This window comes from Streptomyces sudanensis (assembly GCF_023614315.1).
Classification (GTDB): Bacteria; Actinomycetota; Actinomycetes; order Streptomycetales; family Streptomycetaceae; genus Streptomyces; species Streptomyces sudanensis.
Genome location: NZ_CP095474.1, coordinates 2,994,268 through 3,051,938, shown reverse-complemented (window position 1 = coordinate 3,051,938; position 57,671 = coordinate 2,994,268). Strand labels below are relative to the sequence as shown.

Sequence of the window (57,671 nt, the reverse complement as noted above, 5' to 3'; positions counted from 1 at the left end):
GGACCAGCTTCGTCTTTCTGACCTTCTTCGTCCTGCCGGCGATCCTCCAGGGGTCGAACCCGCTGGTCGTCGCCGTGGTCGGTTCGAGCGCGATCATGCTCATCGCGCTGTACCTGAGTCATGGGTTGAGCGCCCGCACCTCGGTCGCGGTGCTCGGCACACTGATCTCGCTGCTGATCATCGGCCTGCTCGGCTCGCTGTTCATCGGCTGGGCCCGGCTCACCGGCAACACGGACGACTACACGGGCCTGATCCACGGGCTGTACCCGAACATCGACATGTCCGGTCTGCTGCTCGCCGGCGTCATCATCGGTTCGCTCGGCGTGCTCGACGACGTGACGGTCACTCAGACGTCGGCGGTGTGGGAGCTGCACCGAGCGGATCCTGCGATGGGGCCGCGCGCACTGTACCGGGCGGGCATCCGGATCGGACGGGACCACATCGCCTCGGTGGTGAACACCCTGGTGCTGGCGTATGCGGGCGCGGCGCTTCCCCTGCTCCTGCTGTTCTCGATCGCTCAGAGCAGTGTGGGAACAGTGGCCAACAGCGAGCTGGTCGCCCAGGAGATCGTCCGCACGCTGGTCGGTTCGATCGGCCTGGTGGCATCGGTGCCCGTGACGACAGGTCTGGCGGCCCTGGTGGTCTCGGCCGACCGGCCGTCCGGGGCATCGTCCCCGGTACGTACGGGCCGGGGGCGGCGCCGCAAGAAGTAACCGGTGGCCGGCGGCGAGGGCCGCTCGACCGGGCCGGCCCTCGGGGCGGGCCCGGTCACTTCGTGGTGCCGTCGGCTCCTCAGCCGGCGTTCTCGTCGGCGAGGATGCGGCCGAGCACCTCGTCCAGGCCCTCGTCGAAGTCACCGAGCGAGCACTCCTGCCCCAGGGGCACCAGTTTGTCGGTGCGGTCGAGGAAGGCGACGAGAGGCGGCGCACTGGCCCGGAACAGGGCCTGGTCAGCGCCGACGCGCAGTCGGATGTGGACGTCGGAGAGCTCCTCGGTCTCGGACGGCTCGATCCGTACATCCCCGTCACCGGTGGCGTCGTTGATCCCGTCGACGAGCAGTTCACGCCCGAAGGTCCAGGTCACCGGTGCGTCGCCGGGCAGGTGGAACGTCATCCGGACCGCGAAGGGGTCCCTGGTCTCATACCCGAGTTCGACCGGGATCCTGAAGGAGAGCTCCTCCGAGACGATGAAGCTCATCAGGACCTCGGCCTGAACCGACTCGCGCATCACGTACCCCGCTGTAGATGAATGTCTCGATGCAGTTCTGAAAACAGTAGCCATGACAAAACTGGCCAGGATTGATCCTGGCCCTCTTGACGTAATGCTCCTGCAAGGAGTATCAGACCACAAGGAGTGATTTTTCAGATACTGATAGAGATGATGGCCGATCGCAGGGACTGCCCGATCTCGTCGCGCAGTCGCTCCAATCCGAGAAGCGTGCTTTCATCCCACATCAAAGGTACGGAAATATCTCCGGAACGACTCGTTTCCGGGCGGCCGTCCCATTCCCGGAGAGCGGGCACATCCGTTGTGGCGGGACGGTCGGACACTGCCACGAGTTCGAATTCACCATCCCGGTAGACGGCGAAGCAGACAGGGACACCGATCGTGTCCCACCAGTGCGCCATGGAACCCTCGATCTTGCCGCGACGATTCTGCAGGGCTTCCGCCCCAGCCAGCCTCCGGGCGGCCTCGCCCAGGGTGAACAGCCCTTTCTCTCGCGTGAGATAGCCCTCGTGCGTAAGAGTGCGCAACAGGTGGTAGGCAGTGGCCAGCGGCAACCCGGTCTCGCGTGCGAGTTGCTTGGCCGGGGCCCCACCCTCATGAGACCCGACGGCCTCCAGGAGTCTGAGCGCCCGCTGCACCGAGCCGATCAGGGTTGGGGCGGTGGAAGGAGAAGCCATGACCGAAGGTCACCCCCAGGGCATGTCGCCCACGAGCGATTGCCGCTGAAACCGCCGTGCGCGCCCGCATGTCCTGCATACCACGCGCATACAGTCGCAACAGTCGTACAAACCGCTGGTAAGGCGTTCAGTCAGCCCTTGAATTCAAGAGCCGCGGAATCTCCGCCACTCTAATGGCAGACTCCGTTCGGGGATGGGCTTCACCGGCGCCATTCCCTCGGCCGGGCTAACGCCCGCTTCCCGTCACCAGCCGTCCCGCGAGGAAGGCGTCGTTTTCCTGAACTTTCGTACGATGTAGACCAGTCCGCCGACGAGGGCCACCAAGGCCAGCGCTTTGAACAGCAGGCTCACCACGAAGTAGGCGACGGTCGCGATCACGCTGCCGAAGACGGCGACGGCGATCACGGGTGCCGCCACCCACTTCACCCACCACGGCAGCCTTGTGAGAAGTCCCCTTACCGCCATGGTCCCGCCTCGTCTCTCTGCGTCGCAACGGTGTGCGTCTTCGATGCTAGGGACGTGGAGGCCTCCTGTGGGACTCCACGCCCCTCGGACTTCCCTGAGTCTCCCCCTAGGGAGAAGCAGGACCTCCCGGCCGGGGCCGGCTCCCCGATGAAGTGGACGTCAGCTCTCAGGCGGAGAGAACACCACCAGGACCCGCAGGTCCTCGGTGATGTGGTGGAACCTGTGCGGTACCCCCGCCGGGACGTACACGACGCTGCCGCGCCCCACCTGCGTGGTCTCCGTCCCGACCGTGATCGAACCGCGGCCGCTGACGACGAGGTAGACCTCGTCCTCCTTGTGCGGCTGCTGCGGGTCCGGTTGGCCGGCGTCAAGCGCGTACAACCCCACGGACATGTTCCGCTCGCGCAGGAACTGGAGGTATGCGCCGTCGTTGGCGACGCGCTCTGCTTCGAGTTCGTCCAGTCGGAATGCCTTCATCGCCGTTCGTCCCCACCTCGGCCCGATCATGTCTGCCACGATCAGACACATGATGAATTTCGTAGTCAAGACGCTCGCGAACGCGGGCGCTCTGGCGGCGGCGATCTGGCTGCTGCAGGACATCACACTCACCGGGGAAGGCACCGGCCGCAAGGCGTTGACGCTGCTCCTCGTCGCCCTCGTCTTCGGTGTGGTCAACTTCCTCGTCAAGCCTCTCGTGAAGTTGCTCACCCTGCCGCTGTTCGTCCTCACACTCGGCCTGTTCACCCTGGTGGTGAACGCGCTGATGCTGATGCTGACCTCGTGGCTCGCGGAGAGGATGGACCTCGGCTTCCACGTGGAGGGCTTCTGGACCGCCGTCCTGGGCGGCCTGATCATCTCGGTCGTGTCGTGGGCCCTGAACGTCGTCCTCCCGGACGGGCGCGACTGATGGGAACGGCGCCCGGCTGGGGGGACGGGACCCGTGCCGTGCGGGCCGGGCTGCCGGAGCCCCTCAAGCACGAGCCGACCCTGCCGGGACCGGTCTTCGCCGCCCACTTCCACCTACCGGGCGAGCCCGTCGGTCCGTACACGTACGGGCGTGACGAGAACCCGACGTGGACGCTGCTGGAGCGTGCCATCGGCGAACTGGAGGCACCGGAGGGAGGCCCGGTGGAGACCGTCGTCTTCGCCTCCGGCATGGCCGCAATCTCCTCGGTGCTGTTCTCCCGGCTCTCAGCCGGTGACGCCGTGGTCCTTCCGGCGGACGGCTACCAGGCCCTGCCCCTGGTGCGCGAACAGTTGGAGTCCTACGGAATCGAGGTGCGCACCGCGCCGACGGGTGGTGACGCGCAGCTTTCCGTCCTGGACGGTGCGAAGCTGCTCTGGCTGGAAACCCCCTCCAATCCCGGTCTCGACGTGTGCGACATCAGGCGGATGGTGACGGCGGCCCACGCCGCCGGCGCCCTGGTCGCCGTGGACAACACCCTCGCCACCCCCCTGGGGCAGCGCCCCCTGTCGCTCGGTGCGGACTTCTCGGTGGCCAGCGACACCAAGGGCACGACCGGACACGGTGACCTCCTGCTCGGCCATGTCACCTGCCGCGACGCCGACCTCGCCACCGGCGTACGGCGCTGGAGGAAGATCGTCGGGGCGATTCCGGGCCCGATGGAGGCATGGCTCGCCCACCGCTCCCTCGCCACTCTCCAGTTGAGGGTCGACCGGCAGTGCGCCAATGCGCTGGCCCTGGCCGAGGCGCTGGCGGCACGCGACGACGTGACGGGCCTGCGCTACCCGGGCCTTCCGGGCGACCCCTCGTACGAGGTGGCAGCCGGGCAGATGCGCCGCTTCGGTTCGGTGGTGTCCTTCGTCCTAGCCGACCAGCAGCACGCGGAGCGGTTCCTGGGAGCGCTGCGGCTGGTGGACGAGGCGACCAGCTTCGGTGGCGTGCGGTCGGCTGCCGAGCGGCGCGGCCGATGGGGCGGCGACGCCGTGGCACCGGGCTTCATCCGCTTCTCGGTCGGCGCCGAGGATTCCGACGACCTCGTCGCGGACGTGCTGAACGCGCTGGACGAAGCGTCCGGGCTCGGCTGACGGGAGGCAGCGCCGGAACGACCGAGCGGAGCGGGCGGTCCGAGCCTCCCCCCTCGTGGCTCGGACCATCCCGCCTGCGACCCGGCCGTGGGACCAGGCTATTTGACTGTACGTCAGTGTCCAATCACATGAACGACAGGGGCCTATCGGCATATTTATAGTTGTACGGCTCTTGGAGAGATGCCGGCCGGAAAGGGGGAGGGCATGGATCTGAGTCTGCTGCGGACTTTTGTCACGGTGTGCCGAGCCGGGTCCTTCACTCGCGCCGCTGCCCTTCTCGGCCTCTCCCAACCCGCTGTGACCAGCCAGATTCGCAGTCTGGAGAAACAGCTCGGCCGACCGCTGTTCCTACGGCAGGCCCGTGGTGTCACTCCCACGACGGTCGGTGAGGAGCTCGCCCACCGGGCCGCCCCCCACCTGGACGCGCTTGTGGAGATCGCCGAGACCGGACCGTACGGACGGGTCGGAACCCGGACCCTTCACCTCGCCGGACCGCCCGAGATCGTCTCGCTTCGAGCATTACCCGCCCTGACACCCCTCACAACCGAGGGCCTCACCCTGCGGACCTCCCTGTCCACCGTCTCCGAGGAGAACCTCGACGGACTGGCCGCCGGCCGCCACGACCTGGTCGTCTCCACGACACGGCCGGGAGGCGGACTGACGGCGACACCTCTGTGCGACGAGGAGCACGTGTTGGTGGCCGCGCCGTGCTGGGCCGCTCGGCTGGCGCCGGACGCGCTGCGGGAAGGACCCGCAGTACTGGACCGGTGGCCGGTGATCGAGGTGCACGAGTCGCTGCCGTTCGTGGCCCGATACTGGTCCGCCGTCTTCGAATCGCGCCCTGCCGCTTCCGCAACGGTCATCGTGCCCGACCTTCGGGCCGCCCTGGAGAGCGCCGCCTCGGGCGCGGGCCTCACAGTTCTCCCGCGTTACCTATGCGAGGAGGCTCTGGGGAACGGTCGCCTCGTCGCGCTGCTGGACCCGCCGGTCCCACCCCTCAGGACGTACTTCCTCGTCGCCCGTGCCGGGACACTGGTCCTGCCCCACATCGCCAAGGCCCAGGAGACGCTGCTGCGAGCAGCGACCGAATGGTGACCATCGACGGCCGTGCTGCGGGAGTTTCAAGCGGAACACCACGGGCCATTTTCATGCCATGACCGAACGTCCAGTGGTCAAGCGCACCGCACGGGCCATCCTCCTCGACGGCGACGACCTGATCCTCATCAAGCGCACCAAACCGGGGATGGATCCCTACTGGCTCACGCCCGGCGGTGGCGTCGAACCGGACGACGCAACCGTCGTCGACGCCCTGCACCGGGAGGTCCACGAGGAACTCGGCGCGAAGATCACGGACGTGGTGCCCTGCTTCGTCGACACCGTCGAGCACATCGAGGACGGCGGCGTCTCCGGGGTAAAGGTGCAGCATTTCTTCGTCTGCCGTCTGGAATCGATGGATCCGAGGCGACGACACGGTCCCGAGGTGGAGGAACCTATCGGCGAGTACGAGATCGTGCGGGTGCCGTTCAGCCGGGTCGGCATCGCCGCGGTACACCTTGTTCCTTTGTCGTTGCGCCATTACCTGGACGGCAACATCGAAGGGGTTCGTGCCATGCACGCTCCCGACCTCGGCTGACCGGGCCATCCCTTGGGCAAGGAGGCACTGCGGGCGTCCCCGTGCGCAAGGTCCACTGCTTCTTCCTCCCGGAACGCCTGCACCGCGAGGAGGAGGCGCGGCTCGTGCCGGCGGGACGCGAAACGCGGCAAGGCGTTTCACGTGAAACCCCGCAGCGAACCACGTTCGTCGGCCAGCCACAGCTTTCGATATGTCTCCGACCCCGATACCAAGGAGTGGCGGGCTGACCGGCCTTGGTGTCGAAGTAGCCTTCGTTCATGAATGATTTCGAGATCAGACGGGCGACAGAGGCCGATGTTCCCGCCATCGTGGCAATGCTCGCCGACGATCCGCTCGGTGCCCGACGAGAATCACCCGATGACCTCGCCCCGTACCTCACCGCTTTCCAACGGGTGGCTGCAGACCCGAACCAGCACCTGGTCGTCGCCGTCCGCAGTGGGCAGGTCATCGGCACACTCCATCTGACCGTCATCCCGGGGCTGTCCCGGCGCGGCGCCACCCGGTCCCTCATCGAAGCGGTACGGGTGCACGCCGACGCGCGCGGCAGCGGGCTCGGCACGAGGTTGCTCGAGTGGGCGATCGCAGAGTCGCGTCGCCAGAACTGCGCTCTGGTCCAGCTCACCTCGGACGCAGCCCGTACCGACGCCCACCGCTTCTATGGTCGCCTGGGTTTCATCCCCTCACACATTGGGTTCAAGCTGGCGCTCTGAACGCCGTTTCACGTGAAACATCACGGTGCTCCTCGCCAGCCGCCCTCGTCCACACCGCCCGGGACGGCGTCCCCCGGCGCGTACGGTTCGCGGGTGAACGCGAATGACCCCAGGTCGAGGTGGCTTACCGAGCCGTCCCCTCGGCGGATCACCCGGAGCACTTCTCCATCGAAGTAACCGTCGAGTCCAAGCCAGGTGCCGTTGGGCAGCGACCGGAACCGGGAACCGCGACCGGCACCGCGCAGCGGCTGCAGTTCCACATCGCCGTCCGCGAGCGCTCTCAGCCCATAGGCATACGTGCCCCAATACCAGGAACCAGTCAGGGAGAGGCACGAAGCATCGACTTCCGGCAGAGGCCGCCACGGGTCCGGCAACCGCGGCTCCCTCTCGGCGACGATCCGTACGAGGTCTGCGGCGATCACACCGGGCTGAGGTCCGGAGGTGGCATTGGCCAGGACGACCGCGGCGACATCGTCGTCCACACTCACCCAGAGACCGGCGACGAAACCCGGCAGCGAACCGGAGTGACCGATGAGGGTCCGGCCGTCCCGCCGCATCAGTTGCACTCCGAGTCCATAGCCTCCGTCCCAGTCCCCCGCGACGGGTGGCGCGGCAGGGGTACGCATCTCCCTCACGGACTCCGCGGACAGCACTCGGTCGTCTCCTGCCGCAAGGAACGAGGCGAACCGGCAGAGGTCGGCAGCGGTCGACCACAACTGACCGGCCGGGGCCATCAGGCCCAGGTCCTCGGAAGGCTCCGGCAGGAGGGCATCCGCCCACGGGTGAACCGCCCACCCCTGGGCATGGGGTGCCACCGGTTGCGAGGTCGTCCGCTCCATGCCCAGCGGCTCCAGGATTTCGGTACGCAGCGCCTCCTCCCACGGGACACCACGCATCGCGGACACCAGTGAACCCAGCAAGGTGTACCCGGTGTTGGAGTAGTGGTGGCGGCGTCCTGACGGGTGGACGAGCGGCCTCTCCCCTAGGACGTCGGTGAGATCGGGGCGCAACTCGCCCGGCGTCCGCTCCCACCAAGGTGCCGGCGGCTCTGCCGCCAACCCTGCCGTGTGACTGAGGAGTTGGGCGATGGTCGCGCCTCCCACTCCTGTGCCCGGCAGGTACTTCTCCAAGGGGTCGTCCAGACCGAGCAGACCCTCGTCCCTCAGTCGCATCACCAGAACGGCGGTGAAGGTCTTGGTGATCGAACCGATTCTGTACTGGGTGTCGGTGGCGGAGGTGACATCACCCCGTGCACCTGCCCATACCGACCGGCCGCCACGGGCGATCGCCCCGACGAGCGAAGGTGCTCGGCCTTCGGACTGACCGACGGCGATCCGGTGGAGCAACGCGCGCTCCGTAGTGGGCAGGAGGGTCATGGAGGATGGAGTCATGAGCCCAGGTGTACAGCACGGTCCGGGCTCCGTGGACCCCCGGCAGGCGTCGATGACCGTGCCGGCCGAGAGGCGCACAGGTCAGCACCGGTCGAGAAAAGTGCCGTCGCTGGACGACGAGACGCCGTGGAGGGGCCGATCGGAACGCGTGGAGTTCCCTGGAGGGCGGTTCGAACGGGGAGCCGGGCAAGCACATGGCCTTGCAGCGCGTCGCTGGTTCGTTCCCGATGTCGACGGCGACCGTCGCCACGGCCCCGCCGGTGAAGGCGTCGGGACCATCCGGGTTCCGCTCGAAATGGCACATGGCGGTCGGCACCGACGGAGTCCAAGCGTCGTCAACAACGATCGACCCGCCCGGTTGGACAACCTCGCGCAGGCAGTGGAGATCGACGAAGACTCCATGGAACCGATGGCTGCCCTCCACGAATGCCGCATCGACGAAGCCCCTCGATGAGGAGTTGCGGGAGGGCGATCGACGAAGGAGCGGGCACCAGCGGGGCGATCGAACTCGGCCCCGTCGAGCACAGCAGGTCCCAACCCGCACCAGGCCAGCCACGTTCCCGAAACGGGTTGATGACGTGCCGAAGACGTGCCCGGTCGGATGCGACCGGAACCTCACCGGTCACCGGCACGGAACTGACATGGGCCGGACCTGCCTCGGCAGCCGTCTGCAGGCTCTCGGAGCTCAGCAGGTCACTCAGGTGGTCGCAGTCGTACTCGGGCACCGGGACCGTCTCGAAGTCCGCCTCACGGCCACTCGTCCATGATTCAGATCGGTGCCGCATCCGGCCTTCGTCCGGCACCGGTTCTGAGATCCCGACACGAGAGCCGAGGTCCTCCAAGCGCCGGATCAGGTCTGGGCCATGTCGACGAAGCGGGAGTAGTGGCCCTGGAAGGCCACCGTGATGGTGGCCGTGGGGCCGTTGCGGTGCTTGGCCACGATGAGGTCCGCCTCGCCGGCGCGGGGGGACTCCTTCTCGTAGGCGTCCTCGCGGTGCAGCAGGATCACCATGTCGGCGTCCTGCTCGATCGAGCCGGACTCCCGCAGGTCGGACACCATGGGCTTCTTGTCCGTGCGCTGCTCGGGACCTCGGTTCAGCTGGGACAGGGCGATGACCGGGACCTCCAGTTCCTTCGCGAGGAGCTTGAGGTTACGGGACATGTCCGAGACCTCCTGCTGGCGGCTCTCGGCACGCCGGGAGCCACCGGACTGCATCAGCTGCAGGTAGTCGATGACCACCAGCTTGAGGTTGTTCCGCTGCTTCAGGCGACGGCACTTGGCTCGGATCTCCATCATCGACAGGTTGGGGGAGTCGTCGATGTAGAGCGGGGCCTGGGAGACGTCGGGCATGCGTCGGGCCAGCCTGGTCCAGTCCTCGTCGGTCATCGTCCCGGACCGCATGTGGTGCAGAGCCACCCGGGCCTCGGCGGACAGCAGGCGCATCGCGATCTCGTTGCGGCCCATCTCCAGGGAGAAGATGACGCTCGGCAGGTTGTGCTTGATCGAGCAGGCGCGGGCGAAGTCCAGCGCCAGTGTCGACTTGCCCATGGCGGGACGCGCGGCGATGACGATCATCTGGCCGGGGTGAAGGCCGTTGGTGAGGGAGTCGAAGTCGGTGAAGCCGGTCGGTACGCCGGTCATCTCGCCGCTGCGGGAGCCGATCGCTTCGATCTCGTCGAGGGCCCCCTCCATGATGTCGCTGAGCGGCAGGTAGTCCTCGCTGGTGCGCTGCTCCGTGACGGCGTAGATCTCGGCCTGTGCCTGGTTGACGATCTCGTCGACGTCGCCGTCCGCCGCGTATCCCATTTGTGTGATCTTGGTGCCGGCTTCCACGAGACGGCGCAGCACCGCGCGTTCGTGGACGATCTCCGCGTAGTACGAGGCGTTGGCCGCGGTCGGTACGGACTGCACCAGGGTGTGCAGGTACGACGCGCCGCCCACCCGGTTGATCTCACCGCGCTTGGTGAGTTCGGCGCCCACGGTGATGGGGTCGGCCGGCTCACCCTTGGCGTAGAGGTCGAGGATCGCCTGGTAGATCGTCTCGTGGGCCGGGCGGTAGAAGTCGTGGCCCTTGAGGACCTCCACGACGTCCGCGATGGCGTCCTTGGAGAGGAGCATGCCGCCGAGCACGGACTGCTCGGCGTCGAGGTCCTGCGGCGGAACGCGTTCAAAGCCGCCGGCACCGCTGTCCCAGGGGACGCTCTCGGCCCCCCGCTCGTGCTGCTCCTCGCGGCCCCGGCCACGGCTCCCGCCCCGCCCGCCGAAGGGTGCCTCGACCCCGCGCTGGCGCGAGACGGGCAGGCGGTCGCCCGGGGCGCTCTCGGTCCAGGGGTCGTCCAGGGGCTCCGGAATGGTCACCGGCCCACCTCCTCCCGTCCGCACCGCGGACCTTGGCGTGTCACTCTTTCTACGCCACGGCTCTGACAAACAAGAGGCACCAACTCCACCTCGCGGCACGTCGGGCGCCGGACCACGGTAGGCCCGCGGGCACCGGCAGCCAATCCGGTTATCCACAGGGCCTGTGGGTGAACGCCCCGATGCTGTGGAGAACCCACCGGATCCTGTGCACGGACCGGGGGACAGACGTGTGGACAAACTCATAGCGCCGCCCACAGACCTCAGTTGACCTGCGCTTTTTCCATCCACCGGCTGTGGGGGAGAAAAACTTTCCCCAGGAGCACGAGATCGGCGCAAACAACGCGGCCAGCCATCCCCAAGCGACAGCCATGTAAGACATGCATAGGGTTTGTGACCATTACCTGTGGATGATTACATTGAACGCATGACCCAGGCTGCCCCGGCTCCCGAAAACCTCCGCCGTTCCTATGACCGAGAGATCCTCGCGCTGGCCGTACCGGCTTTCGGGGCGCTCGTCGCCGAGCCCCTGTTCATCCTCGTCGACAGCGCCGTCATCGGTCACCTCGGCACCTCCCAACTGGCCGGCCTGGGGATCGCGGCGGCCCTGCTGTCGACGGCCGTCAGCGTCTTCGTCTTCCTCGCCTACGCCACGACGGCGGCCGTGGCCCGGCGGGTCGGCGCGGGCGACCTCCCGGCGGCGATCCGTCAGGGGATGGACGGCATCTGGCTCGCCCTGCTGCTCGGCCTGGCGGTCGTCGCGGTCACCCTGCCGACCGCGTCTTGGGTCGTCGAGGCGTTCGGGGCATCCGGCACCGCCGCTCCGTACGCCGCGACGTACCTCAGGATCTCCAGCCTCGGCATCCCCGCGATGCTGGTCGTGCTCGCCGCCACCGGTGTCCTGCGCGGCCTCCAGGACACCAGGACCCCCCTCTACGTCGCGATCGTCGGCTTCGGCGCCAACGCCGCCCTGAACATGATCCTGGTCTACGGCGCCGGGTTCGGAATCGCCGGCTCTGCCTGGGGCACGGTGATCGCTCAGTGCGGTATGGCCGTCGCGTACCTCGCCGTCGTCGTCCGAGGGGCCCGTCGCCACGGCGCTTCGCTCCGGCCCGACGCAGCCGGCATCCGGGCCAGCGCCCGAGCCGGAGTCCCCCTCCTCATCCGTACGCTCTCCCTGCGCGCCGTGCTGATGATCGCAACAGCAATCGCCGCCCGGCTCGGAGACGTCCCGGTGGCCGCGCACCAGATCATCCTGTCGCTGTGGACCCTGATGGCTTTCGCCCTCGATGCCATCGCCATCGCCGGCCAAGCCATCATCGGCCGCTACCTGGGCACCGGGGACACCGAGGGCGCCCGTGCGGTCTGCCGCCGCATGGTGCAGTGGGGTGTCGTCTCGGGAGCGGTCCTGAGCCTCCTCCTCGTGGCCGCCCGACCGCTGCTCATTCCGGCCTTCACCGGGGACGACGCGGTACGGGACACACTGTTGTCCGCGCTACTGGTCGTGGCGCTCTTCCAGCCGGTCGCCGGGGTCGTCTTCGTCCTGGACGGAGTGCTGATGGGCGCCGGGGACGGTCCGTATCTGGCGGGCGCGATGGTGGTCACCCTGGCCGTGTTCACTCCGGCCGCCCTGCTCGTTCCGGCCCTCGGAGGCGGTCTGACAGCCCTGTGGTGGGCGATGTCCTTGATGATGACCACCCGGCTGGCGACGCTGTGGCTGCGGATGCGCTCCGGTCGCTGGCTGATGCCCGGAGCCACCCGTTGAGCGGGCGAAGCGCATGGTTTCACGTGAAACACGAAGAAGGACCGCACCCGGGCGGGTGCGGTCCTCCGTCAGACGAGCGCTCAGGCAGCGACGACCTCGACGCCGAGGTTCGCGGCGACCTCGGGGTGCAGGCGCACGGAGACCTGGTGCGAACCCAGGGTCTTGATCGGCGCTCCGAGCTCGACACGACGCTTGTCGACGTCCGGGCCGCCGGCAGACTTGATCGCCGAAGCGATGTCGGCCGGGGTGACGGAGCCGAACAGACGGCCGGCGTCGCCGGAGCGAACGGCCAGACGCACCTTGACGGACTCGAGCTGGGCCTTGATCTGGTTGGCCTGCTCGATGGTCGCGATCTCGTGGATCTTACGGGCGCGGCGGATCTGCGCCACGTCCTTCTCGCCGCCCTTGGTCCAGCGGATCGCGAAACCGCGCGGGACCAGGTAGTTGCGAGCGTAGCCGTCCTTGACGTCGACGACGTCGCCGGCCGCACCGAGGCCGGAGACCTCGTGGGTAAGGATGATCTTCATCAGTAGGTCACCCTTCCTTATCGCGCGGTGGACGTGTAGGGCAGCAGCGCCATCTCACGGCTGTTCTTGACGGCCGTGGCGACGTCACGCTGGTGCTGCGTGCAGTTGCCGGTCACGCGGCGGGCACGGATCTTGCCGCGGTCGGAAATGAACTTCCGCAGCATGTTCGTGTCCTTGTAGTCCACGTAAGCGGTCTTGTCCTTGCAGAACGCGCAGACCTTCTTCTTAGGCTTGCGCACAGGCGGCTTCGCCATGGTGTTTCTCCTGTGTGATCAAGAAGTGGGTTACGAGCCCGGCCCTAGAAGGGGGGCTCGTCCGAGTAGCCGCCGCCGGAGCCGCCGCCCCAGCCGCCCTGGCCCTGGCCCTGGCCGCCGGCCGGCGCGCCACCGGCCCAGGGGTCGTCGGCGGGAGCGCCGCCGCCCTGCTGGCCGCCCGGGGCACCGCCCCAGCCGCCCTGCTGGCCGCCCTGGCCGCCGCCGTAGCCGCCCTGGCCGCCGCGGCCGGTGGTCTTGGTGACCTTGGCCGTGGCGTTCTTGAGGCTCGGGCCGACCTCCTCGACGTCCAGCTCGAAGACCGTGCGCTTGACGCCCTCGCGGTCCTCGTAGGACCGCTGCTTCAGCCGGCCCTGCACGACGACGCGCATGCCTCGCTGGAGCGACTCGGCGACGTTCTCCGCCGCCTGACGCCAGACCGAGCAGGTGAGGAACAGGCTCTCGCCGTCCTTCCACTCGTTGGTCTGACGGTCGAAGGTGCGGGGGGTGGACGCGACGCGGAACTTCGCGACCGCCGCACCGGAAGAGGTGAAGCGCAGCTCGGGGTCGTCGACAAGATTGCCGACGACCGTGATGACGGTCTCGCCTGCCATGGGGAACCTCTCGGCGGGTTTGGGCTGCTTGCTGCTACTCGGACCCGATGACCAGTGAGCGGAAGGCTCAGTGGGTCTCGGGGCGGAGGACCTTGGTCCGGAGGACCGACTCGTTCAGGTTCATCTGGCGGTCGAGCTCCTTGACGACCGCAGGCTCGGCCTGCAGGTCGATGACCGAGTAGATGCCCTCGGGCTTCTTCTTGATCTCGTAAGCGAGACGACGACGGCCCCAGGTGTCGACCTTCTCGACCTTTCCGTTGCCCTCACGGACGACGGAGAGGAAGTTCTCGATCAGCGGGGAGACAGCGCGCTCCTCGAGATCGGGGTCGAGGATGACCATCACCTCGTAGTGACGCATGTGGAACCCACCTCCTTCGGACTCAGCGGCCACGGTCGTTCCGTGGCAGGAGGGTCGTGATGCGTGCGCAACGGTAGCCGTGCCCACTGACAACGGCCGTGGACGAAAGCCGAAGCTCGCGTTTCCGGGCATGGACAGACACCGGTGCAGACCGTACACAGTACCCGCAGGACGGCTTCCGGTTGAAATCCGGTGGCGGGAGGACGCAACCTGTACGCATCGGGTGCGGGCGGCGCCACGGTACGCCGCCCTCCGACGACCCGGGAGGTGCTCCATGGCTCAGGCATTCCAGCGTCACCGCCCCTCTTCCCTCCTCGCCACGGACGGCAAGCCCCACCCGCTCCAGGACACCCTGATGGCCGTGACCCTGGTGCTGGGCGCGCTCGCCTTCATCACGGCCCAGTTCCGCGACCTCCACCTGCTCGCCTCCTGGGCCGGCCTCATCGGCGTCGTCACGGGCGCCTACGGCCAGTACGTCTCCGAGACCACCCGGGAGCGGACGTTCCTGATCATCGGGCTGGGCGCGGCGGCGGTCGGGTTCTTCCTCGGAATGGCCCGCGGCGGTCTGTTCGGCGGTGTGATCGGCTAGCGCCTCCCGGTGCAGGCCCGGCCGGGGCGCTCCCCCGTGCCAGTAGGCTTCGGCGCGAGAGCTGGAACCCCTGGACCGACGGGGGACACACCTGCCGAGGAGCGCCCCGCATGAGCCTGACCCTGAGGACCATCAGCCGAGAGCAGCATCTGGCGTACGTCCAGAGCCTTCCGGCGGCGAGTCACTGCCAGGTTCCGGCGTGGGCCGACGTCAAGACCGAGTGGCGCTCGGAGAACCTGGGCTGGTTCGACCGGGACGGCCAGCTGGTCGGCGTGGGCCTGGTGCTGTACCGCCAGCTCCCGAAGATCAAGCGGTACCTCGCCTACCTGCCCGAGGGGCCGGTGATCAACTGGTACGCACCGAACCTGGACGACTGGCTCCGGCCGATGCTCCAGCACCTCAAGCACCAGGGCGCCTTCTCGGTCAAGATGGGGCCGCCCGTCGTGATCCGCCGCTGGGACGCGTCGGCGATCAAGGCGGGCATCCAGGACCCCGACGTCAAGCGTCTGCGCGACGTCGAGGCGACGCACATCGAGCCGCGTGCCTTCGAGGTGTCGGACCGGTTGCGCAGGATGGGCTGGCAGCAGGGCGAGGACGGCGGCGCCGGCTTCGGTGACGTCCAGCCCCGCTACGTCTTCCAGGTGCCGCTGGCCAACCGCTCCCTGGACGACGTGCTCAAGGGCTTCAACCAGCTGTGGCGGCGGAACATCAAGAAGGCCGAGAAGGCCGGTGTCGAGGTCGTCCAGGGCGGCTACGAGGACCTGCCCGAGTGGCAGCGGCTGTACGAGATCACGGCCGTCCGGGACCGCTTCCGGCCGCGTCCGCTGTCGTACTTCCAGCGCATGTGGACCGTCCTCAACAACGAGGACCCCAACCGCATGCGCCTCTACTTCGCGCGGCACAACGGCGTGAATCTCTCCGCCGCGACGATGCTCGTGGTCGGCGGCCACGTCTGGTACTCCTACGGAGCCTCCGACAACATCGGCCGCGAGGTCCGCCCGTCGAACGCCATGCAGTGGCGCATGCTGCGCGACGCCTACGCCATGGGTGCGACCGTGTACGACCTGCGCGGCATCTCGGACTCGCTCGACGAGAGCGACCACCTCTTCGGGCTGATCCAGTTCAAGGTGGGCACGGGCGGCGAGGCCGTCGAGTACATCGGCGAGTGGGACTTCCCGCTGAACAAGCTGCTGCACAAGGCCCTGGACATCTACATGTCGCGCCGCTGAAGCCGCGGTTCCGTACGCTCGTACACGTCCCGCACACCTCGTTCACCTCGACCACAGCCACAGAAGGGTCCGGACCGGCCATGGCGCTCACCCTGTACGTCGACACCGCTCGCTGGCGGGCGCACCAGAAGTCCGTGATCGACCAGTTCCCCGGACTCGTCCCGGTCTGCAAGGGCAACGGCTACGGTTTCGGCCACGAGCGCCTCGCGGAAGAAGTGAACCGCTTCGGCGCCGACATGCTCGCCGTCGGCACCACCTACGAGGCGGCCCGCATGAAGGACTGGTTCGGCGGCGACCTGCTGGTGCTGACGCCGTTCCGCCGGGGCGAGGAACCGGTGCCGCTGCCGGACCGGGTGATCCGGTCCGTGTCGTCCGTGGACGGCGTGCACGCCCTGGTCGGTGCCCGCGTCGTCATCGAGTGCATGAGCTCGATGAAGCGGCACGGCATCGGCGAGCACGAGCTGGCCCGGCTGCGCGCCGCCATCGAGGACGTCCGCCTGGAGGGGTTCGCCCTGCACCTGCCGCTGGACCGCGCGGGGGGATCGGACGCCGTCGAGGAGGTCATCGGCTGGATGGACCGGCTGCGGGCCGCCGGGCTGCCGCTGCACACGATGTTCGTCAGCCACCTGGGCGCGGAGGAGCTGGCCCGCCTGCGGCAGCAGTTCCCGCAGACCCGGTTCCGCGTCCGCATCGGCACCCGGCTGTGGCTGGGCGACCACGAGGCGACGGAGTACCGGGGCGCCGTCCTGGACGTCACCCGCGTCGCCCGGGGCGACCGCTTCGGCTACCGGCAGCAGCGGGTGGCGTCCGACGGCTGGCTGGTGGTCGTCGCCGGCGGCACCTCGCACGGAGTGGGGCTGGAGGCCCCCAAGGCCATGCACGGCGTGATGCCGCGGGCCAAGGGCGTCGCCCGCGCCGGCCTGGCCACGGTCAACCGGAACCTCTCCCCGTTCGTGTGGGCGGGCAAGCAGCGCTGGTTCGCGGAGCCGCCGCACATGCAGGTGTCGATCCTGTTCGTCCCGGCGGACGCGCAGGAGCCCAAGGTCGGCGACGAGCTGGTCGCCCACCTGCGGCACACCACGACCCAGTACGACCGGCTCGTCGACCGCTAGGAGGCCGCGCGGGCCGTGCCGCCGGGCGCCGGGTGCCCGGCGGCGGCGTCCGTCCGCCGCCCCGCACGAGCGGCCCGGCCGACCGCGAAGACGTCCTCGGCGCCGTCCAGGACGCCCCCGGACGGGTCGTCCGAGCCGTCCTGCCGGACGGGGTCCAGCTCGGGCCGCAGGGCGTCCCGCACGACCAGGGCGCACAGGTACAGCGTCCCGGCCAGGTGCAGGAGGATCGCGAGGTGGTAGCCGTCCTGCGGCAGGCCCTGCTTGTGCTCCGTCGTGACGTACACGAGGTACATCCAGATGCCGAGGAAGTACGCCACCTCGCACGCCTGCCACACGAGGAAGCTCCGCCAGCGCGGCCGGGCCAGCGCCGCCAGGGGGATCAGCCACAGCACGTACTGCGGTGAGTAGACCTTGTTGGTCAGGATGAAAGCCGCCACGACCAGGAAGGCGAGCTGCGCGAACCGCGGGCGGCGCGGTGCGGCCAGCGCCAGCGCGGCGATCCCGGCGCACGCCAGGATCATCAGCACGCTCGCGGACGTGTTGACCGTCTCGATCGGCGGGCTGAGGTCGAAACGCTGGGTGAGGATCAGCCAGAAGGAGCCGAAGTCGACGTTCCTCTCCTGGCTGAAGACGTAGAACCGCTTCCAGCCCTCCGGCGCGAGCACCATGACGGGCAGGTTCACCACGAGCCACGCGCCCGCGGAGCCCAGCAGGGCCGCGGCGAACTCCCGCCACCTCCCGGCCCGCCAGCACAGCACCAGGAGCGGCCCGAGCAGCAGGAAGGGGTAGAGCTTCGCGGCCGTGGCGAGCCCCAGCAGCACACCGAAGGCCAGGGCGCGCCCCCGGCTCCACATGAGCATCGCCGCGGCGGTCAGGGCGATGGCGAGCAGGTCCCAGTTGATGGTGGCGGTCAGCGCGAAGGCCGGCGCGAGGGCGACCGGCAGGGCGTCCCAGGGGCGCCGCCGGTGCGTCCTCGCGACGCACACGGCGATCACCGCGGCACAGACGAGCAGCATGCCCGCGTTGACCGCCCAGTACATCTGCTCCCGGTGCTGCAGGCTGCCGCCGCCGGGCGTGAGCCACGCCGCGACCTGCATGAAGAGGCCGGTGAGCACCGGGTACTCCAGGTACTGCATGTCGCCGGGGAACCGGTCGGCGTAGGGGATGAGCCCCTCGGAGAAACCGCGCGCCACGAACAGGTGCGGGATGTCGGAGTAGCAGGCGTGGGTGTACTGGGAGGCGGCGCCGCGGAACCAGGCCCAGTTGTAGCAGGGCAGCTTCTGCACCATGCCCAGCGCGAACACGCCGATCGCGACGAGCGCGACGACCCGTACGGGCGTGAGGACGTCGACACCGAGCCGGGCGCGGCGGCCGACGGGACCGCCGATCACCTCGCTGCCCGCGGCGGCGACCCCGTCCTGGCGCGTGGGGCACACGACGGGCCGCCGGTCGTGGGGGACGCTCGTCTTCCGTGGGCTCGGCATGGGGGACATCCTGCCGCACGGGGCCCGGAACGCGTCGAGGGCCGCCGCGCCCGGCACGTACGCGCGTGCGGGTGCGGCGGCCCTCGGCCGGTCCTGTGGCCGGCGTTCCGGCGGGAGCGGCTCCGCTAGCCGTCGACTCCGCCGAACCAGCCGCCCGAGCCTCCGCCTCCGCCGCTGCCGCTGCCGTTCCCGTTGCCGTTGCCGTCGTCCGGCGGCGAGGGGCTCGTCTCGCCGCCTTCCGTGGTGCCGCCCTCGGTGACACCGCCGTCGCTCCCGGTCGTACCGCCGCTGTCGGCGCCGCCCTCGGTGGTGCCGCCCTCGGTGGTGCCGCCCGACTCGGGGTCGCAGTCCCAGTCGAGCGGGCCGCAGCTCTTGCCCGGCTTCTCGGGCTTCTCGGACGGGCTCGGCGTCGGGGTGGTAGGCGTCGGAGTGGGCTTCGGGGTCGGGGACTGCGACGGCTCGTCGGTCGGCGTCGGCTCGGGGCTCTCGGCTCCGCCGCCGTACACGGGCTGGGCGCTCAGGTCCTCCGGCGCCGGGAACCGCTCGACCGGCATGCCCTTGTGGGCCTCGGTCATGTACGCCTTCCAGATCTCGGACGGGAAGGAGGAGCCGTGGACCTTCTTACGGCCGCCGGTGCCGAACATCTCCTCGAACTTGCGGTCCTTGTTGGAGGCGTCGTCGTCCAGGCGGTACATGTCGATCGCCGTCACCAGCTGCGGGGTGTAGCCGACGAACCAGGCCGACTTGTTGCCGTCCGTGGTACCGGTCTTGCCGGCCGCGGGCCGGTCCGGGAGGCGGGCCTTCTTCCCGGTGCCCTTCTCGACGACGTCGACCAGCACATCGGTGACGTTGCTGCTGACGGCGGTCGAGAAGGCGCGGCGCGGCCTGTCCTCGTGCTTGTAGATCACCGCGCCCTTCTTCTTGACCTCGGTCACGGAGTACGGGTCGCGCTGCTCGCCGTTGGACGCGAAGGTCGCGTAGGCGGAGGCCATGCGGATGGCGCTCGGGTCGGAGGTGCCGATGGAGAACGACGGCACGTTGCCCTTGGCGAGGCTGCTCTCCAGGAGGCCCGCCTCGATCGCGGTCTTCCGGACCTCCTTGATGCCGATGTCCATGCCGAGCTGGACGAACGGCGAGTTGGCGGAGTGGATCATCGCCTCGCGCAGGTTGATGTCCGGGTAGCTCTCGTCGTTGTCGTTGACCTGGAGCCACTCCCTGTCGTTCTCGTCCTTCCAGATGCTGCCGTTGTACTGGCGGATCTTCAGCTTGTTCTTGCCGTTGTAGATCGCCGTGTCGGGGTCGATCGGCGTACGGTCCTCGGGGCCCTGCTCCGGGCCCTTGCGGGGGTCCCGGACGCCGTACTTCATGCCCGCGGCGAGGACGAACGGCTTGAACGTCGAGCCGACCTGGGCGCCGGTCTGGTCGGCGTTGTTGGTGAAGTGCTTGGTCGCGTCGGTGCCGCCGTAGATGGCGACGATGGCACCCGTCTCCGGGTCGACGGAGGCGCCGCCGAACTGGACGTGGGTGTCCGTCTCGGGACGCTTCTCCGGGTCGATGCTCTCCTCGTAGACCTTCTTGATGGTCTTGTCGAGGGCCTCGACCCTCTTCTTGTCGAAGGTCGTCCTGATCTCGTAGCCGCCCAGGGACAGGTCCTCGGCGGTGATGCCGTGGTCGTTGTTGTTGATGAAGTACGCCTTGGCGAGGTCGACGAGGTAGCCGACCTGCCCGCCGAGCTTCGCCTGCTTCTGCGGCGGCTTGAGGTCCCCGGGGAGGGCGGTGAAGGACGCCCGCCTGGCGGCGGACAGCTTCCCGTCCTTCACCATCTCGTCGAGGATCCAGCTCCAGCGCTCCGTCACGCGCTTGGTGTTGGCCTCGGCGGTCGCCTTGGGGTCGATTTCGGGCGCGCCGGCCGGGTCGTAGTACGTGGAGCCCTTCAGCAGCGACGCGAGGAACGCGCACTGGCTCTCGTCGAGCTGGCTGGCGTCCTTGCCGAAGTACGTGCGCGCGGCCGCCTGGATGCCGTAGGCGCCCCGCCCGAAGTACGAGGTGTTCAGGTAGCCGGCCATGATCTCCTTCTTGGTCAACTCGTTGTTGACCCGGATGGAGATGAACAGCTCCTGGAGCTTCCGCTCCAGCGTCTGGGACTGGTCGTTCAGCCGGTTGTTCTTGACGTACTGCTGGGTGATGGTCGAGCCGCCCTGGGTCTGCCCGCCGGTGGCCATGTTGAACAGGGCCCGGCCGATGCCCATCGGGTCGATGCCGGCGTCCTTCCAGAAGGTCTTGTTCTCGGCGGAGACCACGGCGTCCTGGATCGCCATGGGGATCTCGCTGTAGTCGATGATCTGGCGGTTGACCTCACCGCCCGTGGCGGCCATCTGCGAGCCGTCCGCCCAGTAGTAGACGTTGTTCTCGGCTGTGGCCGCCTTGGCCTGGTCCGGCAGCTTCACCGTCGCGTACGCGATGGTCGCGGCACCCATCATCGAGGCGACGAAGCCGAGGCAGAGGCCCGCCACGAGCTTCCAGGACGGGACCCAGCGGCGCCAGCCGTACCTGTCGTGCCGGGGGTAGTCGATCAGCCGCTTCCTGCCCGGCCGGCCCCCACCGGAGCCCCGGCCGCCGGGACCGCCGGTACCGCGGCGCCCGCCGCCGGGTCCGCCCGCACCGCCCGCGCCCCCGGCGGAGCGNCCGCGGTACCGGCGCGCTGGGCGGCCCGGCGCGCTTCGGCGCGCCCGCCGTGGGGCCGCTCCTCGCCGTACGGGTCGGAAGGGGATCCTGTACTGACGTCCCGCGCCGGCGCCGGCCGGCGGCCGGGCTGCTGGGCGGCGCGCCGGGCCGCGGCACGGCCGCCCTGCGGCTGCGGCGGTTTACGACGGTGCTCGCTCATCGAACGACTACTCCTCGGGCAGGCGCTTACGCCTGGAAGCGGCAGCTGAGTTCCGGTCCCCCGAAATGGATCGGCCGGGCCCGCCGGGCCCGCCCCCNATGCACCCGCGACGGGGACGTTCCCCCGCCCTCGCGCGGTTCCCGGTGGTACGCATGCCGCACAGACTACGCACGGCCAAAACCCCTTTTTGAGCCGGAATCCGCCCCATACCTGGCAACTCGCCTACAGCGAATCACCGATGTGACGCCGTTCACGGCTGTTCCACTTGTCGGCATGGAACCGCCGTTCTATCGTCATGATGTATCGAGCCGATACATCAGGGCGGCATAACGAGCGGCATGGAGAGGAAGCGGCTGGTGAGCAGACGCTCCGGCATCCTGGAGTTCGCCGTCCTCGGTCTGCTCCGAGAAGCCCCGATGCACGGGTACGAACTGCGCAAGCGGCTCAACACCTCGCTGGGCATCTTCCGCGCCTTCAGCTACGGCACCCTCTACCCCTGCCTCAAAACCCTGGTCGCAAACGGCTGGCTGGTCGAGGAGCCGGGCAGTGCCCCCGAGGACGCCCTCGCCGCCTCCCTCGCAGGGCGACGCGCGAAGATCGTCTACCGGTTGACCGCCGAAGGTAAGGAGCACTTCGAGGAGCTCCTGTCCCACACGGGACCGGACTCCTGGGAGGACGAGCACTTCGCGGCCCGCTTCGCCTTCTTCGGCCAGACGGAGCGCGAAGTGCGGATGCGGGTACTGGAAGGCCGCCGCAGCCGCCTTGAGGAGCGGCTGGAGAAGATGCGCGCCTCCCTGGCACGCACCCGCGAGCGTCTGGACGACTACACGCTCGAACTCCAACGGCACGGCATGGAATCCGTGGAGCGTGAGGTGCGCTGGCTGAACGAGCTCATCGAGAGCGAGCGCGCGGGCCGGGACCAGCGACGGTCCGGTCCGGAAACGCCGGCGGACCCCGTGGAGCAGAACAAGAGATCTGGAGAAACGGGCGGCCTGCCCCGGCACGGGGGCGGTACCCGGCCGGATCCGTCCGACGACACCACCAAGTGAAGCCCTGCGCACCGCAGGGTTTCGTCGAGAACAAACAGGGAGCAACCGGAATGGGTTCGGTTCGCGTAGCCATCGTCGGCGTGGGCAACTGCGCCGCCTCGCTGGTGCAGGGCGTCGAGTACTACAAGGACGCCGACCCGGCGGGCAAGGTGCCGGGGCTGATGCACGTCCAGTTCGGCGACTACCACGTGCGGGACATCGAGTTCGTCGCGGCTTTCGACGTGGACGCGAAGAAGGTGGGTCTCGACCTCGCCGACGCCATCGGCGCAAGCGAGAACAACACCATCAAGATCTGCGACGTGCCGACCACCGGCGTGACGGTCCAGCGCGGCCACACCCTGGACGGTCTCGGCAAGTACTACCGCCTGACCATCGAGGAGTCCGCCGAGGAGCCGGTCGACGTCGTCCAGGTCCTCAAGGACAAGCAGGTGGACGTCCTCGTCTGCTACCTGCCGGTCGGTTCCGAGGACGCGGCGAAGTTCTACGCGCAGTGCGCCATCGACGCCAAGGTCGCCTTCGTCAACGCCCTCCCGGTCTTCATCGCCGGCACCAAGGAGTGGGCCGACAAGTTCACCGAGGCCGGTGTGCCGATCGTCGGTGACGACATCAAGTCGCAGGTGGGTGCCACCATCACCCACCGCGTCATGGCGAAGCTGTTCGAGGACCGCGGCGTCATCCTGGACCGCACGATGCAGCTGAACGTCGGCGGCAACATGGACTTCAAGAACATGCTGGAGCGCGACCGGCTGGAGTCCAAGAAGATCTCCAAGACGCAGGCCGTCACCTCCCAGATCCCCGACCGGGACATGGGCGAGCGCAACGTCCACATCGGCCCGTCCGACTATGTGGCCTGGCTCGACGACCGCAAGTGGGCCTACGTGCGTCTCGAGGGCCGCGCCTTCGGCGACGTGCCCCTGAGCCTCGAGTACAAGCTCGAGGTGTGGGACTCCCCGAACTCGGCGGGTGTCATCATCGACGCCCTGCGCGCCGCGAAGATCGCCAAGGATCGCGGCATCGGCGGCCCGATCCTCTCCGCGTCCTCGTACTTCATGAAGTCCCCGCCGGTGCAGTACTTCGACGACCAGGCCCGCGAGAACGTCGAGAAGTTCATCAAGGGCGAGGTCGAGCGCTAGGAACGGCTCCGTCCCCCAGGTGCTGAGGCCCCCGCGGCGTATGTCCGGGGGCCTCACCCGTGTGTGAGGCTTGCCGTCATGCCCGTCGTACGTGATCTGCGCGTACTCCTGCGCCTGACGAACTTCCGCCGCCTCCTCGCCGTGCGGCTCCTCTCCCAGGGAGCCGACGGCGTCTACCAGGTCGCGCTGGCCGCGTACGTGGTCTTCTCACCGGAGCGGCAGGCGTCGCCCGCCGCGATCGCCTCCGCCATGGCGGTCCTGCTGCTCCCGTACTCCCTGGTCGGTCCGTTCGCCGGCGTACTGCTCGATCGCTGGCGCCGCCGCCAGGTGCTGCTCTACGGCAACCTCCTCCGGGCGCTCCTGGCCGCGGGTACCGCGCTGCTGATCCTGGCTCCGGTACCCGGCTGGACCTTCTACGTCTCCGCCCTCTCCGTGACCGCCGTCAACCGCTTCGTCCTGGCGGGGCTCTCCGCCTCCCTGCCGCGGGTCGTCGACGGGGACCGCCTGGTGATCGCCAACTCCCTCTCCCCGACCGCGGGCACCCTGGCCGCCACCGTCGGCGGCGGGCTGGCCTTCCTCGTGCGGCTGGCCTCCACCGATGCCGTCGTCGTCCTCCTGGGCGCCGCGCTCTACCTCCTGTCGGCGCTGGCCTGTCTCCGTATGGGCCCGGGACTCCTCGGACCGGATCCGGGAGCCCCGTCACGGATCGGCGCGGCGCTGGTGTCGACCGCCCGCGGGCTGCGGAGCGGGCTGCGCCATCTGTCGGAGCGTCGGCCCGCCGCCCGGGCGCTGACCGCGATGGCCCTCACCCGGTTCTGCTACGGAGGGCTGACCGTGATGGTGCTGATGCTCAGCCGGTACGCCTGGACGTCCACCGAGTCCGGTGGACTGGCTCTGCTGGGACTCGTGGTCGTCCTCTCCGGTGCGGGGTTCCTCACCGCGGCGGTGGTCACCCCCTGGGCGACGGCGAGGGCGGGGGTGGGCGGCTGGATGGCCCTGTGCGCCGGAGCGGCCGCCGTACTGGAACCGGTCCTGGGGCTCCTGTTCGCACCGGCGACCACGATGACGGCCGTCTTCGTCCTCGGCTTCACCACTCAGGCGATCAAGATCTCCACTGACACGGTCGTCCAGAGGACGGTCGACGACGCCTACCGGGGACGGATCTTCTCCCTCTACGACATGCTCTTCAACGTCGCCTTCGTCGCCGCTGCCGGAGCGGCCTCCCTGGTCCTACCGCCGGACGGGCGCTCCGCCCTGCTCATCCTCGTCGTCGCCGGCCTGTACGCACTCTGCGCACTGGCACTCCTCCGCCGGCGGAACGACGCAGGGTGGCGTTTCACGTGAAACGCCACTCTGAGCCACTCGCGCGTTTCACGTGAAACGCGCGAGCCGGGTCACTGCCGGGCCCACCACTCCTTCAGTGCGGCGACGGCCGCGTCGTGCCCCATCGGGCCGTTCTCCAACCGGAGCTCCAGGAGGAACCTGTATGCCTGTCCCACGGCGGGCCCGGGGCGGACACCGAGGACCTCCTGGATCTGGTTGCCGTCCAGGTCCGGGCGGATCGCGTCCAGCTCCTCCTGCTCCTGAAGCTGGGCGATGCGCTCCTCCAGACCGTCGTAGGCCCGGGACAACGCGCTCGCCTTGCGCTTGTTCCGGGTCGTGCAATCGGAGCGGGTCAGCTTGTGAAGCCGGTCCAGTAGGGGCCCCGCGTCGCGGACGTAGCGCCGGACGGCGGAGTCGGTCCACTCCCCGGTGCCGTATCCGTGGAAGCGCAGGTGCAACTCCACCAGCCGCGACACGTCCCTGACCGTCTCGTTGGAGTACTTCAGCGCGGCCAGGCGCTTCTTGGTCATCTTGGCACCGACCACCTCGTGGTGGTGGAAGGAGACCCGGCCGTCCGGCTCGAAGCGCCGCGTGCGCGGCTTGCCGATGTCGTGCAGGAGCGCTGCCAGCCGCAGTACGAGGTCGGGGCCCTCTTCCTCCAAGGCGACCGCCTGCTCCAGCACGGTGAGCGAGTGCTCGTACACGTCCTTGTGCCGGTGGTGCTCGTCGCTCTCCAGGCGCAAGGCGGGCAACTCGGGCAGCACGTGCTCGGCGAGACCGGTGTCCACGAGCAGCGCCAGACCCTTGCGGGGGTGCGCGGAAAGGATCAGCTTGTTCAGCTCGTCCCGCACCCGTTCCATGGAGACGATGCCGAGTCGCGCGGCCATCTCGCCCATCGCGGTGACGACCTCGGGGACCACCTCGAAGTCCAGCTGAGCGGCGAAGCGTGCCGCACGCATCATTCGCAGGGGGTCGTCGGAGAAGGATGCCTCCGGAGTGCCGGGGGTGCGGAGCACCCGCGCGGCAAGATCCTCCAGTCCACCGTGGGGATCGATGAACTCCTTCTCAGGCAGGGCGACGGCCATCGCGTTGACGGTGAAGTCCCTGCGTACGAGGTCCTCCTCGATCGAGTCACCGTAGGACACCTCCGGTTTGCGCGAGGTGCGGTCGTACGCCTCGGAGCGGTACGTCGTCACCTCGATCTGGTAGCCGCCCTTCTGGGCCCCCACGGTGCCGAACGCGATTCCGACCTCCCACACCGCCTCGGCCCAAGGCCGAACGATCTTGAGTACGTCCTCGGGACGGGCATCGGTGGTGAAGTCGAGGTCATTGCCGAGCCTGCCGAGCAGAGCGTCCCGTACCGAACCACCGACCAGGGCGAGGCTGAACCCCGCCTCCTGGAAACGGCGGGCGAGGTCGTCGGCGACCGGTGACACGCGCAGCAGCTCACTGACCGCGCGGCGTTGCACCTGGCTCAGGGCAGTCGGGTTGTCTTCGTTGGCGTTCGGCACAACAGAACAGGGTACGTGGCCCCGCTCCGGGCGGCCGCCCGGATTTCCCGCGCACCGCCCTCCTGGGAGGCGTGGCCACTCCGCAGCACTGTGCCGCGCCGCATCTCGTTACCATGCCTGGACGCAAGGGCAGGAACCGACGGCACCAGACGATGAGGGACGGACAAGCGCGTGGCCGAGGCGGCAGACTTCCAGGGCATCGATCCCTCCCCTGCCCGCCGCTGGCTGCGGCGGGCGGCCGCAGTCGTCGCCGCCCTCCTCCTGGCCGGCCTCGTGCACCTGCCCCTCCCGTCCGCCGCGGCGGTACCGGCCACCGCCGTGACGACCGCGGCGGCCCGCAGTGTCTCCGTGTCCTTGGACACCCTCGCGCCGAGCGCGCCGGTGAAGGGGGACACCCTCGCGCTGAGCGGCACGGTGACCAACACGGGCAAGGAGACAGTGAGCCGGGCGCAGGTCGACGTGCGCCTCGGTGCGCGGCTCTCCAGCCGCGGCGCGATCGAGGACGCCGCACGACGCGTCGGCTTCTCCCAGGGCAGGGACGGCAAGCCGCTGGGGGGCGCCTACCTCGTGGAGATCCCCGAGATCCCGTCCGGCACCAGCCGCGAGTTCACCCTGACCGTACCGGTCGACAAGCTCGGCCTCGACGACCCCGGCGTGTACCAGCTGGGCGTCTCCCTCTCCGGGCGCACCCCGAGTGAGCCGTACGACCGGGTACTGGGCATCGACCGGACCTTCCTGCCCTGGCAGCCGGCCGCCGTGAAGACCCGGACGCAGATCACCGTCCTGTGGCCACTGATCTCCTCGCCGCGCCTTTCCGCCGAGACGGGCTCCGACGACCAGCAGACGCCGGTACTCGAGAGCGACGACCTCGCGGCGGAGCTGGCGCCCGGCGGCCGACTGGAGCGGATGGTCGCCCTCGGGGCGGAACTGCCCGTCACCTGGGTCATCGACCCGGACCTGCTGGCCACCGCCGAGGCGATGACCGACGACTACCGGGTCAGGAACGAGGACACCACCGTCGCGGGCAGGAACCAGGCCGTCGCCAAGCAGTGGCTGAACTCCCTGGGCGAAGCCGTGCGGGGCGACAAGGTGATCGCGCTTCCGTACGGCGACCCCGATCTGGCATCGCTCGCGCACCGCGGCAGGCGCGTCTCGGGTTCCCTGAGCCACCTGCGTCCGGCGACGCAGTTGGCCGAGTCGACGGTGGAGACGATCCTCCACGTGAAACCGTCCGCCGAGTACGCCTGGCCCGCCGATGGAGCCGTCGATCCGTCGATCGTCGATGTGGCGACCTCGGCCGGGGCCGACAGGGTGATCGCCCGCAGCGACAGCATGCGTGAACGCCTCCCGTACACCCCGAACGCGGCCCGCCCGATCGGTGGCGGAACGACCGCCGTCGTCTCCGACGCGGTGCTGTCCACCGCCTTCGAAGGCGACATGTCCCGTGTGGACGGTTCCACGGCGGCGATCCAGAGGTTCCTCGCGCACACCCTCGCCGTCACCCACGAACGGCCGGACACCGGCCGCAGCATCGTCGTCGCCCCTCAGCGGATGCCGACGGCCTCCCAGGCGGAGTCCATGGCGAGCGCCCTGCGGACCCTGGGTTCCGAACGCTGGTCGCAGTCCTCGGACCTGATCACCGCCACGGCCGCGAAGCCCGATCCCAAGGCGACGACGAGCGTGCCGTCCACAGGGAAGTACCCCAGGGCGCTCAGTCGGCGCGAACTGCCGGAGACGGTGTTCCAGCAGGTGCGGAACACGCAGAACGACCTGGAGAACTTCCAGGTCATCCTCACCGCCGCCTACCGCGTCGTCACTCCGTTCGGAAACGCGATCAAGCGGGAGATGTCCACGTCGTGGCGGGGCCGGCCCCAAGAGGCCGTCGAGTACGGCAGAGGTGTACAGGCCCACCTGGAGAGCCTCACCGACGAGGTGAAGCTGATCGACAAGTCGGATCTGACCCTCTCGGGGCGTAGTGCCACGATCCCGGTGACCGTGCAGAACAAGCTGGTGCAAGGGGTCGACCACCTCGTGCTGAGGCTGACGTCGACCAAGCCGACCCGTCTGAAGCTCAACGGCGGCGGAGCCGTCGCCGAGCTTCCGGTCCGGATCGAAGGCGGTCACAGCCAGTCCGTGAAGTTCACGGCCTCCGCCAACGCGAACGGGCCCGTTCCCGTCGAGGCCCAGTTGTACACGGAGGACGGCCGGCGCTACGGCGCCGCCATGAAGTTCACCGTCAAGGTCTCCGAGATCACGTCGACGGTGATGCTCGTCATTGCCGGGGGCGTGCTGCTTCTGGTCCTCGCCGGTGTCAGGATGTACAGCCAGCGCAAGCGTGCTGCGGCGCGGCGTGACGCCGCCGGTACGGTCGAGGAGGCCGATCCCGCCCAGCCGGTCGCGGAGAGCGGCGATCCGGTGCAGCCGAGTGACCCCGCGGTGGACACCGGACCGCAAAACACCGGCCCTTCGGGCGCGGGTGAGAAAGTGGAGCACTGAGCGATGTCGTGGCCGGCCGGCCGGGGACGATGAGGTGGGTAACCATGAACGCGCCGTACGACGGTGACCACGGCCAGGGAACGGGCGGTGGCGGTATGCCCCCGGGCGGGACACCGCCCGCCCCGGCTCCGGGAGTACCGCCCGCCGCCCCCATGACCCCTACCTCCACGACCCCTACGTGCAGGAGGCGTACCACCACGATCCGTACCGGTCCCACGACCCCTCCTCGCAGGACCCGGTCGACGAGGTCCTGTACGACCGGGCAGCGCATCCGCCGCCTCCACCCGGCACCTACGAGGAGCCTCCTCCGCTCTACCGGCAGCCCCCCGCCCCGCAGTACGCACCCGACCCCCGGGTGTGGGCCCAGACACCGCCGCCCGAGCCCGCCGGCCCGTCCCGCCACCTCCCGTACGGCGAAGACGCCCGGACCGTGCAGTTCACCGGGGTGGACGATCTGGTGACCCACGCCGCCGAGGAGAAGCCGGCACCCGATGCCTTCGCCCACCTCTACCGGGACCAGGGCCAGTCGGCGACGGCCCCGCCACCCGAGCCGGTGGACACGGACGTGCCCGTGGAACCGGTGGCGGCACCGAAGAAGCCGGGGGGAAAGGCGTCCGGGTTGCTGAAGTCCAGCGCCGTGATGGCGGCGGGCACCCTGGTGTCACGGCTCACCGGCTTCCTGCGGAGCCTGGTGATCACCGGCGCCCTGGGGGCGGCGACGCTCGGTGACGCGTTCACCGTCGCTTCCACACTCCCGACGATGATCTACATCCTGACCGTGGGCGGCGGTCTGAACTCGGTCTTCGTGCCGCAGCTGGTCCGCTCGATGAAGGACGACGAGGACGGCGGCGAGGCGTACGCGAACCGGCTGCTCACCCTGGTGATGGTCGCCCTCGCCGTGATCGTGGGCGCTGCCGTGCTCCTGGCGCCTCTGCTCGTCTACGCCATGTCGCCCACCATCGCGAACGACCCGGATGCCAACAGCGTCGCCGTCACCTTCGCCAGGTTCTGCCTGCCGACCATCTTCTTCATGGGCGTCCACGTGGTGGCGGGGCAGATTCTGAACGCCCGCGGAAAATTCGGCGCCATGATGTGGACCCCGGTCCTCAACAACATCGTCGTCATCTTCACGTTCGGTCTCTTCATCTGGGTGTACGGCGCCTACTCGGAGACGAGGATGGGCGTGGACGTCATCCCCGACGAGGGAGTGCGGCTGCTCGGTGTCGGCATGCTGCTGGGTCTCGTCGTCCAGGCGTTGGCGATGGTCCCCTACCTCCGTGAGGCGGGCTTCCGCTTCCGGCCCCGTTTCGACTGGAAGGGCCAGGGCCTCGGCAAGACGATCAGGCTGGCCAAGTGGACGGTCCTGTTCGTCCTCGCCAACCAGGCGGGAGTCGTCGTCGTCACGCAGCTGGCGACAGCCGCAGGAAAAGCGTCCGGCGCGGACGGCGCGGGCATCCTGGCCTACTCCAACGCCCAGCTGATCTGGGGCATGCCACAGGCGATCATCACCGTCTCCGTCATGGCCGCGCTGCTGCCCCGCATCTCACGTGCGGCGCACGACAACGACCACGGTGCCGTCCGGGACGACATCTCGCACGGTCTGCGCAACTCGGCCGTCGCGATCGTCCCGGTCGCCTTCGGCTTCCTGGCGCTCGGCGTGCCGCTGTGCACCCTGCTCTACGCCTCCAGCGGTCTTGAGGCAGCCATGGGCATGGGCTTCATGCTGATGGCGTTCGGCCTCGGCCTGATCCCGTACTCCGTCCAGTACGTCGTCCTGCGCGGTTTCTACGCGTACGAGGACACGCGCACGCCGTTCTACAACACCGTCATCGTGGCCGCCGTCAACGCCGCCGTCTCAGCCGCCTGCTACTTCGTACTCCCGGCGCGGTGGGCCGTCGTCGGCATGGCCGCCGGCTACGGCATCGCCTACATGGTCGGCGTGGGCGTTGCCTGGCGCCGGTTGCGCAACCGGCTGGGCGGCGACCTCGACGGGGCCCACGTCGTACGGACGTACGCCCGTCTCTCCATGGCGTCGATCCCCGCGGCGCTGGTCGCCGGCGCGACCGCATGGGGCCTCCTCGCCCTGCTCGGAAAGGACGCACTGGGCTCCCTCACGGCGCTCGCGATCGGTGGAGCCGTACTGATCGGCGTGTTCTACGTGGCGGCCCGCAAGATGCGTATCGAGGAGCTCAACGCCATGGTGGGCATGGTCCGGGGCCGTCTCGGCCGCTGAGCGCAAGGCTGTCGCACAACCATCACCGCCCGCCGCATGTCGTGCACAGCGGTGGACTGTGGGCACAATTGGCATGGCTGTTGGATATGGCGCATCGGATGGGGAGGCAGGAACGACGGTGGCGGAACGTAGCACGGCTGCCGTCGACGTGGCCGACAACAGCGGTGACGACCCGCTGACCGCCAAGGCGGACGCGACCACGGCCGACGGGGCGCAAACGCAGAGCGCAACGGACACGTCCTCCCCGGACGCGGACAGCGGGCAGGAGGCCGCCAAAAGCACCGTCACGAAGTCTCCGGAGCTGCGCAGCGGGTACAAACTCGCCCGCCGCTACCGACTTGAGGAGTGCGTCACCCGACTGGACGGTTTCAGCAGTTGGCGGGCGGTCGACGAGAAGCTCCGACGAGCCGTCGGCGTACACGTCCTGCCCGCCGACCACCCGAGGGCCCGGTCGGTCCTGGCGGCCGCACGTTCCTCCGCGCTGCTCGGCGATCCCCGGTTCGTCCAGGTCCTCGATGCCGTCGAGGAGAACGACCTCGTCTACGTCGTGCACGAGTGGTTGCCGGACGCCATCGAATTGACCGCCCTGCTCGCGGCCGGCCCCCTGGAGCCGTACGACGCGTATCAGCTCGTCAGTCAGGTCTCCCAGGCAATGGCCGCCGCGCACCGCGAGGGCCTGGCCCATCTGCGGCTCACACCGGGCGCCGTACTGCGCACCTCCACCGGTCAGTACCGGATCCGCGGGCTCGCCGTGAACGCGGCGCTTCGGGGCATCACCGTCGACCGGCCGCAACGCGCCGACACCGAAGCGATCGGCGCTCTTCTCTACGCCGCCCTGACCCAGCGGTGGCCCTATGAGAACGACGCCCACGGCTTGTCCGGGCTGCCCAAGGGCATGGGTCTGATCGCACCCGATCAGGTACGGGCGGGGGTCCACCGCGGCCTGTCCGACCTCGCCATGCGGGCGCTGACCGACGACGGCGCGGCCGTCTCCCGCCAGTACTCCCCGTGCACGACGCCCGACGAACTGGCCAAAGCCGTCGCGGCCATGCCCCGCATCCGCCCGCCGGAGCCCGCCTTCCCCCCCGTGCCGGACTATCAACGCACGACCTACCAGCAAGGCACCTACGGCCGCCCGCAACAGCCGAACGCCACCCAGCCGGTCCTCACTCCTCCCGCTCCCCTGGAGAGCCGCACCGGCACGGTGCTGAAGTGGACCGTCTCCGCGCTGCTGATCGCAGCCCTGGGGCTCGGCAGCTGGCAGGTGGCCGACCGCCTTCTCGGCCAGGACGGCACGAACGGCAGGCCAGGCACGACGCCGTCCCCCGGGATCCCGGCCGACGATAAGCCGACACGCCCCTTGCGGCCCCTGAAGATCGCCGAGGCCAGGGAGTTCATGCCTGGCGGGTCCGGCATACAGCTGGACCAGGTGGGGAACGCAGTCGACGGGGACTCCCAGTCGGCGTGGATCACTCCCGAATACCTCGGGTACGCCAACTTCGGAAACCTCCCGAAGCGCCGGGGCGGCAGCGGCATCGTGGTCGACCTCGGCAGCGAGCAGAACATCTCCGGGGTCCGCGTCGGCCTGTACCGAAGCGGCCAGACGGTGCAGCTCCGTGCCGCGGGGGAGTCGGCGACAGGGTCGAGTTCCCTTTCGGACTTCCCTCAGGAGCTGACACCGTTGAAGCGGGCGGACGGCGACCTGAACGTGGAACTGGACAAGCCCGTCCGTGCCCGCTACGTACTGATCCACATCACGGAACTGCCCACGGACGGCTCGCCCGGCAGATATCGCGGCGGTATCTCCGAGGTACAGGTCCTGGGCTGACCGTCACCCGGACGGGGATCGTCGTGAGGCGGGGCTCGAGCTATCGGAGAGAAGGCGCATGGGAGCGGGAACAGGGCAGGAGCCCGGCGACGCGGACCTGCTCGCCCGGCACGTCGCGGGCGACCCCGACGCCTTCGGTGAGCTGGTGCGGCGCCATCGCGACCGGCTCTGGGCAGTGGCCCTGCGCACACTCGGCGACCGTGAGGAGGCCGCCGACGCCGTTCAGGATGCCCTCGTGTCGGCTTTCCGAGCAGCACGCACCTTCCGGGGCCAATCCGCCGTCACCACCTGGTTGCACCGGATCACGGTCAATGCCTGTCTGGACCGAGCTCGTAAAACCGCTTCGCGCCGCACGACGTCCGTGGACGACACGGAGCGGTTGGAGCGGCTCCTGGAGCCCCACGAGTCGGCCGAGGCACCCGCAGAGCGACAGGATCTGCACCGCCAACTGCTGGCCGCCCTGGCGAAGCTTCCCGCCGATCAGCGTGCCGCTCTGGTCCTCGTCGACATGCAGGGCTACGCGGTGGCCGAGGCGGCCCTGATACTCGGAGTGCCCGTGGGAACGGTGAAGAGCCGCTGCGCCCGGGGGCGGGCCCGCCTCGTCCCCATGCTCACCCATCTGCGCGGGGACCCGGCGGACGACACCGGTACCGCCGGGGGAGGGAACCGGACGTCGGGGACATCCGTCCCACCGACATCGAGGCCAAGGGATCCAGAACCGAATGATCCTGCTGCTGTGAAGGGCGGAGGTGGACGCGCGTGACATCCACGGCCGACACGACTCGGCATCCGGATGTCTCGGAGATCTCCGATCTCACAGAGGGCATCCTCCCGCCGTCCCGCACGGCGGATGTACGACGTCATCTGGACCGTTGCGACCTCTGCGCCGATGTGTACGACTCCCTGAAGGAGATCCGCGGCCTGCTCGGCACGCTGCCGGGCCCGACTCATATGCCGGCCGACGTGGCGGAGCGCATCGAGGCCGCACTGGCCGCCGAAACACTCCTCAACGCGACCTCTCCGGACGACGCCCCCTCCGTTTCACGTGAAACCGCGCCGAAAGCCGAGATCGGCACTCGGCCCGGAGAGGTACAGGGCACGGGAAGGCCGGTCGGTCGGCCTTCCGGTTCCACCGGCCCCGGACGTGCCCCGGTCCGGCGGCGCCGTTACGCGGTGCTGAGCGCGTTCTGCGGCCTGGCGGTCGTTCTGGGTGCTTTGTTCATCCCGGCGGCCACGAAGGACGACGTACCCGATACAGCCCGCGTGGAAAGCGCAACCACTCCGAGCGACATCCGGTTCTCCGGATCAGCCATCGCCGACAGGGTAAGGACCCTGCTCGCCCCTCCCGCGCGGAACCGCACTGCCGCGTCTCCGCGCCTCCAGCCGGAAGCCGGCTCCCCCGAGGCCACCCCCATGATCGGCAAGACGGTGCCACCCCTCCCTCCGTGTGTGCGCCGGGGACTCGACCGGAGCGAGCAACCGCTCGCAACGGAGCGGGGCGAGTACCAGGGGCGGCCCGCCTACCTCGTGGTGCTTCCGCATGCCCGTACTGAAGCGCAGGTCGACGTCTACGTCATGGACGCCTCCTGCACAACGGCAGCCTCCGGCACTGCTGACGTCCTGCTCAAGCGGTCCCAGCCACGTCCCTGAGCGCGCCCGGAGCCGCACGGCTCCACGGGAATGCGTGCCCCGTAGGATCCGTTGGACGGGGTGAGAGTCTTGACCCGGCCCCTGTAAGCAGCCTGCAGAGACGAGGAAGAAACCCGTGAGCGACGTCCGAAACGTGATCATCATCGGCTCCGGGCCTGCCGGTTACACGGCAGCGCTCTACACCGCACGCGCGTCGCTGAAGCCGCTGGTCTTCGAGGGTGCCGTCACCTCTGGCGGTGCCCTGATGAACACGACCGACGTGGAGAACTTCCCCGGATTCCGTGACGGCATCATGGGCCCCGACCTCATGGACAACATGCGCGCCCAGGCCGAGCGCTTCGGCGCGGAACTCGTTCCCGACGACATCGTCGGCGTCGACCTGACCGGTGACATCAAGACCGTGACGGACACCGCCGGAACCGTGCACCGCGCCAAGGCGGTCATCGTGGCCACCGGCTCTCAGCACCGCAAGCTCGGCCTGCCGAACGAGGACGCCCTCTCCGGCCGCGGTGTGTCCTGGTGTGCCACCTGTGACGGGTTCTTCTTCAAGGACCAGGACATCGCCGTCGTCGGCGGTGGCGACACGGCGATGGAAGAGGCCACCTTCCTCTCCCGCTTCGCGAAGTCCGTCACGGTGGTACATCGCCGTGACACCCTGCGCGCTTCCAAGGCGATGCAGGAGCGTGCCTTCGCCGACCCGAAGATCAAGTTCGCCTGGGACAGCGAGGTCGCGGAGATTCACGGTGACCAGAAGCTCAGCGGTCTCACCCTGCGCAACACCAAGTCCGGTGAGACCTCGAAACTGCCGGTGACGGGCCTGTTCATCGCTGTCGGCCACGACCCGCGTACGGAGCTGTTCAAGGGGCAGCTGGAACTGGACGACGAGGGTTACCTGAAGGTGGACGCGCCGTCCACACGCACCAATGTGCAGGGCGTCTTCGCCGCCGGCGACGTCGTCGACCACACCTACCGTCAGGCCATCACGGCGGCCGGCACGGGGTGCTCCGCCGCCCTGGACGCCGAGCGTTTCCTCGCCGCCCTCGCCGACACGGAGAAGCCGGCCGAGTCCGAGAAGACCCCTGCGGTTTGATTTGATCCCCCACACAGCGAAGGAGGCCGCCGTGGCCGATCTCAAGGAAGTGACCGACGCCTCGTTCGAGGAGACCGTGCTCCGGAGCGAGAAGCCTGTACTGGTGGATTTCTGGGCTGCCTGGTGCGGTCCGTGCCGCCAGATCGCTCCGTCCCTGGAAGCGATCGCCAATGAGTACGGCGACCAGATCGAAGTCGTGAAGCTGAACATCGACGAGAATCCGGCTACCGCCGCGAAGTACGGTGTCATGTCGATCCCGACCCTGAACGTCTACCAGCGGGGCGAAGTCGCCAAGACGATCGTCGGTGCCAAGCCGAAGGCCGCGATCATCCGTGATCTGGCCGACTTCATCAGCGATGAGGCCAAGGCGTAAACCGGCCTTCGTTTCACGCGAAACACCAACGGCCCACCCGGAAGGGTGGGCCGTTGGCATGCGGTCAGAGGGGGCGCAAAGCCGGCTCCTTCTGGACGGCACCGAGCAGACGGTCCAGGGCCAGTTCCACGTCCTCCTTCCATGACAGGGTGCTGCGCAGTTCAAGGCGCAGGCGCGGGTAGGCGGGGTGGGAGCGCACGGTCTTGAAGCCGACGGACAACAGGTGGTCGGCGGGCAGGACACAGGCCGGTTCCTTCCAGCGGGCGTCCCCGAACGCCTCGATGGCTTTGAAGCCGCGCCTCAGGAGGTCCTTCGCCACCGTCTGCACCAGGACCCGCCCCAGTCCCTGCCCCTGATAGTCCGGTGTGATCAAGGCCGTTATCAGCTGGACGGCGTCGGGAGACACCGGACTGGTCGGAAACGCCGTGGACCGGGGCACATAAGCGGGTGGCGCATACATGACGTACCCCACCGGAACGTCATCGACGTAGACGACACGGCCGCAGGAGCCCCAGTCAAGAAGAACCGCGGAGATCCATGCTTCCTTTTCGAGCCCCGGCGTTCCGGCTTTGAGGGCGGCCTCGCCACTGACGGGGTCCAGTTCCCAGAACACGCAGGTACGGCATCGCTTGGGTAGATCCGGAAGGTTGTCCAACGTGAGCGGTACGAGCCGACGCCCCATGAAGGTTGTTCCTCACTTCCTTCGTCTGCCGCCCCGTGGGCGGCGAATGCGCATACCTGAACGCATCGTATCGATCGGGTGATGACTCACATACGGGAGAAAGCCAAAGGGCGGATCTCTCTCCCGTGAACTACGGAGAAAGGTCCGCCCTCGGCATTCATCCCTGGTGTCAGGCAGTGCTGCCCGTGTCCGGCTCCTCAGAAGAGCTCTGATCGAGGACCCGGCCCTCGCCAGGGGCGAGGGTTCCGAGAATCCGGTTCAGATCCTCCATTGAGGCGAATTCGACGACGATCTTGCCCTTCTTCTGGCCGAGGTCGACCTTCACCCGTGTGTCGAAGCGGTCCGAAAGCCGCGTGGCGAGTTCACTCAGTGCCGGGGAGACCCGGGTACCGGCACGCGGTCCCTTTCCTCTGGTGGCCTTGCGGGGTTCGGAGGCCATCAGTTGGACGATCTCCTCGACCGTACGAACGGAGAGCCCTTCCCGTACGATGCGGGTCGCCAACTCCTCCTGCACCTTCGGATCCTCCACCGGGAGGAGCGCCCGCGCGTGGCCGGCCGACAGCACTCCTGCGGCGACCCGGTCCTGGACCGGAAGGGGGAGCCGGAGCAGGCGCAGCATGTTGGACACCTGGGGGCGGGACCGTCCGATACGGTCAGCCAGCTGGTCGTGGGTGCAGTTGAAGTCCTTCAGCAACTGGTCGTAGGCGGCGGCCTCCTCCAGAGGGTTGAGCTGCGCCCTGTGCAGGTTCTCGAGGAGGGCGTCCAGCAGGAGCTTCTCGTCCTCGGTCTCACGGACGATCGCCGGGATACGCTCCAGGCCCGCTTCACGACAAGCGCGCAACCGGCGCTCACCCATGATCAGCTCATAGCGCTCCGGAGCGATCTGGCGAACGACAACCGGTTGGAGCAGACCCACCTTCTGGATGGAGGTGACGAGTTCGGCGAGGGCCTCCTCGTCGAAGACCTGCCGGGGCTGGCGCGGATTGGGTGTGATGGCGTCCAGGGGAAGCTCGGCGAAGTGGGCTACCGCAGGCGCTCCGGCGGAATCACCATCGGACTGCTCCGGGACGGCGACACCGTCGTCGGCCATCGGTTCGGCCAAGGTGGCCACCTCGGCGGCGATGCCCCGCTGGCCCAGGACGGGAATGGCTGTGGGAGAGGTGGACGCCGTACCGATGGATGCGTTCCGCTCCTGCGGGGCCGCGGGAATCAGTGCGCTGAGCCCGCGCCCCAGTCCCCTACGTCGCTCATTCACTGGATCCCCTCCGACATGCTGTGCTGGTGCTGGTGCTGGCCCGTGTGGGCGTGCTGAGCGTCGTAGTACATCCCCACCCCCCGGAAGGCGATCTCGCGGGCGGCTTCCAGGTAGGAGAGCGCGCCGCTGGAGCCCGGATCGTAGGTCAGTACCGTCTGCCCGTAACTCGGAGCTTCCGAGATCCGAACGGATCGAGGGATGCTGGTGCGCAGCACATCATCACCGAAGTGGCTGCGCACCTCCTCCGCGACCTGGGAGGCGAGCCTGGTCCGGCCGTCGTACATGGTGAGCAGGATCGTCGACACGTGAAGGTTCGGGTTGAGGTGGGCCCGCACCAGGTCAACGTTACGCAGAAGCTGCCCCAGCCCCTCCAGCGCGTAGTACTCGCACTGAATGGGGATCAACACCTCCGCGCCGGCCACCATGGCGTTGACCGTGAGAAGCCCGAGCGACGGCGGGCAGTCGATGAGGATGTAGTCCAGCGGCTGCTCATACGTCTGGATCGCCCGCTGGAGCCGGCTTTCCCGTGCCACCAGCGACACCAGCTCGATCTCCGCACCGGCGAGATCGATGGTGGCCGGAGCACAGAAAAGGCCCTCGACATCCTGGACCGGCTGCACCACATCGGAGAGCGGCTTGCCGTCCACAAGGACGTCATAGATCGAGGGGACCTCCGCGTGGTGGTCGATCCCCAGCGCCGTGGACGCGTTGCCCTGGGGATCGAGATCGATCACGAGGACGCGTGCGCCGTGCAACGCGAGAGACGCGGCGAGATTGACCGTCGTGGTGGTCTTCCCCACGCCGCCCTTCTGATTGGCGACGACCATGATGCGGGTCCGCTCCGGCCTGGGGAGACCCTTGCGCGCCACGGTCAGCGGAGCCGCCGAGCCCATGGAGACGTCGTCCGACGAGGGAGGTGTTTCACGTGAAACACCGTCCCGAAGCGATTCTGTACGGGGACCGGGGACCGGGTCGGTCATCGGCCCCCCGGTGTTGGCGTCGGACCGCAAGGATTCACTCTCCTCGGCTTCGGACTCGCGATGGACAGAGCCTGCCATGGCTCCCGGGTCGTGAACCAGGGAGGACCGGCGTTCTGTGGAGGACCCCACTTGTGTGGACAACTCTGTCACCCCTTTGAGGGGCCGGCGTCGCGGCGTAGCCGCGCCGCCCCGACTGAAGATTCCCTGCAGCAGCGAGCGACGTTTCACGTGAAACACGATGCACGCGCTGTGCAGCCAGAGCGGCACGACACTCTGAAAAAGGTCTTATGGGGATTAAAGCGCCACTCAACGATGGCGTCGCGAAGCCCTCGCGGCTTTTGCCCGCTTGGTGGCGAAACGAACACCACCGGGACTTTCCCCGACCTCGACACGGACCACGGTGGACATCGGGTCGACGAGCCCCTCCCCGACATGCAGCACGGAGGTGCGAATGACTCCCAGCTTACTGAGGGCGGCCCGGGAGTTCTGGACCTCCTCCTCGGCCGTGTCGCCCTTCAGGGCGAGCATCTCCCCGTAGGGACGCAGCAGAGGCACGCCCCAGCCCGCCAGTCGGTCCAGCGGCGCGACGGCACGGGCCGTGACCACATGGACCGGAGGAAGCTTGCCCAGTACCTCCTCGGCACGAGCGCGCACGACGGTCACATGATCCAGCCCCAGCAGTTCCACGACCTCCTGAAGGAAGTTCGTCCGCCGGAGCAGGGGCTCCAGAAGTGTGATCTTGAGATCAGGGCGTACCAGAGCGAGCGGGATGCCGGGCAGTCCGGCCCCGGAGCCCACGTCGCAGACAGTCACGCCCTCGGGTACCACCTCGGAGAGCACCGCGCAGTTCAGTAGGTGCCTCTCCCAGAGCCGTGGCACCTCGCGGGGACCGATGAGACCGCGCTTCACTCCCGCCTCCGCGAGCAGCTCCGCGTATCGGACCGCTTCCGGGAAGAACTCACCGAAGACCGTGTGCGCTTCCTGGGGCGCAGGGGGAAGTTCCTCTGCCTCGGACACGAAACCGTCCTTCCGTACCGCACTGACTGATCGGGTTGACAGAGATCGGCCCCGTCTGTGAACAGACGGGGCCGACAGGGGTCAGGCAGGGAGAACGACGACGAAGCGCTGCGGCTCCTCGCCCTCGGACTCGCTTCTCAGGCCCGCTTCGGCGACCGCGTCGTGGACCACCTTGCGCTCGAAGGGGGTCATCGGCCTCAGTTTCACGGGCTCGCCGGTGCTCCTGGCCTCGTCCGCGGCCTTGACGCCCAGCTCGGTCAGCTCGGCGCGCTTCTTGGCGCGGAAACCGGCGATGTCCAGCATGAGCCGGCTGCGGTCACCGGTCTCCCGGTGTACCGCGAGCCGCGTGAGCTCCTGCAGCGCCTCCAGCACCTCACCGTCACGGCCTACGAGCTTCTGCAGGTCGTGGCCCGTGTCGCTGATGATCGAGACCGCGGCGCGATCCCCTTCGACGTCCATGTCGATGTCACCGTCGAGGTCGGCGATGTCGAGCAGGCCCTCGAGGTAGTCAGCCGCGATCTCGCCCTCCTGCTCCAGGCGGGTCAGGGTGTCGCCACCCTGGGAGGCGGACGTGGTGCCTTCCGTCACGGATGGACTCCTTCTTACTTCTTGGACGACGGGTGCTTGGGCCGCTGGCCCTTGCGCTGTCCGGACTTGGCTTGGCGCGCGGCGGCCTTGCCCGGCTGCTCGGGCTTCGCCTCGTCCGCCTTCTTCTCCAGGGAGGGCTTGGCGCTGCCTGCCGCCGGGGCGGCCTGGCGCTTCGCCTTCGTCTGGCGCTTGGGCTGCTGACGACGCGCCGTCGCAGCCTCCGCCTCGGCCTCGGCCGGATCGACCTTCCGCACCGTGCCGTCCGCCTGCGCGGTGAAGCCCGCCTTGGCGAGACTGCCGATGAAGCGGCGTTCGTTGTCGTTGCGGTCCGGTCCCTTGGCGACGATGGCCTGGATGACGCTGCGCTTGCGGCGGCCGCGCACCTCGCCGTGGTGGGCGATGCTCTTGAGGAGCCGCTGGAGGTAGTGCTCCTGGGCCTTGCTGCCGGGCGTCGGGTTCTGGTTGATCACGTACATCTGCTGACCCATGGTCCACACGTTGGTGGTCAGCCAGTAGACGAGGACACCGACGGGGAAGTTGATGCCCATCACGGCGAAGATGATCGGGAAGATGTACATCAGCATCTTCTGCTGCTGCATGTACGGGGTCTTCACCGTCAGGTCGACGTTCTTCTGCATCAGCTGGCGCTGGGTGAAGAACTGCGACGCCGACATCAGCACGATCATGATCGCGGTGACGATCCGGACATCGGTCAGGGAGGCGTTGAGAGCCTGGACCGTCTCGGGGTCGTCCGTGAACATGGCGGCGATCGGCGCGCCGAAGATGTGGGCCTCACGGGCGCTGTCGACCAGCTGCTGGTTGAGGCTGCCGATCGTGTCGCCCGACGCGATCTTGCTGAGTACGTGGTAGAGCGCGAAGAAGAACGGCGACTGCAGGAGGATGGGGAGGCACGAGGAGAGCGGGTTGGTGCCCGTCTCCTTGTACAGCTTCATCATCTCTTCCGACTGGCGCTGTCGGTCGTTCTTGTAGCGCTCCTGGATGGCCTTCATCTTCGGCTGGAGCGCCTGCATGTTCCGCATCGACTTGATCTGCTTCACGAAGAGCGGGATCAGGCAGATGCGGATGACAATCACCAGGGACACGATGGACAGACCCCAGGCCCACCCCGTGTCAGGCCCGAAGATCGCCCCGTACAGCTTGTGGAACTGGACGATGATCCACGAGACAGGTCCGGTGATGAAGCTGAACAGATTTCCAATCGTGTCCACTAATCAGGCTCCTTGAGCATTGGGCGAGGTCTCTGCGGCCGGGCTCGTCCCGTCGGAGTGCCCGCCCCTGTCACCGCGCAGCCGTGCGCGCAGCAGTTCGTGCCAGCGGGGGCGCCGGCGCGGCGGCACGTGGTCCACTCCGCCGGGCGACCAGGGGTTGCAGCGCAGGATGCGCCAAGCGGTGAGGGCCGTGCCCTTGACGGCGCCGTGCCGGTCGATCGCGGTGTATCCGTAGCGGGAACACGACGGGTAGTACCTGCAGACGGGGCCCAGCAGGGGGCTGATCGTCCACTGGTAGAGCTTGATCAGGGCCAGCAGCGGGTACTTCATCGCATGCCCCCTCCCAGGAGCCGCAGCAGGGCGGCGTCCAGGTCTCGGGCCAGCTGTGCGTAGTCGGCGTCACCCGCGCCGGGCAGCGCCCGTACCACCACCAGGCTACCGGGGGGCAGCAGGGCGAGGCGCTCCCGCATCAGATGGCGCAGTCTGCGTTTCACCTGGTTGCGGAGGACCGCCCCACCGACCGCCTTGCTGACGACGAAACCCGCACGCGTCGGGGAAACGCTCTTCCCAGGCGCGTGCGGGTCCGTTGCACCGCTGCGTAGATGGACGACGAGGCTCGGGCGGCCTGCCCGGCGTCCCCGCCGCACAGCGATCGCGAAGTCCTCGCGCCGCCTCAGCCGATTCTCGGAAGGCAGCACGTCATGGGTCGCGATCAGGCGGACAGGCGGGCGCGACCCTTGGTGCGGCGGGACGCCAGAATCGCGCGACCGGCACGCGTGCGCATCCGCAGGCGGAAGCCGTGGGTCTTGGCGCGACGACGGTTGTTCGGCTGGAAGGTGCGCTTGCTCACTCGGGGGCTCCAGAGATGATTCGTGGGGTGGCGGGGTATCGCTTGGCTGTCACCGTGCGCCCACGAGTAGCTCGCAATACGCCCGAGTGCACCGCTACAGGATCACAGTGATGTGATCTTTGCCCATCGGAGGCAGGCGGCAGCAGCCATCGACAACTCGACCTGGTTACGGTACGCGCGGCTACGCCATCCGGTCAAACCGGCGGCGCGGCGGGCCACACTATGCACAGGCTGTGGACAACAACTTGAACCACGTGAGCTGCCGCGACTACCGTGGCCGGACTCGGATTCCTTTCCTGCCTGTCCTTCCCGTCCCGTCCCGAGAAACACGCATTCGCGGGACCTGTGAGAGAGCGTGCCCCGTGGCTGATGTACCTGCCGATCTTGCCGCAGTGTGGCCACGAGTGCTGGAGCAGCTCCTCGGCGAGGGGCAGCAGGGCATCGAGCCGAAGGACAAGCAGTGGATCGAGCGCTGCCAGCCCCTCGCGCTGGTGGCCGACACCGCCCTCCTCGCCGTCCCCAACGAATGGGGGAAGCGCGTCCTGGAGGGGCGCCTGGCGCCGCTGATCAGCGACACGCTCAGCCGCGAGTGCGGCCGGCCGATCCGGATCGCGATCACCGTCGACGACTCCGCGGGCGACCAGTCCCCGCCGGCCGCCCCGGACCGCCACCAGCCCGAGCGTCCCCGCTACGGGGAGGAGGACCGGGGGTACGACGAGCGCGGCCAGGGGGATCCGTACGACGCGTACGGGAGGCCGACGGACGACGGGCTGCCGTCCGTACGGCCCGCCTACCCCGACTACCAGCAGCAGCGCCCGGAACCCGGGGCGTGGCCGCGCGCCCAGGAGGACCTGCCCTGGCCGCCGCGCCCGGGCGGTTTCCAGGAACGTGATCCGTACGCGACGGCCCGCCCGCAGCAACCGCACCGTGACTACGGCGTCCCGCAGGACCCCGAGCACGGCGGATACGACCCCCCGCGCCCCGAGCGGCGGGAAGCGCCCGACACGCAGGACCGGAGCCGCCCCGGGGGCCGCGGCGTACCGCTCCCCGGACCGGCGAACGGTCACGGGCCCGTGACGGGTCCCGGCCCCCTGGGCGGCGCGGGCGGCCTCGGCCGGGGCGGTTCCGGCGGCGCGGGCGGGCCGGGGGAGCAGCACGCCCGGCTGAACCCGAAGTACCTGTTCGACACGTTCGTCATCGGTTCGTCCAACCGCTTCGCCCACGCGGCGGCGGTCGCGGTCGCCGAGGCGCCGGCCAAGGCGTACAACCCCCTCTTCGTCTACGGGGAGTCGGGACTCGGCAAGACCCACCTGCTGCACGCGATCGGGCACTACGCGCGCAACCTCTACCCGGGGACGCGGGTGCGGTACGTGAGCTCGGAGGAGTTCACCAACGAGTTCATCAACTCCATCCGCGACGGCAAGGGAGACACCTTCCGCAAGCGCTACCGCGACGTGGACATCCTGCTCGTGGACGACATCCAGTTCCTGGCGAGCAAGGAGTCCACGCAGGAGGAGTTCTTCCACACCTTCAACACGCTCCACAACGCCAACAAGCAGATCGTGCTCTCCTCCGACCGGCCGCCCAAGCAGCTGATGACGCTGGAGGACCGGCTGCGCAACCGCTTCGAGTGGGGTCTCACCACGGACGTCCAGCCGCCGGAGCTGGAGACGCGCATCGCGATCCTCCGGAAGAAGGCCGTGCAGGAGCAGCTCAACGCCCCGCCGGAGGTGCTGGAGTTCATCGCGTCGCGGATCTCGCGGAACATCCGCGAGCTGGAGGGCGCGCTGATCAGGGTGACGGCGTTCGCGAGCCTCAACCGCCAGCCGGTGGACCTGGTGCTCACCGAGAGCGTGCTGAAGGACCTGATCCCGGGCGGCGAGGACAGCGCGCCGGAGATCACCGCGGGCGCGATCATGGCGGCGACGGCGGACTACTTCGGCCTGACGGTCGAGGACCTGTGCGGCTCCTCGCGCAGCAGGGTCCTCGTGACCGCCCGGCAGATCGCGATGTACCTCTGCCGGGAGCTGACCGACCTGTCGCTGCCGAAGATCGGCGCGCAGTTCGGCGGGCGGGACCATACGACGGTCATGCACGCGGACCGGAAGATCCGCGCGCTGATGGCGGAGCGCCGCTCCATCTACAACCAGGTGACCGAGCTGACGAACCGCATCAAGAACGGCTGACGGCGCGGTACGGCGCACGGAGGGCGTCCCGGGACGGGTTCCGGGACGCCCTCCGTCGTTCCCGGCGCCCTGCGATCCGTCTCCCATCGGACCCGCCCGGGAGGGAGCGGCGGGGGACGGCGGGCTCGGTCGGCGTGTACGGGTGGGACGGGATTGTTCGAATAGCTGTGGCGGTCACATCGTTTTCCACAGGTTTCGCGGTTCTGACTCGTCCACAGGGTGGGGACTGGGAAGTTATCCGAAACCTGTCCACAGCCTGGGAGCAGACGAGGTGATCGTTCCAGCTCACAGCCTTGTGGATTTGTGGTCAGGCATCATCCACAGGCTGTGGATGATGCCTGTGCCCACAGGCGTCGGTCGCCGCTGTCCACCGGCGACCCACAGGTGCAGCCTCGCGGTCCACAGCTTCTCCACACCGCGGTCCACTGTTCGGCAACGAAACACCCCCGGTCACCACGACGAGTGAAAGCGGTCACACCAGCGAGCCGGGTTGGGCTGTGGGGAACGTGGGTAAAACTGGGGACCGCGCTGGGGAGAACTCGGCGTCCCCTGTGCATCGGCTGTGCAGAACTTTGCTGCATCCACAACAAGCCTTAGTTGTCCACGGCTGCCGCCCACAGGGCCGGTGGACAAAATTTCAGCTGTGACCTGCGTGAACAGGGTTATCCACGGTTTCCACAGGCCCTACTACTACTCCCACACAGAGTTAGCGGGGATTTCGGTTGGAAGCGGGGCCTGTGCACAACTCGGCTCCGGCGCTCCGGCTGCACCCCGACACGATTTGACCCCCGGGCCGCGTCGAGTGTCGGCGGCGTACGTCAGACTGGTCCCCGGCATCCCGGAGCGACCGCTGCGGCGGGGGACGAACCGGATGCCGGACGAGGAAGGCCAGCACAGGGCGAGCCAGCAACAGCAGGAGGCGGCTTACGGTGAAGATCCGGGTGGAGCGCGATGTACTCGCGGAGGCGGTGGCCTGGGTGGCCCGCAGCCTCCCGGCCCGGCCGCCCGCGCCCGTGCTCGCGGGCCTTCTGCTGAAGGCCGAGGACGGTGCGCTGAGCTTCTCCAGCTTCGACTACGAGGTCTCCGCGCGGGTCTCGGTCGATGCCGAGATCGAGGAGGACGGCACGGTCCTGGTGTCCGGGCGGCTGCTCGCCGACATCTGCCGCGCCCTCCCCAACCGGCCGGTGGAGATCTCCACGGACGGTGTGCGGGCGACGGTGGTCTGCGGCTCGTCCCGCTTCACCCTCCACACACTGCCTGTGGACGAGTACCCGGCGCTGCCGCAGATGCCGACCGCCACCGGCACGGTGCCCGGCGAGGTCTTCGCCTCCGCCGCCGCCCAGGTGGCCATCGCCGCGGGCCGTGACGACACGCTGCCCGTCCTGACGGGCGTGCGCATCGAGATCGAGGGCGACAGGGTCACGCTGGCCTCCACCGACCGCTACCGCTTCGCGGTGCGCGAGTTCCTGTGGAAGCCGGAGTCCCCGGACGCCTCGGCGGTCGCCCTGGTGCCCGCCAAGACGCTGCTGGACACGGCCAAGGCGCTGACCAGCGGGGACACCGTGACGCTGGCGCTGGCCGGCTCCGGTGCCGGCGAGGGTCTGATCGGCTTCGAGGGGGCCGGGCGCCGCACCACCACCCGACTGCTCGAAGGCGACCTGCCGAAGTACCGGACGCTGTTCCCCACCGAGTTCAACTCGATCGCGACGATCGAGACGGCCCCCTTCGTGGAGGCGGTGAAGCGCGTGGCGCTGGTCGCCGAGCGGAACACGCCGGTGCGGCTCAGCTTCGAGCAGGGCGTGCTCATCCTCGAGGCCGGCTCCAGCGACGACGCACAGGCTGTGGAGCGCGTCGACGCGCAGCTGGAGGGCGATGACATCTCGATCGCCTTCAACCCGACGTTCCTGCTCGACGGCCTCAGCGCCATCGACGCGCCGGTCGCCCAGCTGTCCTTCACCACGTCCACCAAGCCCGCCCTGCTGAGCGGCAAGCCGGCCGTGGACGCGGAGGCGGACGAGGCGTACAAGTACCTCATCATGCCGGTCCGGCTCAGCGGCTGACCGAGCGGCCGACCCCCCAGGTGTGCGCCCGCGTCCGGGCGTAGTCTCGGACGCGGGTACGAACTCGCACACAACGCGTAAGGAAGATCTGATGGAGCTCGGTCTCATCGGCCTCGGCAAGATGGGCGGCAACATGCGCGAGCGCATCCGCCGCGCGGGCCACACCGTCGTCGGGTACGACCGCAACGCAGACCTCGCCGACGTCCACAGCCTCGAGGAACTTGTGGACAGGCTGAAGGGCCCGCGTGTCGTGTGGGTCATGGTCCCGGCCGGCGAGGCCACCCAGACCACCATCGACCGGCTGGCCGAGCTGCTCTCCCCCGGGGACGTCGTCGTCGACGGCGGCAACTCCCGCTGGACGGACGACGAGAGGCACGCCGGGGAACTGGCGGCCAAGGGCATCGGCTTCGTCGACTGCGGCGTCTCCGGCGGCGTGTGGGGTCTGGAGAACGGCTACGCGCTCATGTACGGCGGCGACGCCGAGCACGTCGCGAAGGTCCAGCCGATCTTCGACGCGCTGAAGCCGGAGGGCGAGTTCGGTTCCGTCCACGCGGGCAGGGTCGGTGCCGGCCACTTCGCGAAGATGGTCCACAACGGCATCGAGTACGCGATGATGCAGGCCTTCGCCGAGGGCTGGGAGCTGCTGGAGGCCGTGGACTCCGTCACGGACGTCCGCGAGGTCTTCCGCTCCTGGCAGGAGGGCACGGTCATCCGCTCCTGGCTGCTGGACCTGGCCGTCCGCGCCCTCGACGACGACGAGCACCTGGAGAAGCTGAGGGGCTACGCCGCGGACTCCGGCGAGGGCCGCTGGACGGTCGAGGCCGCCATCGACAACGCGGTGCCGCTGCCCGCGATCACCGCCTCGCTGTTCGCCCGGTTCGCGTCGCGCCAGGACGACTCGCCGCAGATGAAGATGATCGCCGCCCTGCGCAACCAGTTCGGCGGGCACGCGGTCGAGAGCAAGTAACACGCACAGCCGGGAGAGGTCGGCGCACACCATGCACGTCACGCATCTGTCGCTGGCCGACTTCCGTTCGTACGCCCGGGCCGAGCTCCCGCTCGACCCGGGCGTCAGCGTCTTCGCGGGGGCCAACGGGCAGGGCAAGACGAACCTGGTCGAGGCGGTCGGCTACCTGGCGAACCTCGGCAGCCACCGGGTGTCCTCCGACGCGCCCCTCGTCCGGATCGGCGCCGAGCGGGCCGTGATCCGGGCGGCCGTCCGGCAGGGCGAGCGGCAGCAGCTCGTCGAGCTGGAGATCAACCCGGGAAAGGCCAACCGCGCCCGGATCAACAGGTCCTCGCAGGTCAGACCACGCGACGTGCTGGGGATCATACGTACCGTGCTGTTCGCGCCCGAGGACCTCGCCCTGGTGAAGGGCGACCCCGGCGAGCGGCGGCGGTTCCTCGACGAGCTGGTCACCGCCCGGTCGCCGCGCATGGCCGGTGTGCGGTCCGACTACGACCGGGTCCTCAGGCAGCGCAACACCCTCCTGAAGACCGCCGCGATGGCCCGGCGGCACGGCGGCCGCTCCATGGACCTGTCCACTCTCGACGTGTGGGACCAGCACTTCGCGCGGGCCGGGGCCGAACTGCTCGCGCAGCGGCTCGACCTCGTCGCCGCGCTCCAGCCGCTCGCCGCCGAGGCGTATGAGCGGCTGGCCCCCGGCGGCGGCCCCGTCGCCCTGGAGTACCGCGGTCCGGCGGTCGGTGACGACCGCGGTCCGGTCGGCCGGGAGGAGCTGTACCAGCGGCTGCTCGCCGCGCTCGCCGGCATGCGTCGGCAGGAGATCGAGCGCGGTGTCACCCTCGTCGGGCCGCACCGGGACGACCTCGGGCTGATGCTGGGCCGGATGCCGGCGAAGGGGTACGCCAGTCACGGCGAGTCCTGGTCGTACGCGCTGGCGCTGCGGCTGGCCTCGTACGACCTGCTGCGCGCGGAGGGCGGCGAACCCGTGCTCGTGCTGGACGACGTCTTCGCCGAGCTGGACACGCGGCGGCGGGAACGGCTGGCGGAGCTGGTCGCGCCCGGCGAGCAGGTGCTGGTGACGGCGGCGGTCGACGACGACGTGCCCGGAGTGCTGGCGGGAGCGCGGTACGCGGTGTCGGAAGGGGCGGTGGAGCGCGTATGAGCGGGCAGTCGCAGCCGTCGGCGGGTGCGGTGCGGGCCCCGGCCCCCGAACCGTCCGGCGTCGATCTCGCGCGTGTGGCGCTGCGGGCCGCCAAGGAGCAGGCGAAGGCGCGGGGCGCCGCCGTGCAGCAGAAGAAGCAGGCGCGGCGCGGCGGGCTGCGTTCCGGGGCGCGCGCCGACGGGCGCGACCCGCTGCCGCTGGGCGCGGCGATCAACCGGTTGATCACCGAGCGCGGCTGGGAGGCGCCCGCCGCGGTCGGCGGGGTGATGGGGCGGTGGCCGCAGATCGTGGGCGAGGACCTGGCGAAGCACTGCGTGCCGCTGCGGTACGACGAGGACCCCGACGAGCGCGTCCTCACCGTCCAGTGCGACTCCACAGCGTGGGCGACGCAGCTGCGGCTGCTCGCCCCCCGGCTGGTGGCCCGGCTCAACGAGGACCTCGGGCACGGGACGGTGCGCCACATCCGCGTGCTCGGGCCCGGCGGCCCGCGCCGCGGCTACGGCCCGCTGCGGGCGCCCGGCAGCACCGGCCCCGGCGACACCTACGGCTGACGACCCCGCCCGGACCGGGCCCGGTGGGAGCGCGCCGGCCGGAGCCGGGGCGGGCCGGGCGGCCGCCGTGGCCCGCGCGCTCGTCCCGGCGCGGCGAGCGGGACCGCGACCTGCCGCGCGAGGAGCACGGCGCGGTGCTCGACGGCGGTGGAAGGAGCGGTTCCGGAGGTGGTCGCGGCGGTTGCGGGTGGTTGACAAGCCGAAGCGCTGAGTGCCTGTGTGAGCCTTCTGGAGCCCCACCCCAGATATGGGGAGTCGTCGGGCGCCGGTTCAGAGCGGCACATGCGGAGCCAGGCACCGGCAAACCCCCATGAGTGTCAGAGCTACCGGTAGACTGGTAGGTAATCCCGCCCACTGCGGAACATGTCGAACGACGCAGCCACTCCGGGGCCTCCCGGAGGGTGGCTCGCGCTGTGCCAGAAAGGGCGCTTCGTGGCCGATTCCGGCAACCCCAACGAGAGCATTACGTCCACTCCTGCCGGCGAGGGCAGCGCGGTCCCGGCGTCGGGCTCCCCCGCGTACGACGCCAGCGCGATCACCGTCCTCGAGGGTCTGGACGCGGTCCGCAAGCGGCCCGGCATGTACATCGGCTCGACCGGTGAGCGTGGACTCCACCACATGGTCCAGGAGGTCGTCGACAACTCCGTCGACGAGGCCTTGGCCGGCCATGCGGACACCATCGACGTCACCATCCTGGAGGACGGCGGCGTCCGCGTCGTCGACAACGGCCGCGGCATCCCGGTGGGCATCGTCCCCTCCGAGGGCAAGCCCGCCGTCGAGGTCGTGCTGACGGTGCTGCACGCGGGCGGCAAGTTCGGCGGCGGCGGCTACGCGGTCTCCGGCGGCCTGCACGGCGTGGGCGTCTCCGTCGTCAACGCGCTGTCGACGCGGGTCTCCGTCGAGGTGAAGACCGACGGTTACCGCTGGACGCAGGACTACAAGCTGGGCGTCCCCACCGCGCCCCTCGCCAAGCACGAGGCCACCGAGGAGACCGGGACGTCGGTCACCTTCTGGGCCGACCCGGAGATCTTCGAGACCACCGACTACTCCTTCGAGACCCTCTCCCGCCGCTTCCAGGAGATGGCGTTCCTCAACAAGGGCCTGACGATCAGGCTCACCGACGAGCGCGAGTCGGCCAGGGCGACGATGAACGCCGACGACGCCGACGCCTCCGCCGAGGCGGTGGAGGAGCAGCCGGCGCGGACGGTGACGTACTACTACGAGGGCGGCATCGTCGACTTCGTCACGTACCTCAACTCCCGCAAGGGCGAGCTGATCCACCCCACGGTCATCGCGGTCGAGGCGGAGGACCGGGAGCGGACGCTCTCGGTCGAGATCGCGATGCAGTGGAACTCGCAGTACACGGAGGGCGTGTACTCGTTCGCGAACACGATCCACACCCACGAGGGCGGCACGCACGAGGAGGGCTTCCGCGCGGCGCTCACCGGCCTCGTCAACCGCTACGCGCGCGACAAGAAGCTGCTGCGGGAGAAGGACGACAACCTCACCGGCGAGGACATCCGCGAGGGCCTGACCGCGATCATCTCGGTCAAGCTGGGCGAGCCGCAGTTCGAGGGCCAGACGAAGACCAAGCTGGGCAACACGGAGGCGAAGACCTTCGTGCAGAAGGTCGTCCACGAGCACCTGTCGGACTGGTTCGACCGGAACCCGAACGAGGCGGCGGACATCGTCCGCAAGGCCATCCAGGCCGCCACCGCCCGCGTCGCCGCCCGCAAGGCGCGCGACCTGACGCGCCGCAAGGGCCTGCTGGAGTCGGCGTCCCTGCCGGGCAAGCTGTCCGACTGCCAGTCGAACGACCCGACCAAGTGCGAGATCTTCATCGTCGAGGGCGACTCCGCCGGCGGCTCCGCCAAGTCCGGCCGCAACCCGATGTACCAGGCCATCCTGCCGATCCGCGGCAAGATCCTGAACGTCGAGAAGGCCCGGATCGACAAGATCCTGCAGAACACCGAGGTCCAGGCGCTGATCTCCGCCTTCGGCACCGGCGTCCACGAGGACTTCGACATCGAGAAGCTCCGTTACCACAAGATCATCCTGATGGCGGACGCCGACGTCGACGGCCAGCACATCAACACGCTGCTGCTGACCTTCCTCTTCCGCTTCATGCGCCCGCTCGTCGAGGCCGGCCACGTCTACCTCTCCCGCCCCCCGCTGTACAAGATCAAGTGGGGCCGGGACGACTTCGAGTACGCCTACTCGGACCGCGAGCGCGACGCGCTGGTGGAGCTCGGCAAGCAGAACGGCAAGCGCATCCGCGAGGACTCCATCCAGCGCTTCAAGGGCCTGGGCGAGATGAACGCCGAGGAGCTGCGCGTCACCACCATGGACCAGGACCACCGGGTGCTCGGCCAGGTCACGCTGGACGACGCGGCCCAGGCCGACGACCTGTTCTCGGTGCTGATGGGCGAGGACGTGGAGGCACGGCGCTCGTTCATCCAGCGCAACGCCAAGGACGTCCGCTTCCTCGACATCTGAGTCGGTCTCAGCTGACCGCACGAAAGGACTGAAGACCAGCAATGGCCGACGAGAACACCCCCGCCGCCGTGACGCCCGAAGAGGAGCCCGCCGTCCCCGGTGTGGGCCTGCGCGTCGAGCCCGTCGGGCTCGAGACCGAGATGCAGCGCTCGTACCTGGACTACGCGATGTCCGTCATCGTGTCGCGCGCGCTGCCCGACGTGCGGGACGGCCTCAAGCCCGTCCACCGGCGCGTCCTGTACGCCATGTACGACGGCGGCTACCGGCCCGAGAAGGGCTTCTACAAGTGCGCCCGCGTCGTCGGCGACGTCATGGGCACGTACCACCCGCACGGCGACACCTCCATCTACGACGCCCTGGTCCGCCTGGCCCAGCCGTGGTCGATGCGCATGCCGCTGGTGGACTCCAACGGCAACTTCGGCTCCCCGGGCAACGACCCGGCCGCCGCCATGCGCTACACCGAGTGCAAGATGGCGCCGCTGTCCATGGAGATGCTCCGGGACATCGACGAGGAGACCGTCGCCTTCCAGGACAACTACGACGGCCGCAACCAGGAGCCGACGGTCCTCCCGTCCCGCTTCCCGAACCTGCTGGTCAACGGCTCCGCCGGCATCGCGGTCGGCATGGCGACCAACATCCCGCCGCACAACCTGCGCGAGGTTGCGGCCGGCGCCCAGTGGGCGCTGGAGCACCCCGAGGCCACCCACGAGGAGCTCCTCGACGCGCTGATCGAGCGCATCAAGGGCCCCGACTTCCCGACCGGCGCCCTCGTCGTCGGCCGCAAGGGCATCGAGGAGGCGTACCGCACGGGCCGCGGCTCCATCACGATGCGCGCGGTCGTCGAGGTCGAGGAGATCCAGAACCGGCAGTGCCTGGTGGTCACGGAGCTCCCGTACCAGGTGAACCCGGACAACCTCGCGCAGAAGATCGCCGACCTGGTGAAGGACGGCAGGATCGGCGGCATCGCGGACGTCCGCGACGAGACCAGCTCCCGCACGGGCCAGCGCCTGGTCATCGTCCTCAAGCGCGACGCGGTCGCCAAGGTCGTCCTCAACAACCTCTACAAGCACACCGACCTCCAGACGAACTTCGGCGCGAACATGCTCGCGCTGGTCGACGGCGTGCCGCGCACCCTGTCGCTGGACGCGTTCATCCGCCACTGGGTGACGCACCAGATCGAGGTCATCGTCCGCCGCACGCGCTTCCGCCTCCGCAAGGCCGAGGAGCGGGCGCACATCCTGCGCGGTCTGCTCAAGGCGCTCGACGCGATCGACGAGGTCATCGCCCTGATCCGGCGCAGCGACACCGTCGAGGTCGCCCGCGGGGGCCTGATGGGGCTGCTGGAGATCGACGAGATCCAGGCCAACGCCATCCTGGAGATGCAGCTGCGCCGCCTGGCGGCCCTGGAGCGCCAGAAGATCGTCGCGGAGCACGACGAGCTCCAGGCGAAGATCGACGACTACAACGCCATCCTCGCCTCCCAGTCCCGCCAGCGGCAGATCGTCAGCGAGGAACTGGCGCAGCTGGTGGAGAGGTTCGGCGACGACCGCCGCACGCAGCTCGTGCCGTTCGACGGCGACATGTCCATGGAGGACCTGATCGCCGAGGAGGACATCGTCGTCACCATCACGCGCGGCGGCTACGTGAAGCGGACGAAGACCGACGACTACCGGTCGCAGCGGCGCGGCGGCAAGGGCGTACGGGGCGCGAAGCTGAAGGAGGACGACATCGTCGACCACTTCTTCGTCTCCACCACGCACCACTGGCTGCTGTTCTTCACCAACAAGGGCCGCGTCTACCGCGCCAAGGCGTACGAGCTGCCCGACGCCGGCCGGGACGCCCGCGGCCAGCACGTCGCCAACCTGCTGGCCTTCCAGCCGGACGAGCGGATCGCCGAGATCCTCGCGATCCGCGACTACGAGGCGGCGCCCTACCTGGTCCTCGCGACCAAGGCGGGCCTGGTGAAGAAGACCCCGCTCAAGGACTACGACTCCCCGCGCTCGGGCGGCGTCATCGCCATCAACCTGCGCGAGCGGGACAACGGCGCCGAAGGCCTCGCCGACGAGCTGATCGGCGCGGAGCTGGTCTCCGCCGAGGACGACCTGCTGCTCATCAGCAGGAAGGCCCAGTCCATCCGCTTCACCGCGACGGACGAGGCACTGCGCCCGATGGGCCGGGCCACGTCCGGCGTGAAGGGCATGAGCTTCCGCGAGGGCGACGAGCTCCTGTCGATGAACGTCGTCCGTCCCGGTACGTTCGTCTTCACGGCCACGGACGGCGGCTACGCCAAGCGGACGCCCGTCGACGAGTACCGCGTCCAGGGCCGTGGCGGACTGGGCATCAAGGCTGCGAAGATCGTGGAGGACCGCGGTTCGCTCGTCGGCGCGCTGGTGGTCGAGGAGGGTGACGAGATCCTCGCCATCACGCTGTCCGGTGGGGTGATCCGCACGCGCGTCAGCGAAGTCAGGGAGACCGGCCGTGACACCATGGGCGTCCAGCTGATCAACCTGAGCAAGCGCGATGCCGTCGTGGGCATCGCACGGAACGCCGAGGCCGGTGCCGAAGCCGAGGAGGTCGAGCAGACCGACGGGGCGCGGGACGCGGGCCCGGAAGCGGAAGGGACCGAGGACGCCGCCGGCACCGGCGCCGCGGTCGAGGCAGCCGGGGACACGGAGTCCCCGGCCGGGGAGCACGAGGAGTAAAGCGTGAGCGGAGCCACGGGCGCCGGTTCGGCCGGCTCGGCCGCTTCAGGAAAGAACGGTGCCCGTGGCCCTGCCACGGACTCCCCGAGGGTCGCGGTGGGCGACCCGCGGGGGTCGAAGGCCCCGCACGAGACGTACGGCGACGGTCCGCTGCCCGGTGAGCGGCCGCCCGCCCAGCAGACGGCCCAGCCGTACCGTCCGCCGCAGGCGTACGCGGCCCAGGACGCCCGCGGAGGCGTTCCCGGGGGCTCGATCGGCCGGCCCCGCACGGGCGCCAGGACGACGCCGCGGACACGCAAGGCACGGCTCCGGGTGGCCAAGGCCGACCCGTGGTCGGTGATGAAGGTCAGCTTCCTGCTCTCCATCGCCCTGGGCATCTGCACGGTCGTCGCGGCGGCCGTGCTGTGGATGGTCATGGACGCGATGGGCGTCTTCTCGACGGTCGGAGCGACGATCAGCGACGCGACCGGCTCCACGGAGAGCAACGGATTCGACCTCCAGGCGTTCCTGTCGCTGCCGCGCGTCCTGCTCTTCACGTCGGTGATCGCGGTGATCGACGTCGTGCTGGCCACGGCGCTGGCCACGCTGGGCGCCTTCGTCTACAACCTGTCGGCCGGTTTCGTCGGCGGCGTGGAGCTGACCCTCGCCGAGGACGAGTAGCGATTTTGGCTGGAGCCGCCCTGTGCGCTAATCTTCAGAGGTCAGCGCGCAGCGCGGAGGGGCTATAGCTCAGTTGGTTAGAGCGCATCCCTGATAAGGATGAGGCCACAGGTTCAAATCCTGTTAGCCCCACAGAATCGAAGGCCCTGGTCGGAAGACCGGGGCCTTCGCCCTTTCCCGGTTGGTGCGGTCGTTCGAACGGGCCCGGAAGCGGTGCCGTTCTGCGGGGCGGAACTAGGTCACCGATTGGTATCGATCGGTGTGTATAGTCGATCGGCATAAGGACTCCTACGTCAACGAAAGACGAGGTCGCGCGGTGAAGAAGCTTCTCCTGGTCGCACTGGCCGCCATCGGCGGGCTCCTCGTGTACCGCCAGATCCAGGCGGATCGCGCCGAGCAGGACCTGTGGACGGAGGCCACCGACTCCGTGCCCGCGGGTTCGTGAGCGCGCCACATGCATGAGGGCCCCGGTCGCCGGAAAGCGACCGGGGCCCTTTCCGTGGCGGCACCGCGTCGGCCCCGCCCCCGAGTTCGTCCGGGCGGCTCCCCGGACCGTCCCGGCGGGAGGCACGATCGTCTTTCGGCCCGCACCCCGCCGGCGCACCGGGCCGTACCCCGCGGAGCCCCGGACCGGCGGGACGGGGAGGCCGGCCGCCGGGCAGGATGGTGCGGGCAGGGAGACGACGAGGAGAAGCGCGTGGACGGGCGAGGACGGAGCTGCGGCACGGCCACCGGGACGGCGGAGGGGACCGGCGCGGGACGCCCTGCGGCGACAGCGCGCGCGAGGAGAACCCGTGGCGGAAGGGCATCGCGGGCCGGCGTGGCGGCCGCGGTGGCCGGGGCGGCGGTCCTCGCCTCCGGGGCGCCGGCTCCGGCGGCCCCGGCGGCCGGTGGGCCGCCCCCGTACGCCTTCGCCGAGGACGCCCTGGCGGTGCGGGGCGCCTCCACCACGAGCGACGCCCCCCGTCTGACCGCCGGCGCGGTCCACCGGGACACCCTCCCCCGGGACGGCAGGCTGATCTACCGCGTCGACCTGGAGGCGACCGCCCACGCGTACGTCTCCGCCGTCGCCGTGCCGCCGCCGGGCGCCCGGACCTCCTTCCAGGACGGACTGGAGATCTCCCTCCAGAACCGGGACGGCTCCGACTGCGGAAGCGGCACCGCGCGCTTCGGTGCGGCCGAGTTCCCCCGGCCGATCGCCGCCTACGCCGACCGCACGCCCGTTCCGGACCGGTCGCTGTGCCGGGAGGCCGGCTCGTACTACGTCGTCGTCGAGCGCGAGGGCGGGGAGTCGTCGTCGGGGGAGCCCTGGGGACTGGAACTGCGGCACGTCCTGGAGCCGGGGCTGAAGAAGGCGGGCCCGACCGCGCCCCCCGGGAACTGGCCCAGCGCCTCGCCCGAACCCCCTGCGGGCGGGCCGCGCGAACGGGCCGGCGGCGCCGGCTTCTCCGACGCGCCCGGCCTCGCCGAGGGCGAGTGGACCGACCGCATCCGCCCCGGTGAGAGCCGCTTCTACCGCATCCCCGTCGACTGGGGCCAGCAGTTGTTCGTCAGCGCCGACCTGGGCAGTTCGACCGGTGGCGGTTTCGTGGGCGGCGCGCTGCCCGTGTCGCTGTACAACCCGGCGCTGGGCCTCGTCGCCGGGGAGGACTCCCTGTCGTACGACGGCAGGCAGAAGTCGGTGGCCTTCGACCCGCTGCCGCCGGTGGCGTACGAGAACCGCTTCGGCTCCGACGGCGAGACCGGCGCCCTCCGCTTCGCGGGCTGGTACTACCTGCGCGTCAGCCTCAACCCGAAGGTGGGGGAGGAGTTCGGGGACAAGCCGTACGGGCTGACCCTGCGCGTCAACGTCGAGGGGAAGGCCGGGACGCCGCCGCCGTACGCCGGTCCGGCCGGGATCTTCTCGGTCACCGAGGACGACCGGCGGGCGGCGGCCGACGGGGAGGCCGGCGCGCGGGCGGGGGACGCCGGCGCGATGGAACTCGTCGCGGCGGCCGGCATCGGCACCGGGACGGTGCTGCTGCTCGGCCTCGGCCTGTGGACCGCGCTGGCCCGGCGCCGCCCGGACGCGGCGGCTTCGGGAGCGGTCCCGGCGGGCGGCCCCGCCCTCCCGCCGGNACGTGCCGCCGGGGTACGGGCCGCCGCGGGNNGCGGGGGNCCGGTAGCTCAGGCCCGGGTGAGCGCCCAGATGCCGACGGCGTAGCAGACCAGGGCCAGGAGGACGACCGGGACCGCCACCGCGCGCGGGGGGCNGTCGNCGGCGCGGGGNGGCGGNNNGA

At 69.3% G+C, this 57,671-nt stretch carries 48 protein-coding genes, 1 tRNA gene and 4 pseudogenes (1 of these 53 running past the window's edge); 30 read left to right on the top strand and 23 right to left on the bottom strand.

Annotated elements, in window-relative coordinates:
• Positions 1–713: the 3' portion of a YibE/F family protein gene (locus MW084_RS14180; protein ID WP_050986693.1), read on the top strand. 628 nt of this gene lie to the left of the window's left edge; only the last 713 of its 1,341 coding nucleotides appear in the window; the start codon falls outside the window, past its left edge; its stop codon occupies positions 711–713.
• A gap of 79 nt (positions 714–792) precedes the next feature.
• Here the strand turns inward: MW084_RS14180 and MW084_RS14175 are convergent, their stop codons facing one another.
• The 4 genes and pseudogenes from MW084_RS14175 to MW084_RS14160 all read right to left on the bottom strand — a co-directional run bounded on the left by MW084_RS14175 (position 793) and on the right by MW084_RS14160 (position 2,846).
• Positions 793–1,227, bottom strand: coding sequence for an SsgA family sporulation/cell division regulator (locus tag MW084_RS14175; protein WP_029553218.1), 435 nt, complete (start codon positions 1,225–1,227; stop codon positions 793–795).
• A 224-nt stretch (positions 1,228–1,451) separates the two neighbouring features.
• A pseudogene (locus tag MW084_RS14170) lies at positions 1,452–1,904 on the bottom strand (helix-turn-helix domain-containing protein); the annotation flags it as partial.
• A 243-nt stretch (positions 1,905–2,147) separates the two neighbouring features.
• Positions 2,148–2,369, bottom strand: coding sequence for a DUF5326 family protein (locus MW084_RS14165; protein WP_029553216.1), 222 nt, complete (start codon positions 2,367–2,369; stop codon positions 2,148–2,150).
• A gap of 159 nt (positions 2,370–2,528) precedes the next feature.
• Positions 2,529–2,846: a cupin domain-containing protein gene (locus tag MW084_RS14160; protein ID WP_010467860.1), complete on the bottom strand. Its 318-nt coding sequence runs from the start codon at positions 2,844–2,846 to the stop codon at positions 2,529–2,531.
• 49 nt (positions 2,847–2,895) lie between these two features.
• Here MW084_RS14160 and MW084_RS14155 point away from each other — a divergent pair, with 49 nt between their 5' ends.
• From MW084_RS14155 to MW084_RS14135, 5 genes are all read left to right on the top strand, one after another.
• Complete coding sequence (locus MW084_RS14155; protein WP_010467859.1) at positions 2,896–3,276, top strand: phage holin family protein; 381 nt, start codon at positions 2,896–2,898, stop codon at positions 3,274–3,276.
• Complete coding sequence (locus tag MW084_RS14150; RefSeq protein WP_010467858.1) at positions 3,276–4,418, top strand: cystathionine gamma-lyase; 1,143 nt, start codon at positions 3,276–3,278, stop codon at positions 4,416–4,418. The genes MW084_RS14155 and MW084_RS14150 overlap by 1 nt, the downstream gene beginning before the upstream one ends.
• A 204-nt stretch (positions 4,419–4,622) precedes the next feature.
• The gene (locus MW084_RS14145; protein WP_010467856.1) at positions 4,623–5,513 is read left to right on the top strand and encodes a LysR family transcriptional regulator; all 891 of its coding nucleotides are present in this window, start codon (positions 4,623–4,625) and stop codon (positions 5,511–5,513) included.
• Positions 5,514–5,571: 58 nt separating this feature from the next.
• Positions 5,572–6,051 (top strand): NUDIX domain-containing protein, encoded by a 480-nt coding sequence (locus MW084_RS14140; RefSeq protein ID WP_010467854.1) that lies wholly within the window; start codon positions 5,572–5,574, stop codon positions 6,049–6,051.
• 257 nt (positions 6,052–6,308) lie between these two features.
• Positions 6,309–6,761, top strand: coding sequence for a GNAT family N-acetyltransferase (locus MW084_RS14135; protein WP_010467853.1), 453 nt, complete (start codon positions 6,309–6,311; stop codon positions 6,759–6,761).
• A gap of 20 nt (positions 6,762–6,781) precedes the next feature.
• Here MW084_RS14135 and MW084_RS14130 read toward each other — a convergent pair whose 3' ends face one another.
• Positions 6,782–8,152, bottom strand: a complete 1,371-nt coding sequence (locus MW084_RS14130) for a serine hydrolase domain-containing protein (protein ID WP_029553215.1) — start codon at positions 8,150–8,152, stop codon at positions 6,782–6,784.
• Between the two features lie 850 nt (positions 8,153–9,002).
• Positions 9,003–10,493, bottom strand: coding sequence for a replicative DNA helicase (dnaB, locus tag MW084_RS14125; protein ID WP_078571307.1), 1,491 nt, complete (start codon positions 10,491–10,493; stop codon positions 9,003–9,005).
• 442 nt (positions 10,494–10,935) lie between these two features.
• Between dnaB and MW084_RS14120 the strand changes: the two genes are divergently transcribed.
• Entirely contained in the window at positions 10,936–12,273 is a 1,338-nt protein-coding gene (locus tag MW084_RS14120) for an MATE family efflux transporter (protein ID WP_010467850.1), read from the top strand.
• Between the two features lie 80 nt (positions 12,274–12,353).
• On the opposite strand, the gene rplI is transcribed toward MW084_RS14120, so the two are convergent.
• The 4 genes from rplI to rpsF all read right to left on the bottom strand — a co-directional run bounded on the left by rplI (position 12,354) and on the right by rpsF (position 14,023).
• Complete coding sequence (rplI, locus tag MW084_RS14115) at positions 12,354–12,800, bottom strand: 50S ribosomal protein L9 (RefSeq protein ID WP_010467849.1); 447 nt, start codon at positions 12,798–12,800, stop codon at positions 12,354–12,356.
• A gap of 17 nt (positions 12,801–12,817) precedes the next feature.
• A complete protein-coding gene (gene rpsR, locus MW084_RS14110) occupies positions 12,818–13,054 on the bottom strand; it encodes a 30S ribosomal protein S18 (RefSeq protein ID WP_005315025.1) in 237 nt (78 codons plus the stop codon).
• Positions 13,055–13,098: 44 nt separating this feature from the next.
• Positions 13,099–13,665, bottom strand: a complete 567-nt coding sequence (locus MW084_RS14105; RefSeq protein WP_010467847.1) for a single-stranded DNA-binding protein — start codon at positions 13,663–13,665, stop codon at positions 13,099–13,101.
• Positions 13,666–13,732: 67 nt separating this feature from the next.
• Entirely contained in the window at positions 13,733–14,023 is a 291-nt protein-coding gene (rpsF, locus tag MW084_RS14100) for a 30S ribosomal protein S6 (RefSeq protein WP_004950685.1), read from the bottom strand.
• Positions 14,024–14,297: 274 nt separating this feature from the next.
• On the opposite strand from rpsF, the gene MW084_RS14095 reads away from it, so the two are divergent.
• From MW084_RS14095 to MW084_RS14085, 3 genes are all read left to right on the top strand, one after another.
• Positions 14,298–14,612: a hypothetical protein gene (locus tag MW084_RS14095; protein ID WP_010467838.1), complete on the top strand. Its 315-nt coding sequence runs from the start codon at positions 14,298–14,300 to the stop codon at positions 14,610–14,612.
• Between the two features lie 110 nt (positions 14,613–14,722).
• Positions 14,723–15,841, top strand: a complete 1,119-nt coding sequence (locus MW084_RS14090; protein ID WP_010467836.1) for a lipid II:glycine glycyltransferase FemX — start codon at positions 14,723–14,725, stop codon at positions 15,839–15,841.
• Between the two features lie 80 nt (positions 15,842–15,921).
• The gene (locus MW084_RS14085; protein ID WP_010467834.1) at positions 15,922–16,953 is read left to right on the top strand and encodes an alanine racemase; all 1,032 of its coding nucleotides are present in this window, start codon (positions 15,922–15,924) and stop codon (positions 16,951–16,953) included.
• Here the strand turns inward: MW084_RS14085 and MW084_RS14080 are convergent.
• The 3 genes and pseudogenes from MW084_RS14080 to MW084_RS14070 all read right to left on the bottom strand — a co-directional run.
• Positions 16,950–18,437: a glycosyltransferase family 87 protein gene (locus MW084_RS14080; RefSeq protein ID WP_010467832.1), complete on the bottom strand. Its 1,488-nt coding sequence runs from the start codon at positions 18,435–18,437 to the stop codon at positions 16,950–16,952. The genes MW084_RS14085 and MW084_RS14080 overlap by 4 nt on opposite strands.
• A 125-nt stretch (positions 18,438–18,562) precedes the next feature.
• Positions 18,563–21,121 (bottom strand): annotated as a pseudogene (locus MW084_RS14075) (transglycosylase domain-containing protein); the annotation flags it as partial.
• A 1-nt stretch (position 21,122) separates the two neighbouring features.
• A pseudogene (locus tag MW084_RS14070) lies at positions 21,123–21,321 on the bottom strand (hypothetical protein); the annotation flags it as partial.
• A 356-nt stretch (positions 21,322–21,677) separates the two neighbouring features.
• On the opposite strand from MW084_RS14070, the gene MW084_RS14065 reads away from it, so the two are divergent.
• From MW084_RS14065 to MW084_RS14055, 3 genes are all read left to right on the top strand, one after another.
• The gene (locus MW084_RS14065; protein WP_010467828.1) at positions 21,678–22,370 is read left to right on the top strand and encodes a PadR family transcriptional regulator; all 693 of its coding nucleotides are present in this window, start codon (positions 21,678–21,680) and stop codon (positions 22,368–22,370) included.
• A 50-nt stretch (positions 22,371–22,420) separates the two neighbouring features.
• On the top strand, positions 22,421–23,503 hold the full coding sequence (locus MW084_RS14060; protein WP_010467826.1) for an inositol-3-phosphate synthase: 1,083 nt from the start codon (positions 22,421–22,423) through the stop codon (positions 23,501–23,503).
• A gap of 78 nt (positions 23,504–23,581) precedes the next feature.
• On the top strand, positions 23,582–24,847 hold the full coding sequence (locus MW084_RS14055; RefSeq protein WP_010467824.1) for an MFS transporter: 1,266 nt from the start codon (positions 23,582–23,584) through the stop codon (positions 24,845–24,847).
• A gap of 50 nt (positions 24,848–24,897) precedes the next feature.
• On the opposite strand, the gene MW084_RS14050 is transcribed toward MW084_RS14055, so the two are convergent.
• Positions 24,898–26,337: a CCA tRNA nucleotidyltransferase gene (locus MW084_RS14050; RefSeq protein WP_029553214.1), complete on the bottom strand. Its 1,440-nt coding sequence runs from the start codon at positions 26,335–26,337 to the stop codon at positions 24,898–24,900.
• Positions 26,338–26,508: 171 nt separating this feature from the next.
• On the opposite strand from MW084_RS14050, the gene MW084_RS14045 reads away from it, so the two are divergent.
• The 7 genes and pseudogenes from MW084_RS14045 to trxA all read left to right on the top strand — a co-directional run bounded on the left by MW084_RS14045 (position 26,509) and on the right by trxA (position 36,007).
• Positions 26,509–28,833: a DUF6049 family protein gene (locus tag MW084_RS14045; RefSeq protein ID WP_010467819.1), complete on the top strand. Its 2,325-nt coding sequence runs from the start codon at positions 26,509–26,511 to the stop codon at positions 28,831–28,833.
• Between the two features lie 44 nt (positions 28,834–28,877).
• Positions 28,878–31,066, top strand: a pseudogene (gene murJ / locus MW084_RS14040) (murein biosynthesis integral membrane protein MurJ).
• 118 nt (positions 31,067–31,184) lie between these two features.
• On the top strand, positions 31,185–32,894 hold the full coding sequence (locus MW084_RS14035) for a protein kinase family protein (RefSeq protein ID WP_010467815.1): 1,710 nt from the start codon (positions 31,185–31,187) through the stop codon (positions 32,892–32,894).
• 58 nt (positions 32,895–32,952) lie between these two features.
• Complete coding sequence (gene sigM / locus MW084_RS14030; RefSeq protein ID WP_010467813.1) at positions 32,953–33,657, top strand: RNA polymerase sigma factor SigM; 705 nt, start codon at positions 32,953–32,955, stop codon at positions 33,655–33,657.
• On the top strand, positions 33,654–34,544 hold the full coding sequence (locus MW084_RS14025; protein ID WP_010467811.1) for an anti-sigma factor family protein: 891 nt from the start codon (positions 33,654–33,656) through the stop codon (positions 34,542–34,544). Before sigM ends, MW084_RS14025 begins: the two co-directional genes overlap by 4 nt.
• A 115-nt stretch (positions 34,545–34,659) precedes the next feature.
• Positions 34,660–35,634, top strand: coding sequence for a thioredoxin-disulfide reductase (trxB, locus tag MW084_RS14020; protein ID WP_010467810.1), 975 nt, complete (start codon positions 34,660–34,662; stop codon positions 35,632–35,634).
• A gap of 31 nt (positions 35,635–35,665) precedes the next feature.
• Positions 35,666–36,007, top strand: coding sequence for a thioredoxin (gene trxA / locus MW084_RS14015; RefSeq protein ID WP_010467808.1), 342 nt, complete (start codon positions 35,666–35,668; stop codon positions 36,005–36,007).
• 64 nt (positions 36,008–36,071) lie between these two features.
• Here trxA and MW084_RS14010 read toward each other — a convergent pair whose 3' ends face one another.
• The 9 genes from MW084_RS14010 to rpmH form a co-directional block, all read right to left on the bottom strand.
• Positions 36,072–36,689 carry a GNAT family N-acetyltransferase gene (locus tag MW084_RS14010; protein ID WP_010467806.1) on the bottom strand — a complete coding sequence of 206 codons (618 nt, stop codon included), beginning with the start codon at positions 36,687–36,689 and terminating at the stop codon, positions 36,072–36,074.
• 169 nt (positions 36,690–36,858) lie between these two features.
• Positions 36,859–37,944 (bottom strand): ParB/RepB/Spo0J family partition protein, encoded by a 1,086-nt coding sequence (locus tag MW084_RS14005; RefSeq protein ID WP_010467804.1) that lies wholly within the window; start codon positions 37,942–37,944, stop codon positions 36,859–36,861.
• Entirely contained in the window at positions 37,941–39,002 is a 1,062-nt protein-coding gene (locus MW084_RS14000; protein WP_078571285.1) for a ParA family protein, read from the bottom strand. The genes MW084_RS14005 and MW084_RS14000 overlap by 4 nt, the downstream gene beginning before the upstream one ends.
• Before the next feature lie 228 nt (positions 39,003–39,230).
• On the bottom strand, positions 39,231–39,941 hold the full coding sequence (gene rsmG / locus MW084_RS13995; protein WP_029553213.1) for a 16S rRNA (guanine(527)-N(7))-methyltransferase RsmG: 711 nt from the start codon (positions 39,939–39,941) through the stop codon (positions 39,231–39,233).
• A gap of 81 nt (positions 39,942–40,022) precedes the next feature.
• On the bottom strand, positions 40,023–40,529 hold the full coding sequence (locus MW084_RS13990; RefSeq protein WP_010467797.1) for a Jag family protein: 507 nt from the start codon (positions 40,527–40,529) through the stop codon (positions 40,023–40,025).
• Between the two features lie 14 nt (positions 40,530–40,543).
• The gene (yidC, locus tag MW084_RS13985) at positions 40,544–41,758 is read right to left on the bottom strand and encodes a membrane protein insertase YidC (RefSeq protein ID WP_010467795.1); all 1,215 of its coding nucleotides are present in this window, start codon (positions 41,756–41,758) and stop codon (positions 40,544–40,546) included.
• Between the two features lie 3 nt (positions 41,759–41,761).
• Positions 41,762–42,088 carry a membrane protein insertion efficiency factor YidD gene (gene yidD / locus MW084_RS13980; protein ID WP_010467793.1) on the bottom strand — a complete coding sequence of 109 codons (327 nt, stop codon included), beginning with the start codon at positions 42,086–42,088 and terminating at the stop codon, positions 41,762–41,764.
• Positions 42,085–42,456, bottom strand: a complete 372-nt coding sequence (gene rnpA / locus MW084_RS13975) for a ribonuclease P protein component (protein ID WP_010467789.1) — start codon at positions 42,454–42,456, stop codon at positions 42,085–42,087. The genes yidD and rnpA overlap by 4 nt, the downstream gene beginning before the upstream one ends.
• Before the next feature lie 14 nt (positions 42,457–42,470).
• Positions 42,471–42,608: a 50S ribosomal protein L34 gene (gene rpmH / locus MW084_RS13970; protein WP_008746848.1), complete on the bottom strand. Its 138-nt coding sequence runs from the start codon at positions 42,606–42,608 to the stop codon at positions 42,471–42,473.
• A 362-nt stretch (positions 42,609–42,970) separates the two neighbouring features.
• On the opposite strand from rpmH, the gene dnaA reads away from it, so the two are divergent.
• The 10 genes from dnaA to MW084_RS13920 all read left to right on the top strand — a co-directional run bounded on the left by dnaA (position 42,971) and on the right by MW084_RS13920 (position 55,837).
• A complete protein-coding gene (dnaA, locus tag MW084_RS13965; RefSeq protein WP_078571282.1) occupies positions 42,971–44,794 on the top strand; it encodes a chromosomal replication initiator protein DnaA in 1,824 nt (607 codons plus the stop codon).
• Positions 44,795–45,723: 929 nt separating this feature from the next.
• The gene (gene dnaN / locus MW084_RS13960) at positions 45,724–46,854 is read left to right on the top strand and encodes a DNA polymerase III subunit beta (RefSeq protein WP_010467784.1); all 1,131 of its coding nucleotides are present in this window, start codon (positions 45,724–45,726) and stop codon (positions 46,852–46,854) included.
• A 91-nt stretch (positions 46,855–46,945) separates the two neighbouring features.
• Positions 46,946–47,821: a phosphogluconate dehydrogenase (NAD(+)-dependent, decarboxylating) gene (gene gnd, locus MW084_RS13955; protein WP_010467782.1), complete on the top strand. Its 876-nt coding sequence runs from the start codon at positions 46,946–46,948 to the stop codon at positions 47,819–47,821.
• 31 nt (positions 47,822–47,852) lie between these two features.
• A complete protein-coding gene (gene recF / locus MW084_RS13950; protein WP_010467779.1) occupies positions 47,853–48,983 on the top strand; it encodes a DNA replication/repair protein RecF in 1,131 nt (376 codons plus the stop codon).
• Entirely contained in the window at positions 48,980–49,534 is a 555-nt protein-coding gene (locus MW084_RS13945) for a DciA family protein (protein ID WP_010467777.1), read from the top strand. The genes recF and MW084_RS13945 overlap by 4 nt, the downstream gene beginning before the upstream one ends.
• 363 nt (positions 49,535–49,897) lie before the next feature.
• Positions 49,898–52,030, top strand: coding sequence for a DNA topoisomerase (ATP-hydrolyzing) subunit B (gene gyrB / locus MW084_RS13940; RefSeq protein ID WP_078571279.1), 2,133 nt, complete (start codon positions 49,898–49,900; stop codon positions 52,028–52,030).
• Positions 52,031–52,071: 41 nt separating this feature from the next.
• Positions 52,072–54,732: a DNA gyrase subunit A gene (gene gyrA / locus MW084_RS13935; protein WP_010467773.1), complete on the top strand. Its 2,661-nt coding sequence runs from the start codon at positions 52,072–52,074 to the stop codon at positions 54,730–54,732.
• Positions 54,733–54,828: 96 nt separating this feature from the next.
• Positions 54,829–55,392, top strand: a complete 564-nt coding sequence (locus tag MW084_RS13930) for a DUF3566 domain-containing protein (RefSeq protein ID WP_010467771.1) — start codon at positions 54,829–54,831, stop codon at positions 55,390–55,392.
• 58 nt (positions 55,393–55,450) lie between these two features.
• Positions 55,451–55,524 (top strand) — tRNA-Ile (locus MW084_RS13925).
• A gap of 184 nt (positions 55,525–55,708) precedes the next feature.
• A complete protein-coding gene (locus tag MW084_RS13920; RefSeq protein WP_010467770.1) occupies positions 55,709–55,837 on the top strand; it encodes a DLW-39 family protein in 129 nt (42 codons plus the stop codon).
• Positions 55,838–57,671 lie beyond the last annotated feature (1,834 nt).

Coding starts and splice junctions, on each gene's coding strand:
- MW084_RS14105 (WP_010467847.1), bottom strand. CDS start 13,665: ATGGCAGGCGAGACCGTCATCACGGTCGTCGGCAATCTTGTCGACGAC.
- MW084_RS14085 (WP_010467834.1), top strand. CDS start 15,922: ATGGCGCTCACCCTGTACGTCGACACCGCTCGCTGGCGGGCGCACCAG.
- MW084_RS14000 (WP_078571285.1), bottom strand. CDS start 39,002: ATGGCAGGCTCTGTCCATCGCGAGTCCGAAGCCGAGGAGAGTGAATCC.
- MW084_RS14140 (WP_010467854.1), top strand. CDS start 5,572: ATGACCGAACGTCCAGTGGTCAAGCGCACCGCACGGGCCATCCTCCTC.
- MW084_RS14120 (WP_010467850.1), top strand. CDS start 10,936: ATGACCCAGGCTGCCCCGGCTCCCGAAAACCTCCGCCGTTCCTATGAC.
- MW084_RS14160 (WP_010467860.1), bottom strand. CDS start 2,846: ATGAAGGCATTCCGACTGGACGAACTCGAAGCAGAGCGCGTCGCCAAC.
- MW084_RS14130 (WP_029553215.1), bottom strand. CDS start 8,152: ATGACTCCATCCTCCATGACCCTCCTGCCCACTACGGAGCGCGCGTTG.
- MW084_RS14155 (WP_010467859.1), top strand. CDS start 2,896: ATGATGAATTTCGTAGTCAAGACGCTCGCGAACGCGGGCGCTCTGGCG.
- yidD (WP_010467793.1), bottom strand. CDS start 42,088: ATGAAGTACCCGCTGCTGGCCCTGATCAAGCTCTACCAGTGGACGATC.
- MW084_RS14145 (WP_010467856.1), top strand. CDS start 4,623: ATGGATCTGAGTCTGCTGCGGACTTTTGTCACGGTGTGCCGAGCCGGG.
- rplI (WP_010467849.1), bottom strand. CDS start 12,800: ATGAAGATCATCCTTACCCACGAGGTCTCCGGCCTCGGTGCGGCCGGC.
- gnd (WP_010467782.1), top strand. CDS start 46,946: ATGGAGCTCGGTCTCATCGGCCTCGGCAAGATGGGCGGCAACATGCGC.
- MW084_RS14060 (WP_010467826.1), top strand. CDS start 22,421: ATGGGTTCGGTTCGCGTAGCCATCGTCGGCGTGGGCAACTGCGCCGCC.
- MW084_RS14010 (WP_010467806.1), bottom strand. CDS start 36,689: ATGGGGCGTCGGCTCGTACCGCTCACGTTGGACAACCTTCCGGATCTA.
- MW084_RS14090 (WP_010467836.1), top strand. CDS start 14,723: ATGAGCCTGACCCTGAGGACCATCAGCCGAGAGCAGCATCTGGCGTAC.
- gyrB (WP_078571279.1), top strand. CDS start 49,898: ATGTCGAACGACGCAGCCACTCCGGGGCCTCCCGGAGGGTGGCTCGCG.
- MW084_RS14095 (WP_010467838.1), top strand. CDS start 14,298: ATGGCTCAGGCATTCCAGCGTCACCGCCCCTCTTCCCTCCTCGCCACG.
- rpsF (WP_004950685.1), bottom strand. CDS start 14,023: ATGCGTCACTACGAGGTGATGGTCATCCTCGACCCCGATCTCGAGGAG.
- recF (WP_010467779.1), top strand. CDS start 47,853: ATGCACGTCACGCATCTGTCGCTGGCCGACTTCCGTTCGTACGCCCGG.
- sigM (WP_010467813.1), top strand. CDS start 32,953: ATGGGAGCGGGAACAGGGCAGGAGCCCGGCGACGCGGACCTGCTCGCC.
- MW084_RS13945 (WP_010467777.1), top strand. CDS start 48,980: ATGAGCGGGCAGTCGCAGCCGTCGGCGGGTGCGGTGCGGGCCCCGGCC.
- MW084_RS14175 (WP_029553218.1), bottom strand. CDS start 1,227: ATGCGCGAGTCGGTTCAGGCCGAGGTCCTGATGAGCTTCATCGTCTCG.
- MW084_RS14150 (WP_010467858.1), top strand. CDS start 3,276: ATGGGAACGGCGCCCGGCTGGGGGGACGGGACCCGTGCCGTGCGGGCC.
- MW084_RS14055 (WP_010467824.1), top strand. CDS start 23,582: ATGCCCGTCGTACGTGATCTGCGCGTACTCCTGCGCCTGACGAACTTC.
- MW084_RS14165 (WP_029553216.1), bottom strand. CDS start 2,369: ATGGCGGTAAGGGGACTTCTCACAAGGCTGCCGTGGTGGGTGAAGTGG.
- gyrA (WP_010467773.1), top strand. CDS start 52,072: ATGGCCGACGAGAACACCCCCGCCGCCGTGACGCCCGAAGAGGAGCCC.
- MW084_RS14080 (WP_010467832.1), bottom strand. CDS start 18,437: ATGCCGAGCCCACGGAAGACGAGCGTCCCCCACGACCGGCGGCCCGTC.
- MW084_RS14135 (WP_010467853.1), top strand. CDS start 6,309: ATGAATGATTTCGAGATCAGACGGGCGACAGAGGCCGATGTTCCCGCC.
- rpsR (WP_005315025.1), bottom strand. CDS start 13,054: ATGGCGAAGCCGCCTGTGCGCAAGCCTAAGAAGAAGGTCTGCGCGTTC.